Here is a 49,307-nt window from a genome sequence, read left to right as displayed (position 1 = left end):
GCGTGAATCATCCGGTGTTCAAGGACAGACCGGTCAACCACGACCCGCGCGAGGTGTTCATTGCGGACCTGTGCGAAAAGCGTGGGGAATACAACGTGTTCCATGCGTTCTATCGCGAGCTGGTGCAAGCGTTGTTCGAGGCAGGCGTCTCGCGCAACGTCTATTGCGTCAATGTCGATGCGGTGATCGCTGCATTGCTGCTGAAGATGCTGTGGCAGCCGCTGCGACGCGGTGAATTCAGCGAGTCCGATCTGGAGACTGCCGCGTTCACGATCTTCCTTTATCCGCGCATGCTCGGCTGCGCGGCGGAAATCGACGATCATCTCAACCGCGGACGCAACATGGACACGCGCACGCCCGCGTCCCAGTGCCGCTTCGTGGCCTGAGCGCGAGTCTTACCGGCGCGGGGCAAGGCAACTACGTGGCTGCTGTGCTTTAGGGCCGTTGCGGGCTTTCCCCCGCGTCCATTGATAACCAGCGGACATCGATCGTTCCGAAGACAACGTTCGCTCGAAATGCCGCAGGCGGATTGCCTGCTCGAGCTTGTCGAAAGGGCGGCTCAGCGCCGGCCACAAGATGTTGACCGCCTCGACGGCCTTCCGGAAGCCGCCCAACTATACGACGGCTCGAAACGCCTGCAAATCATTCAGGTCGAAGTTGACGCCCACAGGCCATCCTCTGCGTAGTACAGCGGCTATTGTGGATGGTGCAGGCCAAAGTGCCCATCGGGACCGACGTTGGACAGCGCCGACAGTTGCTGCTGGACCGAATTGCGAACGTCCGTATTCGGCGGCCCAAGCGGCCATTCATGCTCGAGATGTGGGAGTCAAGTCGGGCTGCGCCGCAGCAGCAGGCAGGAGCAGGCGTCCTGAATTTCAAACGGACGACCGAGGCGCCCAGCCCGTTACACTACCACCTTGGTATTACGTGGCTAGTCTGCGCCGGCAGGCTGGCGTGGCATAGGGCTTGAGTAAATGAATCACCACACCCCAGATCGTATATCAATACGTATATTGTTATCTGAATAAAATACAATATTCGTTTGAAATCAATACATTACGCCATTTATGAAAATCGCCACCTGGAACGTCAACTCCCTCAAGGTCCGCCAGCAACACGTGATCGACTGGCTCGCGAGCAGCGGCACGGACGTGCTGTGCCTGCAGGAACTCAAGCTCCCCGACGAAAAATTTCCGCGCGCCGAGCTCGAGGCGGTCGGCTATCGCAGCTGGTACGCGGGTCAGAAAACCTATAACGGTGTCGGCATTCTGGTGCGCGAAGGGTTGAACGTCGACGAAAGCAGCATCGTGCGCAACATCCCCGGTTTCGAGGATCCGCAGCAGCGCGTGATCGCGGCGACCATCGACGGCGTGCGCATCGTCTGCGCATATTTCCCGAACGGCCAGGCGCCCGGCACCGACAAGTTCGCCTACAAGCTGCGCTGGCTCGACGCGCTGCACGACTGGCTCGCCACCGAGATGACGCTGCATCCGAAGTTCGCGTTGCTCGGCGACTACAACATCGCGCCCGACGATCGCGACGTGCACGATCCGAAGGCGTGGGAAGGTCAGAATCTCGTGTCGCCCGAGGAACGCGCGGCGTTCGTGCGGCTGATCGGCCTCGGCCTGCTCGACGCGTTCCGCCAGTTCGAGCAGCAGGAAAAAATCTATTCGTGGTGGGACTACCGGATGATGGCGTTTCGTCGCAACGCGGGGCTGCGCATCGATCACATCCTGCTGTCGAAGGCATTGGCCGACATCTGCTCGGCGTGCGACATCGACAAGGTGCCGCGCAAGTGGGATCAGCCTTCCGATCACGCGCCGGTGTTCGCGCAGCTCGGTTGATCCACCCCGCAGCGAGGCAGCGCTGCCTCGCCCGCGGATCGCTTCAAGCGCCGCCCAGCACATCCCACAGGAAGCCGAATACCATCGCATCATGCTCGGCCTGCTCCAGCTCATCGGAGCCGCCGTGTCCGCCTTCGGTGTTCTCCCGATACCACACCTGTTGCGCGCCCAGCGCCTGCATGCGCGCGGCCATTTTGCGCGCGTGGCCGGGATGCACGCGATCGTCGGCGGTCGACGTCGTGAATAGCACCGGCGGATACGCGACGCCCGCCGCGAGGTTGTGATAGGGCGAATAGGCGGCAAGCGCGCGCGCTTCATCGGGTTCGCCCGGGTCGCCGTATTCGTCGATCCACGACGCGCCCGCATGCAACAGGTGATAGCGGCTCATATCGAGCAACGGCACCTCGCACACGACCGCGCCGAATAGCTCCGGCCGCTGCACCATGCAGGCGGCCACCAGCAGACCGCCGTTGCTGCCGCCCTGAATGCCGAGCTGCGCGGCGCTCGTCACGCCGGTCGCGATCAGCGCTTCGGCGACCGCGATGAAATCATCGAACGCGCGCTGGCGATGCTCGCCCTGCGCCGCCGTGTGCCAGCGCGTGCCGAACTCGCCGCCGCCGCGAATATGCGCGACTACATACACGCCGCCGCGTTCGAGCCAGCCGATGCCCTGCCCCGTTAGATAGCTCGGCAGCAGCGGAATCGCGAAGCCGCCGTAGCCGCTCAGCAGACATTGACGCGTCGGTTTTTCAGCGCCCGGCGATGACGACGCTTCGCCGGGCCCGATCACCGTGTACGGTACGCGCGTGCCATCGGCCGATACCGCATGCCCACGGGTCACGACAACGCGACTCGCGTCGAACTGCGTCGGCCAACGGTCGAGCAACTCCCATTCGGCGGACCCCTCAGGCGCGAGATCGGAGAGCCAATAGGCGGGCGGTTGCAGATAATCGTCGGTGTCGACGAACACTTCGTCGTTCAGCGTCGCCTCGACCGGCGACACGTCGACCTGCGCATCGTCGCGCGACGCGAACACCCGCTCGCGCCACCGCCATGTGCTGTCCTCGCGCTGCGACGGCGTCCAGATCAGGGTCTTGCCGCGCACGTCGTCGAGATACGACACGATCAGATGATGGCGTGTATGCGACCACTCGCAGGCCGAGGTCAGCGGTGTCGGCGTGAAGAGCGGCGTCACGTCGCGCTCACCGCGCAAAAACGCATCCTCGCGAATCGCGAGCAGCGCACCGCCCGGATAGCGCGCGAGATTGCCGTGCCACTCGCATTCCCAGTCGAGCCGCGGCTCGAGCAACAGCCAACCCTGCCACGCCCCCACCGCGACGTGCGGCGGCACTTCGTAACGATGCCAGGCATCGCTAGCGTCGTCGAGGTAATACGTGTGGGAATCGAAAAAGTCGACACTGCTCGTCACCGTATGCCGGCGATCGACCGGATCGTAATGCGCTTCCACGCCGATGTCGCCAAACTCGCCACGGAACACGACGGGCGCATCGGCGAGCGCGGTGCCGCGCGTCCAGCGCCGCACGTCGCGCGGATAGCCGGAACGCGTCAGCGTCTTGCGCCCATTGTCCCAGCCGACGTACAGCGTATCGCGATCGATCCACGACACCGTGTGCTTGCCCGCCTTCGCAATCACGAAGCCATCGTCGACGAAACGCCGCGCGTCGAGATCGAACTCGCGCGCGACGAGCGCGTCGGAGCCGCCCGGCGACATCGTGATCAGCGCGCGGTCGCCGTCCGGATAAAGGATGTCGAGATCGGCGCACACCCACGGCGTGCCTTCGGCCGCGCCGAGCGCGTCGAAGTCGAGCAGGTTCTGCCACACCGGCACGCCGCTGCGCCATGCGGCCCACGCGGTGCGTCGCCAGATGCCGCGTGGATTGCGCTCGTCCTGCCACAGATCGTAGGCCCAGTCTTTCCAGCGATCCGGAATCACGGGACGCTCGCGCGGCAGATAGGCATCGGCGAGCCGGCGTCTGAGCGTGTCGAACGACGCGCCGCTGCACCACGCGGCGCGTGTGCGCGCATTCTGCGCGTCGACCCACGCGAGTGCGTCAGCGTCGTCCAGTGCTTCGAGCGACAGGAAGGGATCGGGGGAAAGCGGCCACTCGAACGTGGCGGGAGAAGCGGAAGAAGCAGGCATCGTTGGCTGTCGGATCGGAACAGCGTTGATTATGCCTTGTGCGCGCCGATTGCCGGTTTGGTGCGGGGGCTCGGTGCGGGGGCTCGGTGCAAAAGCGACGAAGGCGGCCTGAGCCGCCCTCGCCTGCCATCCAGCATCGTTCGACCCGAGCGCATCAAGGCTCGATATTGAGTTCCTGAATCTTGCGCGTAATCGTATTGCGCCCGATGCCGAGGCGCTCGGCCGCCTCGACTTTGCGGCCGCGGGTGAAGTCGAGCGCCTCGCGGATCACGGCCGCTTCGAAGCGGCGCGCAAGCTCGTCCATCACGTCGGCCGCGTTCTCGCGCAGCATCCGCGCGACCTCGGTGCGCAAGCCGCCTTCCCACGCGCTCAGCGCGGTCGCGACCGATACACCGGCCGCAGCCCCAGGATGCATGACCGTACCGCCGCTCACGCCAGCGAGCGGCGCGCTGCCCGCGAATCCAACGTTGTTCGTCGCAGTGGCGTCCGCCGTCGCGCCGGTAGCGGCACCGGCACCGAGCTCGCTCGCGCCGACCTGCGCGGGACCGAGATCGGGCGGCAGATCCTTGATCTCGATCGTCTGCGCGGGCGCCATCACGGTGAGCCAGTTCGCGAGGTTCTCGAGCTGCCGCACGTTGCCCGGAAACGGCAGCGACGCGAGATAGGCGAGTGCCTCGTCGGACACGCGCTTTGATTCGACGCCGAGATCGCGCGCGCTTTTCTGCAGGAAATGCCGTGTGAGCAGCGCAATGTCCTCGCTGCGCTCGCGCAACGCGGGCAAGCGCAGACGGATCACGTTCAGACGGTGATACAAGTCCTCGCGAAATAGCCCCTGCCGCACGCGCGATTCGAGATTCTGGTGCGTCGCCGCGATCACCCGCACATTCGCGCGCAACGGATTGTGGCCGCCCACGCGATAGAACTGGCCGTCCGACAGCACGCGCAACAGGCGCGTCTGCAGATCGAACGGCATGTCGCCGATTTCGTCGAGAAAGAGCGTGCCGTTCTCGGCCTGCTCGAAGCGTCCCTGGCGCAACGCCTGCGCGCCAGTGAACGCGCCGCGCTCGTGACCGAACAGTTCGGACTCGAGTAGATCTTTCGGAATCGCGGCCGTGTTCAACGCGATGAAGGGACCGTTCGCGCGTGGGCTATGTCGGTGCAACGCACGCGCGACCAGTTCCTTCCCGGTGCCTGATTCGCCGGTAATGAGCACGGTCGCCGCCGAATGCGACAGGCGGCCGATCGCGCGAAACATGTCCTGCATCGCGGGCGCCTGACCGAGCATCTCGGGCGCTTCGGCGACGCGCTCATCCCACGTCTGCTCGCCCCGCATACTTTCGTCGACCGCGCGGCGAATCAGCTCGACGGCCTTGTCGACGTCGAACGGCTTCGCGAGATACTCGAACGCGCCGCCCTGGAATGCCGCGACCGCGCTATCGAGATCGGAGAACGCGGTCATGATGATGACCGGCAAGCCCGGCACCTTGTCACGTACGGTTTGCAGCAGCTCCAGCCCGGAACCGCCGGGCATGCGGATATCGGAAACCAGCACCTGCGGGCTGTCGTGATCGAGCGCGGCCGACGCTTCGCGCACGTTCGCGAAGCTGCGCGTCGCGAGGTTCTCGCGCGCCAGCGCTTTCTCGAGCACCCAGCGAATTGATTGGTCGTCGTCTACTATCCAGATCGGCTTCATATAGTTCGGTCAGAAGTCTTGAGGTGCTTGTGGTCTCTATCAGTCGATCAGTCGATCAGTCGAGCGGCAGCAGAATCTGAAACTCGGTATGGCCCGGCCGGCTGTCCACCTCGATCAGACCATCGTGCTGCTGCACGAAGGTCTGCGCTAGCGTGAGACCGAGACCGCTGCCGTCCTCGCGCCCCGACACGAGCGGATAGAAAATGCGGTCGCGAATCTCATCGGGAATGCCTGGGCCGTTGTCGATGATATGCAAGTCCAGTGCCAGCTTGCACAGGCGTTTCGAAATGGTGACCTTGCGCGCGATGCGCGTGCGCAGTTCGATGCGCGCATCGCCCCGCGAAATCCGCTCGCGCAACGCCTCGGCGGCATTGCGCACGATGTTCAGCAGCGCCTGGATGAGCTGCTCCTTGTCGCCGCGCAGATCCGGCACGCTGACGTCGTAGTCGCGCTCGATCGTCAGGCCGCGCGGAAACTCCGCGAGAATCAGCTGACGCACGCGCTCGCACACCTCGTGAATATTCACGTCGCCGACGATGTGCGGATGCCGGTGCGGTTCGAGCAGGCGGTCGACCAGCGTCTGCAGCCGGTCCGATTCCTTGATGATGACCTGGGTGTACTCGCGCAACTCGTCGCGCTCACGCTCGCCGAGTTCGAACTCGAGCAGCTGGGCGGCGCCGCGAATGCCGCCGAGCGGATTCTTGATTTCGTGCGCGAGATTGCGGATCAGATGCTTGTTGACCGCCGTCAGGTCGTTGATGCGCTCTTCGCGGTCGGTGCGCAGATGCCGCTCGTTCTCGAACAGTTCGAGCAACACGTAGTCCTGCGCGCTTTCCAGAAAGCCAACGATCGCATGCGCGTGCAGCGGCTCGTGGCCCGGGCGCTCGAGCACGGCGTCCAGATGCGTCGCATGAAAACGGTGCGCGGCAATCGCGGTGATCGTCGCGACCAGTTCGTCCGCGTTCGAAAAGATGTCTGGCCACGCCATCTGCGTGAGTTGCCTGCGCGACATCGCGAGCATCGACTCCGCCGACGGATTCGCGAATGCGACGCGTAGCGTGCGCTTGTCGAGCACCAGCACGACGGTCGGCAGCGCCTCGAAGCCGGGCAGCAAGCCGGAACTCACGAGTTGCATGTCGTCCGACAGCGTCTGTTCGTGTCCTTTCCTTGCCTTGATCAGATTCTTCAGAACCATCTTGCAGTCTGGCCGGTAGGAAATGGTGGTAAATCAGGCGTGCTGCTTTTTTATGCCTGGCCGAATGGCATATTGCCCGCGCGCGACCGGCCGTACGTGCGGCCTAACAAAAAAGGGACGGCGCCGCCGTCCCTTCGTGACCGATCGCGAGCGTCGGGCAAAGCGCTTCGCCGGGTGAAGGGCGAAGCGCCATGGCCGCTTACAGCGAGTAGTACATTTCGAATTCGATCGGGTGCACCGACTGACGATAACGCTGTAGTTCCGTCGTCTTCAGTTCGATGTACGCGTCGAGCATCGCATCCGTGAACACGCCGCCGCGCGTCAGGAACTCGCGGTCCGCGTCGAGCGAGTCGAGAGCCTGGTCGAGTCCCGCGCACACGGTCGGGATCTTTGCATCCTCTTCCGGCGGCAGGTCGTACAGGTTCTTGTCGGCGGCTTCGCCCGGGTGAATCTTGTTCTGCACGCCGTCCAGACCCGCCATCATCAGCGCGGAGAAGCACAGGTACGGATTCGCCAGCGGATCCGGGAAACGCGTTTCGATACGGCGGCCCTTCGGGCTCGACACGTGCGGAATACGGATCGATGCCGAACGGTTGCGAGCCGAGTAAGCGAGCTTGACCGGTGCTTCGAAGTGCGGCACGAGACGCTTGTACGAGTTCGTACCCGGGTTCGTGATCGCATTCAGCGCGCGAGCGTGCTTGATGATGCCGCCGATGTAGAACAGCGCGAATTCCGACAGACCTGCGTAGCCGTTGCCCGCGAACAGGTTCTGGCCGTCCTTCCAGATCGACTGGTGAACGTGCATGCCCGAACCGTTATCGCCGACGACCGGCTTCGGCATGAACGTCGCCGTCTTGCCGTACGTGTGCGCGACGTTGTGGATGACGTACTTCATCTGCTGCAGCCAGTCGGCGCGCTGCACGAGCGTCGAGAACTTGGTGCCGATTTCGTTCTGGCCCTGACCCGCCACTTCGTGGTGGTGCACTTCGACCGGAATGCCGATCTGTTCGAGCAGCAGACACATTTCCGAGCGGATGTCCTGGAACGAGTCGACCGGCGCGACCGGGAAGTAGCCGCCCTTGGTGCCCGGACGGTGGCCGGTGTTGCCGCCTTCGAATTCCTTCGCCGACGACCACGGTGCTTCTTCCGAACCGATCTTGATGAAGCAGCCCGACTGGTCCGTGCTCCACTGGACCGAATCGAAAATGAAGAATTCCGGTTCCGGACCGAAGTACGCGGTGTCGCCGAGGCCCGAGTTCTTCAGGTACGCTTCGGCGCGCTTCGCGAGCGAGCGCGGGTCGCGTTCGTAGCCCTTGCCGTCAGCCGGTTCGACGACGTCGCAGGTCAGCACGAGGGTCGATTCTTCGTAGAACGGGTCGATGAACGCCGTGTTCGCGTCCGGGACCAGCAACATGTCCGATGCTTCGATGCCCTTCCAGCCGGCAATCGACGAACCGTCAAACGCATGGCCGCTTTCGAACTTGTCTTCATCGAATGCCGACACCGGCACCGAAACGTGTTGCTCCTTGCCGCGCGTGTCGGTGAAACGGAAGTCGACAAACTTGACGTCTTCGTCTTTGACGAGTTGAATGACGTCGGCCACGGATTTACTCATAACCTATCTCCTGATTAACGAATTCGGCGGGTTCAGCCGCCGCCCAATCTAGCTGACCCGTCCCGGCACGTCCACTCAAACGGCGTCGCAGGGCGGAACATTCTGCCGGGACAAATCGATCGGCACCAATAAAGCAGATAGTGTGCCACCTACTATCGAATCTGCCAATCCACGCACACCCGTTGCTGCGCTTACGATTGCGGGCCGCGCGTGGAGCGCGGGAGACTCGCGAAAAAATGCGCAAGCCGTCTGACGCACCAGTTTCGTGCATTCACCGATTTGGAAATCGCGACGGTTTCCATTCTGGTGCATGTCGAACAAAATGCACCATATTTGCGCACCGAAGTTTGGACGGCGCCCATCGACATCCCCGGCGCCGTCCAGTCTACACAGGTCTGCACGGTGCCTGCCGCGCGCTAGAATGATCATTTGGTCCGAAGGAGATTGACCTCATGAGCACGCTCGAACAGCTTTACGCGAAGGCGGACGCCCGCCGCACCGAGAACCAACTGCCCTACGCGGGCGCGGTATCGCCGGCCGAGGCGTTCGAACTGCTGGAACTCGATCCGCGCACGCGTCTCGTCGACGTGCGAACCCGTGCCGAGCTCGACTGGGTCGGCCGGCCGGTGATCGGTGATGGCCAATACGCGCATGTCGAATGGACGCGCTATCCGGGCGCGGTGCCCAATCAGGAGTTCATGCAGCAACTCGCGCAGGTGGCCTCGCCCGACACGCCGGTGCTGTTCTTGTGCCGCAGCGCCGCGCGCTCGAAGCTCGCCGCGATCGCCGCGACCCAGGCCGGCTTCACGAAGGCGTACGACCTGCTGGAAGGCTTCGAAGGCGACAAGGACGGCCAGGGGCATCGGAAGACGGTGTCAGGATGGTGTTTTCGTGGCTTGCCGTGGATCGGCGCCTGATGGCGGTTCCGAGCCCGGCCCCCAGATGCGCAAGCCCGCGGGAGCGGGGCTGAAGCAGGCTGATTGAAACGGCGCGCGCCGAGCACGCATTGATTGCATCCTCGGCGCGGGTTGTGACACGGCGATGTCGCGGCTCGCGCCAGCCTGGCCTCCAGGCGCGGGCCGCTTGCGTCGTCGGGCGCCGCGTGCCCGGCGCCCCATCGGTTCAGGGCGCGGCCGACATTCCGAACACGTGCAACTTGCCCGCGCTGACCTGTTTCGGCAGCGTGACGCTCGCCACAAGGTTGCCCGGCGTCAGCGGCACGGTCTGCGCGAACAGATAGGTCTTGACGCCGTCGTTGCTGCCGCCGCCGGCATTGCGATACGTCGTCGTCAACGCGATCGGGTCCGCCGGCGCCGCACCGCCGCCATTGAGCGTCCGGTGTCGAACGACAGCGTGACCGAACCAGTCACGCCCGTTTGCGTGTTCGTGTAGGTCGTATCGAGCACCAGCGTCGACGACCCCTGAGCCGGATACGTGAAGCGGCCGAAGCCGGTGCGCAGCGTCGCCGTCAACTCGACCTTGATCGGGTTGTCGAGCAACACGGAATAAGCGCCGGCTGCCGCCATCTCGTTCGCGTAGCTGAACGCTTGCGCGAGCGGCCCCGCGGCATCGTGCGTCGGCATAACAGGGAATTCTCCGTCGTTGCCGGAGCAACCCGCGCCGCTCATATGCGCGAGACTGACGCTCTGGATCGAGCCGATGTCGTAGTAGTAACCGGCCGGCGAACCGGGCTCCGCGCTGTTGGAAGGAGCCGGCGTGGTGTTCGTATCGGGCGCCCATTGCACCATGCCGTTCGGCAGACCCGCCGCTGGCACGACGCTGTCGGCTTGACCTGCGTGAACCGGATTGGGCGAGTCGCTCGCCAGCGTGCCGATTAATGGATTGACGTATTGAGTCAGGCGCAGGCTTGCGTTGTTGGCCGCGGAAGTTTGCGCGTTATCGTTCGTTGCATTGGCGACCGACCCGTTGGAATTGGCATTTGCATTGCTCTGAGTCGCACCACTATCCAATTATTGGATTAATTGAAGTAATGGAATAGACCGGGTCTGGAAAAGCACCCGGTTATGCATAATGAAGCTGGTTTAGCGAAAAGCGGAAAATGACCTGAATGCCGCCGATCAGTTGGCGTCCATCGAGATTCAGAAGAAGCGGCGGTTAGTTGCGCGGCTTACCCGTGGCCGCTGCCGCGGCTTCCAGCTCGACGATATCGCCGCCGAGCAGATGCACTCCCTCGCGCAGCTTCACGAACGCTGCGGCGACCGCTTCCGGCTCACCCTTCACGCCGAGATCGATGTGATGCCGCGCATACACGCCGCCGCGCTCCGCATCCCCGACGCTCGGCAGGCTGAACACCCGCACGCCCGGAAAATCGCGCTCGATTTTCTCCATCAGCGGCGTCACGCGTGACTCCGGCAACTCGAACACGAGCAGCGACTTCTCCGCGTGCGGCGTCGTGTGATGCAGATGCGCGTACTGCGTGTCGAGGACCCACTCGATCATCGGCCAGGCCATCACCGGAAAGCCCGGCACGAAATGGTGCTGGCGAATCGAAAAGCCCGGAATCTTGTTGTAGCCGTTCGGAATGATGTCGGCGCCCTGCGGGTACGTGCCCATATTCAGGCGATGCCGGTTTTCCGGCGAGTTCAGGTCGAGCGGCGCCGGCGCGTTCGCCGGATGCATGTCGCGGATGCGCTGCTGGATCAGCTTCGCGGCCTCCGGATGCAACTGGAGCGGCACGCCAAGCGCGGCCGCCGCGCACTGGCGCGTGTGGTCGTCCGGCGTTGCGCCGATGCCGCCCGTCGAGAAAACGATGTCGCCCGACGCAAACGTGCGCCGCAGCGTCGCCGTGATGCGTTCCGGATCGTCACCGATGTACTCCGCCCAGCCGAGCGACAAGCCACGCGCGCCGAGCAACTCGATGACCTTCGGCAGATGCTTGTCGACGCGTCTGCCCGACAGGATTTCATCGCCGATGATGATGACGCCAAATGCCATTGCCGCCTCTTTCGTTTGATCAATAGGAAACCGGCGCGACCTCGCGCGCGCCGCCAGGCGCTTGCGCCCGCATGCGCTGCAACGCGCGCAGGCAGTAGTTGCCGAACCATAGCGCCGAGAACACGAGGATGAACGCGTAAATCCAGATCGTCACCGTCGTGATCACCGGGAACAGCACAATCAGCCATACCGACGACGCCCACAGCAGCGTCGGCACCGAACCAAGCAGCCCGCTCACGATACCGATCAGCAGCAGCGGCAACCGGTGGCGCCGCAGCAGTTCGCGCCGCTCGTCGCGCGTCGCGTGCAACGCGAGCGCGTCGTAGGTCATCACGCGATACGTGAGCCAGCCCCACAGCAGCGGCGGAATCAGCGCGAAGAACGGCGGCACGAGCCACAGCGGCAACGTGACGATCAGCAGCACGACACACATCAGCGTGGTCCATAGCGCCTGACCGAGGCTACCGTACCACGTTCCGCCGCGGCGCATCTCCAGCCCGGCGAACTGGCGCGCCGCGAGAAAGCGGATCACGGCCGGCATCGACAGCATGGCGATCAGCAGCAGCACCGTGACGACGATCAGCGGAATCGCCATCGCGATCACGATGAACGGCGCGATGACCGCGTGCAGCGCCGAAAAACCGAGCACGTCGAACAGATGATAAAGCGTGGCGGTGAAAGACCAGTCGTCGAGCCACGTACGGGTCGCGCCGGTCAGCGTCTGCCAGAAGAACCACAGGAGTACGCCCCAGCCGACCGTCGCGACGATAAACGGTTTGAAGGTCAGCCAGAGCATGCGCGGATGCAACGCGCTTGCGAGCGCGCGCCCGAACGAGCGCAACAGATCATTCATGCGAGCCAATGCCTGCGAACGAAACGATGGACGGGAAATAGCGCCGCGCGCCGGCCACGTATGCTGGGGCACTGGAGCGCGCACGAACGTGCACAGCATAAACCAGCGGACGCGCCGCCAGCGGAAGTGGACGGCCCGGCAGAGTGCGCGCTCGGATGATCCAGAAAGGACCCGGAACGGACTCGGAACGGACTCGAAAGAGACTCGAAACGGACTCAAACGGCAGCGGTGTCGTTGCCGGGTGCGCGGCGCTTCGGCACAAGACGACGCGCGATGCGCACGAATGCGAACCAGTGCTGCGCCCAGAAGCCGTCGCCATATCGGCGGCCTTCAAGCTGATCGCCGATACCGGTCGGCTCCATGTCGCGGCTCCACGACACGCTGTGGAACAGCATGTCCCACCACGGGAACAGCACGCCGAAATTGCAGCCGTACTTGAGTCCTTGATGACCGTAGCCGATCGCATGGTGACGGCGGTGGAACGTCGGGCTGACGAGCAGCCGCTCACCGAGCCAGCCATAGTACAGGCGGATGTTCGCGTGCTGCACGCTTTGGGCGAGGTTCGTGATCGCGACCAGCACGACGAACTGCGATGGCGGAACACCGATCGCGAGCGCGATCACCGCGAAGAACGACGCCTGCAGTAGATCGTCGAGCAGGTGATTACGGTCGTCGGACCACAGCGACATCTGCCGCTGACTATGGTGTACCGCATGCAGTTCCCACCATACGCCGATACGGTGCTGCCAACGGTGATACCAATAGCCTGCGAAGTCGAGCACGAGCACATACATGACGAACGTGACGAGCGGCTGCGTGGTCACGCCGGGCCACAGGTTGTCAAAATTCAGGTTGGCGATGCCGTGAAGCCGCAACCAGCCTTGCACGTTGTCGAAGAGCGGCTGCAGCGCGAAGAAAAAGAACAGATTCAGAATGCCAAGCTTGGCGATCCACGTGTACAGCACGTCGACGCGCACGGCCTTGCGGTTCTCCCATTGCTCGACCGGGCGCAACGCCTCGAGCGGACGCAGGATCGCGTACATCGCGAGCACCTCGAGCACACCGACGATGACCCAGTACAAGCTGTCGTAGGTGTCCTCGTCGTAGTCCATCAGATTGAAACGGAACAGCAGCGGCTGCACCACGTCGACGTACAGCCATGTCTGCACGGCTGAAACGAAGCTGTCGAGTGAGGAGAAAATCAGATGGAACATGATGCTGGCCTGTTACTTCATCCATGATGACCCGCGGCGCCCTAGCCCTACCCTGTTGCCCCTCAGGCACTCTCGGGCGCCCTCGGGCCCTTGGGGCCCTCAAGCACCGTTCGGCGCGGTGACCGGCGCGCGGTTGAAGAAATAGATGCCGTGCGGCGAGCGGCCCACCGCAATCGTCTGGATCAGTTTGCGCGTGTTGAGGTCGATGATGCCAATGTGCTTCGCGAAGCGGAACGTAACCCACAGATAGCGTTTGTCGGCGGAAAGTTCCATGTCGTCCGGTCCTGGCATCAGGCCGGTGATGTCGCCGACGTTGGTCAGCGCGTCTTCGTCGATGATGCTGATCGTGCTAGCTACGCGGTTCGACACCGCGACGTGCTTGCCGTCCGCGAGTGAGCGGAAGTTGTGCGCGCCCTTGCCCGTGTGAATCGTCTTGACGACCTTCTGGTTGCGCCAGTCGACCACGGCGACGTAGTCCTCGCCGGTCATGCCGACGAGCAGGTACTTTTCGCCCGGTGTCATCCAGAGACCCGCTGGCACCTTGCCGACCTTCATCTTCCATTTGACGGATTGCGTGGGCAGGTCGATGGCGGCGAGCTCGCCCGATACCTGTAGCGTGACGAACACCGTCTTGCTGTCGTTCGTGAACGCCATGTGGCTTGGCATGACCGCGAGCGGCAGCCGCGCAGCCAGCGTCATCTGGTTTTTCTGGCCGTCGTAGTGATAGATGTCGAGGCGGTCGAGCCGCAGGCCCGTAGTGACGAGCCACTTGCGATCCGGCGAAAAACCGATTTGATAGGGATCTTCGATGTTCTCGACCCAACGTTGCGTCTGCCCCGTTTTCGGATCGACGAACATCAGGTTGTTCGACACCGAATTGGCGACGATCAGCGAGGAATTGTCCGGCGTGGCCATCAGGTGATGCGGTTCCTTGCCCGTTGGCACGGTGCCGACGACCTGGCGGCTGTTCTCGTCGATCAGGCTCAGCGTGGCCTCGCCGGAGTTGAGCACGATCACGTTATTGGCGCGCGCCGCCGGAGAAAAAAAACCTGCGGCGACGACCAGCGCCACAGTTGCGGCGAACGTGGCAGTCAAGCCGGGAAGAAAAAATTTACGCATGAAAACTCGCTTCGAGAACAATCCTTATTGTAGAACGTTTGCCGGCCCGAGCGGTTGACGTAAGTCCCCGCGCGACGTCAGAAAAATGACGGGTGCATGAAGTGTGGCTGCATGCGGGAAAGTTCGTCTTGCGCACCCAGTTTCATGTTCGCGCTGCGCGTTTCGAGTGAGCAATCATCGAGCGAGCAATCAACGTGTTCTCCCCATCAGGATCAATCATGCACCTGTCACACGTTAAAATCGCGCAAATCATTAGCGAAAACAATAGGAATTATTCCTTTTTTCTTATCAATAAAAAGTTACCCGTATTAATATATTTTTTAGCTCGATTGAATTTCGGAGTTCGCTGATATCCGAATCGAACGCGGACATCGGAGAATTCTCCTTACGCACCGCCCCTCCCGCGCTTCTTACGCGAAATCCGAGCGTACAACGCCGGGGCCGGCGCGCGCTCGACCAAATAACGCAGGTCTTCCCAACGACTGGTGTTTTTATATTTTCAAATTTTCAAACCATCCGGCAATGACATCTCGTTAATGTCGGATTACGCGCTGCGTACCATCAACCACAATATTGCGGAGAATCATTAATTGATGAAAAACAATATTTCGATAATTTGCCGTGCACCGTCTCAAATCAAAATCGCGGCGCCCCGAACGGCCTGCCTGCAAGTACACCGCGCTTGCGCGCGCCAGAAAAGCATCGCCCGCGCGGTTCGAGGTACCGCGGGCGTGGCTATAGCGGCGGCACTTTACGTCACCGAAGCGACCGGAGCCGGCGTCGATTCCGTCGAGGTAGGCACGGCCAGCGCGCCCGGCGACGTCGCGGTCGCGATAGGCGCACAGGCCACCGCGAGCGGCAACTCATCGCTGGCGCTGGGCTCGCAGGCGACCGCGCAAAAGATCGACGCGATCGCGGTAGGAGCGAACGCCAGGGCGCAGGGCGACGGCGCCGTCGCGATAGGGCCCTCCACTTCCGCACGAGGCGAAGGTGCGAGCGCCTTAGGGCCCTACGCGAACGCGCAGGCGGACCGCGCGACTGCGATCGGCCTCAACGCGTCGGCGCTCGGCGTCGACTCGGTCGCGTCGGGAGCCGGTTCAATAGCGGCTAGCTCGGCCGCCTCCGCGTTCGGCTCTCAGTCCACGGCTTCCAGCATCGGATCAACCGCGCTCGGCTATGTCGCGCAGGCCGGCGGCACCAACTCGCTTGCCGCGGGAGCATGGGCGTCGGCGCTGGCGGACTCGAGCGTCGCGCTTGGCAGTAATGCTCTCGTCAGCGGCGTCGGCGCCATCGCACTCGGCGTAGCCGCGCAGGCGAGCGGCGCCTATGCGAGCGCAATCGGATTCGGCGCAACGGCCGTGGGCGCCGGTGCGATCGCGCTCGGCACCAACGCGAATGCGAGCGCCGACAATAGCGTCGCGCTGGGCGCCGCTTCCAGCACCACGACAGACCTGTCGCAAAGCGCGTTTGCGCCGGCGGGAACGGGCGCCACGCCGATCGCAGCGGCCAGCGCGTCAGGCGAAGTCTCACTCGGCTCGGCGAATAACGAGCGTCGCCTGACCAACGTCGCCGCGGGCGCGGCGCTCACCGACGCGGTAAACGTGAGCCAGTTGAGCGCGGTCGACGGCAAGGTCGATGCGCTTGCTCAAAGCAGCGCGCTGCATTACTTCGACGCTGCTGACCCGGCCGACGGCTCGAACGACGCGCTCGCAGACGGCACGCACGCACTCGCCGCGGGCAGCAACGCCAGCGCCGTGGGCACCAACGCATCCGCCTTCGGCACCAGCGCCAAAGCGAACGGGACTGACTCGACCGCGATCGGCGCGGGCGCCGTCGCCGGCACGGCCAACACGACTTCGTTGGGCGCATCAGCGTCGGCCTACGGCACCGGGGCGACGGCGCTCGGTGCCAACGCCACGGCGAATGGCGTCGGCGCGCTCGCGCTCGGCTCCGGCGCCAGTGCGGCCGCCGACAACGCGCTTTCGCTCGGTTATAACTCGAGCGCACTAGCCGCAAACTCCGTCGCGCTCGGTCAGGGTTCGATCGCCGATCGCGCAGGGACCGTGTCGGTCGGTTCAGCGGGCAACGAGCGTCAGATCACCAACGTGGCAGCCGGAACCGCCGACACCGACGCGGTCAACGTCGCGCAACTGAAAGTAGTGAGCGACCAGAGCAGCGCGACCGCGGCGAAACTCGACGGCGCGGTCATGTACGACAAGAACGCCGACGGCAGCATCAACCGGAACAGCGTTACGCTCGACGGCGACCCAACGGAGGGTACCGTCATCCACAACGTCGCGGACGGCGCAGTGGCGTCCGACGCGGTCAACCTCGGTCAACTGAACGCGGCGCTCGAAGGCGCGATCAATAATGCGGCGATCGGTTCGCCCGACGCGTTGTTCAGTGCGGCAGGCGATAGCGCGAGTGAAAGCGCGCAGGCGACCGGCGTGCACGCGATCGCGGCCGGAGCGAATGCGCTGGCGAGCGGCACCAACGCACTCGCCGAGGGTGCGAACGCGCAGGCGGGCGGCGCCAACGCCATTGCGGTCGGAGCGAATGCACAAGCGAGCGGCGCCAATGCGGCAGGCATCGGCGCGAACGCCGTCGCCAGCGGCAACAACGCCACGGCGCTCGGCGCCGCAGCCAGCGCGAGCGCCGACAACTCGGTGGCCTTAGGCCAGGGTTCCGTCGCGGACCGCGCGAACACAGTGTCGGTTGGCGCCGCAGGCCAGGAACGGCAGATCGCCAACGTCGCGGCCGGCGTGCGAGGCACCGACGCGGTCAACGTCAATCAGCTTCAGCAAAGCGTGAGTGACGCGATCAGCGACGTGAACCACTATACCGACGACCAGATCCGCTCGGCCCGCCGGGATAGCTATGGGGGCACGGCATCGGCGCTCGCGATGGCGGGCTTGCCGCAAGCGGTCATGCCGGGACACGGTATGGTCGCGATGGCGGGCGGCACGTACGGCGGCCAATCTGCGCTCGCGATCAGCGTGTCGCAGTTGTCGGACACCGGCAAATGGATCTACAAGGTCCAGGGCAGCACCGACTCGCGCGGGCAGTTCGGCGCATCGATCGGCGCGGGGATGCATTGGTGAAGTCAGCTGAAGCGATCGTGTCGGACAGCGACCGGCCGCGACGTTGCGCAGCGAACGCTCGGTGCACCGCGCGCATCGGTGCGCCGGCCGCTCGTCGCCCGCCGTGCACGCGTAGTGTCCAGCGTCCGCGAATGAGCGGCCTGAGCGGCCTGAGCGGCCTGAGCGGCCTGACTTTAGCGCTGCATCGACTCCCACACCTTTTGCAGGCGCTTCACCGAAACCGGCATCGGGGTGCGCAGCTCCTGCGCAAACAGCGAGACGCGCAACTCCTCGAGCAGCCAGCGGAATTCCGCGAGCCGTGGATCCACGACGCCCCCGCGCTGCGACACCGCCCGCTGGTAGTGCTGCAGCAGCGGCTGGAATTCGGCGAACTGCCGCGCGTCGCGCATGGCGTCAGCGCGCAGCTTGTCGATACGCAGCGCCATCCCCTTCAGATAACGCGGGAAATGTGCGAGCTGGGCATACGGCGTATCGACGACAAAACGCTTGCCGATCAGCCCATCGAGCTGACTCTGCAGATCGGCGTACGCGGCCGCGAACGGCTTCGCCTGCAGCAGCTTCTTCGTCAGGCTCGCGTATTCGCCGAGGATCTGCCCGACCAGCCGCGAGATTTCCTGCGCGAGCAACGTGAGGCGGCTACGCCCTTCGTCACGTCGGGTATGGAAGCTCGCATCGTCGTCGGGCAGCGGATCCTGCAGACACGCCCGGTCGAGTGCGGTGTCGATCAGCTGATCGCGCAGTTCTTCCTGTGTGCCGCGCGGCATGAACTGCATTGCCATCTCGCGCAGGCCCGGCAGATTCTTCTCCAAATACTTGATCGGCTCCTTCAACTGCAGCGCGAAAAGCCGACGCAAGCCCGCCCGATGAATCCGTGCGGCTTCCTCCGGCGAATCGAACACCTCGACGTCGCAATGCGTGCCGCGATCCACCAGCGCTGGGTATCCGAACAGCGTCTGACCGCCGCGGCGAATTTCGAGCAACTCGGGCAGCTTGCCGAAATTCCACGTGGTCAGGTTTTCGTACAGCGCGGTGGCCGGTGCGGCATCCGGCGTCGCGGACCGTGGAGCCGCTGCGCCCTTGCCGCGCGACGCGCCGCTCGGGGCCAGATCCGCGGACCGCGCAGGTGTCGCGACGCCGCCGCCCGCATCGGCCAACGCGGCGCCCGCCGCGCCCGAGACGAGCCTCTGGAAGTGCTGCTGCGCCTGAGCGCCGAGCTCGGCGCGCAGTTGCGACAGATTGCGCCCCATCGCGAGTTGCCGGCCATGTTCGTCGATGACCTTGAAGTTCATGAACAGATGCGCGGGCAGCGTCTCGAGCTTGAAGTCGGACTGCTTCATCGCGACCTGGGTCTGCTCACGCACGTCGGCGATCAGCGCCTCGAGCAGGCCCCCTGCTCCAAAGCGCTGCGCGTTGTGCCGTTCAGCGAAGCCCGCCGCGTACTCGGGGAGCGGCACGCAATGCCGACGCAGCTTCTGCGGCAGCGACTTCAGCAGCAGCTGCGCCTTTTCCTTCAGCATCCCCGGCACGAGCCACTCACAACGGCGCGCGTCGACCTGGTTCAGCGCAAACAGCGGCATCGCGAGCGTCACGCCGTCGCGTGGGGTGCCCGGCTCGAAGTGATAGGTCAGCGCCATCTCGATGCCCGCCATCATCAGCCGCTTCGGGAACAGATCGGTCGTGACACCCGCCGCTTCGTGCCGCATCAGATCGTCGCGGGACAAATACAACAGCCGCAGCTTGTCTTCCGCCTGGCCGCTCCTTTTGACCTTGTCGCGATACCAGCGCTCGAACGACGCGCCGGTATGGATGCCGTCCGGCAGCGCCTGATCGTAGAACGCGTAGATCAATTCGTCGTCGACCAGCACGTCCTGGCGGCGCGACTTGTGCTCGAGCTGCTCGATGTCGGCGAGCAGCTTGCGGTTATGCGCGAAGAACGCAAGCTTCGTGTCGAACTCGCCTTCGACGAGCGCACCGCGAATGAACAGCTCGCGCGCCCGCGCCGGGTCCTGCTTGCCAAACGCCACCCGCCGCCGGTGATAGATCGGCAGGCCGTACAGCATCGCGCGCTCGAATGCGGACACCTGCGCCGCGCGCTTCTCCCAATGTGGCTCGGACAGCGACTTCTTCAGCAGATGCGCGCCGACCTTCTCGACCCACTCCGGCTCGATTTTAGCGATACAGCGCGCGTACAGCCGGCTCGTTTCGACGAGTTCGGCAGCCATCACCCACTTGCCCGCTTTTTTCACGAGCGCCGAACCGGGCCACAAATAGAACTTGATGCCGCGCGCGCCGAGGTAGTACGGCTCGTCGTCGGCCTTCAGGCCGAGGTTGCCGAGCAGACCGGTCAGCAGCGCAAGATGGATCTGCTCGAACGTCGCCTCCGCTTCGTTCAGCCGCCAGCCGTGCTCGCGCACCACGGTCAGCAGTTGCGAATGGACGTCGCGCCACTCGCGCAGCCGCAGCTGCGACAGGAAATTCTTGCGGCACTCGTCCCGCAGTTGCCGGTTCGATTTCTTGTGCGCGATCGCTTCGTCGAACCAGTTCCAGATCTTCAGCCACTGCAGGAATTCGGAGCGCTCGTCGGCGAAACGGCGATGTGCCTGGTCGGCCTGCTCCTGCGCTTCGATCGGGCGATCGCGCGGGTCCTGCACGGACAGCGCACTCGCGATGACCAGCACTTCCTTCAGCGCCTGCTGGTCACGGGCGGCGAGAATCATGCGGCCGACTCGCGGATCGAGCGGCAATCGCGCGAGTTCGCGGCCGAGCGGCGTCAACTGATTGTCGTCGTCGACGGCGCCGAGCTCGTTGAGCAACTGATAGCCGTCGGAAATCGCACGGCCCGGCGGCGGCTCGATAAACGGGAACGTTTCGATCGCCGTCAGATGCAGCGACTTCATGCGCAGAATCACCGAGGCGAGCGACGAACGCAGAATTTCCGGATCGGTGAAGCGCGCGCGGCCCTGGAAGTCGCTCTCCTCGTACAGACGAATGCAGATGCCATCAGCGACCCGGCCGCAGCGCCCCGCGCGCTGGTTCGCGGCGGCCTGAGAAATCGACTCGACCTGCAACTGCTCGACCTTATTGCGATACGAGTAGCGCTTCACGCGCGCGAGACCGGTGTCGACCACGTAGCGGATGCCGGGGACCGTCAGCGAAGTTTCGGCGACGTTGGTCGCGAGCACGATGCGGCGCGCGTTCGACGCACGGAACACGCGCTCCTGCTCAGCGGCCGAGAGCCGCGCGAACAGCGGCAGAATCTCCGTATGGGGCGGATGATGTTTGCGCAGCGCCTCGGCCGCGTCGCGAATCTCTCGCTCGCCGGGCAGGAACACCAGTACGTCGCCGGGGCCTTCGCGGCACAGTTCGTCGACGGCGTCGACGATTGCCTCCATCAGATCGCGATCGGTCTCGCGCTGCGTCTTCGTGCGCTCGCGGCCAGACGACGTTGCACCCGAGGTCCCTTGCGCCGCCTTGACCGCCGGGCTGTCCTCGACGACCGGACGGTAACGCATCTCGACCGGATAGAGCCGCCCGCTGACTTCGATGACCGGGGCGGGCTTGTCGTCGCTGCCGAAGTGGCGCGCGAAACGGTCGGCGTCGATCGTCGCCGAGGTCACGATCAACTTCAGGTCGCGGCGCTTCCGAAGAATCTCCTTCAGGTAGCCAAGCAGAAAATCGATGTTCAGGCTGCGCTCGTGCGCTTCGTCGATGATCAGCGTGTCATATGCGTTCAGCAGCGGATCGGTCTGCGTTTCGGCAAGCAGAATGCCGTCGGTCATCAGCTTGACCGATGCGCCGGGCGCAAGGTTATCGTTAAAGCGCACCTTGTAGCCGACCACGTCGCCGAACGGCGTGCCGAGCTCCTCGGCGATACGGCGCCCGGTCGCCGACGCGGCGATCCGGCGCGGCTGCGTATGGCCGATCAGACCATTGCCGCCGGCACCGAGACCACGGCCGAGCGCGAGGCAGATTTTCGGCAGCTGCGTAGTCTTGCCCGAGCCGGTTTCACCCGACACGATCACGACCTGATTCTCCGCGATCGCCCGCCCAATCTCGTCGCGACGACCGGAGACAGGAAGCGCTTCGGGGAAGGTGATCGGCGGAATCGGATTCGGCTCGACGACCCGCGACTGCCGCGGTTCGCGCCGCGCGCCGCGCGCGCCCGCGTGCTCTTCGCGACCTTCGCGACCTTCACCGCCCCGTTCCGGCGGCATGTTTCGCGCAGATGCGTCCGCCCCCCGACGCGCGTCGCGCGCCTTGTCGGGTCTCGCATCCTGCGCTGGGCGGCGCATCGTATCGCCGGGCTTGGCCGGCTCGCCGGCGGGCGCCGGTTTCTCGTTCGCCCGAGCGGGACTTTTGGGTACATTCGACATGGGGGCGCATTATAATCCCCGGCATGAATTCCCAAACCGACCTCGTCCCTGCGCCCGCGAGCGTTCCGGCCCCCGCCGACTCGCCGGAAACACTGGCCCAGCACGCGCAATTCGTCGACTGGATGCGTTCAGTCGCTCCGTATATCCACGCGTTCCGAAACAAGACCTTCGTGGTCGGTTTCGGCGGCGAAGTGGTGCATCAGGGGCTACTGAATGCGCTCGTGTCCGACATCGCGCTGCTGCAAGCAATGGGCATCCAGATCGTGCTGGTGCATGGCTCGCGCCCACAGGTTGAGGAGCAGATGAGCCTGCACGGCGTCGAATCGGAGTTTTCGCACGGCATGCGCATCACCGATGCGCGCGCGCTCGAGTCCGCGAAGGAAGCGGCCGGCGAAGTGCGTCTCGACATCGAGGCCGCGATCAGCCAGGGTTTGCCGAACACACCAATGGCGCACGCGCACATCAGCGTCGTGTCGGGCAACTTCGTGACGGCGCGCCCGGTCGGCATTCTCGACGGCGTCGACTTCCAGCACACGGGCCTCGTGCGCAAGATCGACGCGGATTCGATCCGCCACTCGCTCGCGAGCCGCAAGCTCGTGCTGCTGTCGCCGCTCGGCTTCTCGCCCACCGGCGAAGCGTTCAATCTGTCGATGGAGGACGTGGCCTCGGCCGCGGCGATCGCGCTGCGCGCCGACAAGATCGTGTTCCTGACCGAAACGCCGGGCCTGATGGAAACCGGCGAAAGTGCCACCGAGCTGATCCGCGAACTGTCGCTCGACGACGCCTACAAGCTGCACGAAAGCGGCGAAGTCACCGGCGACGCCGCGTTTTACCTTAAGCATTCAATCCGCGCCTGTCGCGGCGGCGTGCCGCGCGCGCACATCATCCCGTACGCGCTTGACGGCAGCCTGCTGCTCGAACTATTCCTGCACGATGGCGTCGGCACGATGATCTCGTACGAGAATCTCGAAAGCCTGCGCGAAGCGACGCCGGACGACGTCGGCGGCATTCTCTCGCTGATCGAGCCGCTCGAAACAGACGGCACGCTGGTGCGGCGCGGCCGTCACCAGATCGAACGCGATATCGACCATTTCTCGGTAATCGAGCACGACGGCGTGCTGTTCGGCTGCGCAGCGCTGTATCCGTATCCGCAGGAGCGCATCGGCGAAATGGCGTGCCTGACCGTCGCGCCCGAAGCGCAAGGCACCGGCGACGGCGAGCGCCTGCTCAAGCGCATCGAACAGCGTGCGCGGGCGCGCGGCCTCACGCGCATTTTCGTGCTCACCACGCGCACCGAACACTGGTTCCTGAAGCGCGGCTTCGTCAAGGTTACGGTCGACGACTTGCCTGAAGACCGCCGCCGACTCTATAACTGGCAGCGCAAATCGCTCGTGCTGATGAAACAGCTTTGAGTACTTCGTGATCGCCCCCATCTGATCCGAACCGGCGTCTGCCCGCCCCAGGTTGATACAGAAACCATTTTTCATGGGACCGGAGTAAGTGCTAAAGCACCAACTCCGGTCGACACAGGAGAAGCACAGCATGACTCGTATGGTTCAATGCGCGAAGCTCGGCAAGGAAGCCGAAGGCCTCGATTTCCCGCCGCTGCCGGGCGAACTCGGCAAGCGGATCTACGAAAGTATCTCGAAGGAAGCCTGGCAGAGCTGGTTGAAGCAGCAGACCATGCTGATCAACGAAAACCGCCTGAACATGGCCGATCCGCGCGCGCGGCAGTATCTGATGAAGCAGACCGAAAAGTTCTTCTTCGGCGAAGGCGCGGATACCGCGTCGGGCTACGTGCCGCCGTCGGCCTGAGCTTGCCTCGTCCGGGACGACGCAACGCGTCGCCCGAACCCGATGAACGCACGCCCAAAATCCGCGCCGCGAGCGCGGATTTTTTTCGCCCCGACGTCGGCCGCGCATCGCGTCCTCCGCTCGCGTCATCTTCGCGTCGAAAAAGGCGCTCGCCAATGTTCCAGGCAGTCCGTTTTGAGGGCCGTTCCGGCCCCGCCAAATCTCCCGTCCCGCAACGGATCGAGTCGCATCGGCGGCCCTACCCCACAAGCCAGATTTGCACGATCCTCTGGCATCGTGCTAACATGTGCCCTCGTTTCAGCCGCAATTCACCTTCATTCGTGTTCTTTTTAAGTTGGCTCGCCTTGCGTTTTCCGCGCACGCGCCATCCTGAATTGGACTGTTTTTAAACAAGAAGGCTCGTCGGTCGTTTCCCCGCCTGAAGCGGAAAATTCAAGACCGGCCTTTTTCGTTTCAAGCCTTCAGTGACGCATGGGTCATCCTTCCCGGCCAGCCCAGCGTCCTTCATGCACCTGCCCCCCTTCCACGGCCACGCAGGTGCAACAGTCAGCACAATTTAGACGAGTGTTTTTTCGCGAACTTATCGCGAGGCACGGGCGTTTGCTTCTTTTCGCCATCTGTTCCGCCGCCGGATAACCGGTGTCGCGAATAGCCTCGGCTTGCTCACGAAATTGCACTTCCCAGCAACCGTGGCGGAACGCATCACGTGTTTCGTCGCAGTCATTGGAGTTTTAACCTTGACCGCTTCCAGCAACGGCTTCTGGCGACATCACCAACAGGAACAGCGCCTTTCCCTCGACGACATCACCGTCGTCGATCACTCCCTCCTGAAACGGGCCGTCGGTGCAATGGCGCTCGGCAACGCGATGGAATGGTTCGACTTCGGCGTGTACAGCTATATCGCGGTCACGCTCGGCAAGGTGTTCTTCCCTTCGTCGAGCCCGTCGGCGCAGCTCATTGCGACCTTCGGCACGTTTGCCGCCGCATTTCTCGTGCGGCCGGTCGGCGGCATGGTGTTCGGCCCGCTCGGCGACCGCATCGGCCGTCAGCGTGTGCTGGCGATGACGATGATCATGATGGCCGCGGGCACCTTCGCGATCGGCCTGATCCCCAACTACGCGACGATCGGCATCCTCGCGCCGGCACTGTTGCTGCTTGCGCGCCTCGTGCAGGGCTTTTCGACAGGCGGCGAATACGGCGGCGCAGCGACCTTCATCGCCGAATTCTCGACCGACAAGCGCCGCGGCTTCATGGGCAGCTTCCTCGAGTTCGGCACGCTGATCGGCTACGTGCTCGGCGCGGGCACGGTCGCGCTGCTGACGGCGACGCTGTCGAACGACGCGCTGCTGTCCTGGGGCTGGCGGGTGCCGTTCCTGATCGCCGGACCGCTCGGCCTGGTGGGTCTGTACATCCGCATGAAGCTCGAGGAAACGCCCGCGTTCAAGAAGCAGGCCGAAGAGCGCGAAGCCGAAGACCGCGCGCTGCCCAGCCAGTCGTTGCGCCAGTTGCTCGTGCAGCAGTGGAAGCCGCTGCTGCTGTGCGTCGGCCTCGTGCTGATTTTCAACGTGACCGACTACATGGCGCTGTCGTATCTGCCGAGCTATCTGTCGGCGACGCTGCACTTCAACGAAACGCACGGCTTGTTCCTCGTGCTGCTCGTGATGATCCTGATGATGCCGATGACGCTCGCCGCCGGCCGTCTGTCCGACGCGATCGGCCGCAAGCCCGTGATGCTGCTCGGCTGCGTCGGTCTGTTCGCGCTGTCGATTCCCGCGCTGCTGCTGATTCGCATGGGCACGATGCTGCCGGTGTTCGGCGGTCTGATGATTCTCGGTGTGCTGCTGTCGTGCTTCACGGGCGTGATGCCGTCGGCGCTGCCGGCACTGTTCCCGACCAGGATCCGCTACGGCGCTCTCGCGATCGGCTTCAATATTTCGGTGTCGCTGTTCGGCGGTACGACTCCGCTCGTGACCGCATGGCTCGTCGAGCGCACCGGCAATCTGATGATGCCCGCGTACTACCTGATGGGCGCATCGCTGATCGGCATCGCGTCGGTGCTCGCGCTGCGCGAAACCGCGCGCAAGCCGCTGCTCGGATCGGGGCCGTGTGTCGCGACGCGCGCCGAAGCGCACGCGGTGCTGCGCGGCGAGCGCGAGGCCGAGGAGATGGATGAACGGTTTGCGGCGGCTGCGACCGCGCGTGCCTGATCTGCGCAGTCATCTCGCGCAAGTGTAGTCTCGAAGCGGGCCGGCGAAATTCGCCGGCCCGCTTTTTTTTACGTCAGCAGCGAATCGAATGTCGCGCTGACCTGCGCGCCTTCGACCATCAGCCTGCCCGCGCACACCGGCAGCTTGAAGCGGCGCGGCCCCGCACTGCCCGGGTTCACGTACAACACACCGTCGCGCTCCGCGATCGACGGCTTGTGCGAATGACCGCTGACCACGACGCGAGTGCCGTCGTGCCGCGGCACGCAGTCGAGCCCGGCGATATCGTGCACGACGAGAATCGTCACCTGCTGCACGGTCAGCCGCGCGTGCGTCGGCAGCGAGGCGGCCCAGTCGCCGGTATCGTTGTTGCCGCGCACCGCGGTGAGCGGCGCGATCCGCGCGAGCGCGTCGAGCACGTCCGGGTTGCAAATATCGCCCGCATGAATGATCGCGTCGCAACCGTCGAGATAGCGCAACGCTTCGGGACGCACGAGGTTGTGCGTATCGGAGATGAGCCCGATGCGTGCAGCAGTCGAAGCTAACGAGCGTGAAGTCATGCGCGGTCTCACTCCGCTTGCGGGCGGGACATTTCTCGCGCCGCCGCCTGAGCGCTGCGCTGCCCGGACAGCACGCGCCGCGTCAAACCCTGCACGACGACCGACACCACCGCCGCGCACGCAAACCCCATCGCCACGCCGTACAGCGGCAGCAGCATTGCCGTCACCGCGAAGAACGCCGCGAACGAACCGCGCCCGACCACCATGCCGCGCATCAGCAGCGCGACGAAGTCCGCGCCATGCGCACGCTGCGCCGACACCGCGAGCACGCTGCCGAGCAGCGGAAACACCGACAGCACGCCACTCCACGCCGGGCCCATCGATGCCGAGGCCGTCGTCACCGCGAGCGTCAGCAATGCGCCGGCGAGCATCCGCACGGCCAGATCCGCGCGGCCCACGCGCGCCACCGGCACATGGCCCGTCGCGCGCGGCATGCTGCCCTGCGACACCGCGACGGCCACGCATGCGGCCGCCACCGCCCACCCCAGCGAGCCGGGCATCCGCACGATCAGCAGCGCCGAGCCGAGCCAGCCGGCCATGCTCGCGACCAGCGCAAGCGGCCAGTCGAAGCGCCGGCAGGTCCACCCATAAGCAAGATTGAACGCCTCGGACGCGGCGATCGCGGCAATCGAGGCCGTCGACGCCTGCGCCGCGAACGCCGGCCCGCGCTCGAGCGCGAGCAGCAGCACGATCGGTCCGGCGACGACCGGCAGCCCCGCGAGCCATCCCGCGACCGAGGGTCCCCAGATGCGCGCGGCCGCCGTCAGTGCGGCGAGAAAGGCCGGCACCAGCACCAGCTTCAAGGCGAGCAACATGCTCAGGCCTCCAGCACGTGTTCGATACGCCGATCCGGCAGGAACCACCACGCGGCGGCGAGCGCGTACAGCGCGGCCGACGCCCATGGCACGACGAACGCGAGCCCGATGCCGGTCAGGTAAATGACGACGGAGACCTTGCCCTTGAAGTCGTTGCCGAGCGCTTTGGCCAGCGTCGAATCGTGACCGTGCTGGGCGATCAGCGCGCGCGTCAGGATGAAATACGCGATCGCCGACATGAACAGCACGATGCCGTACAACGCGGTCGGCCACGCGGCCAGATGGTTTTCGCCGACCCAGTGCGTGACGGCCGGCAGCAGCGACAGCCAGAACAGCAGATGCAGGTTCGCCCACAGCACCTTGCCGTTGACCTTCTGCACCGCATGGAACATGTGATGGTGATTGTTCCAGTAAATCCCGACGTAGACGAAGCTCAGCACGTACGCGCAGAACACCGGCACGACCGGGCGCAGCGCCGCGAGATCGTGGCCTTCGGGCACCTTCAGTTCGAGCACCATGATCGTGATGATGATGGCGATTACGCCATCGCTGAAGGCTTCGACGCGTCCCTTGCCCATGCTGCGATGTCCGGAAGATGAATGCGGTGGGGCGCACAGCCCGCCCGCGCCTTGCAGGCGAGCCGCGCCGCTGCCGATTATCCGCGATGGTGCGAGGCTTTGTCGATGCGCGGGAGCCGGCCGCGCGGATCGCTCGATCCGCCGCGACTCACGGGTAATACACGGCGAGCCACACGCTCGGCTCGGTGTCGCTCGTCCATGCGACGCGGTGCCGGCAATGCGCTTCGATCATGACGTGATCGCCGGGCTTCAGCGGATGCGGCCTGGGGTCGCCGGCGAATTCGAGCACCGCGGCGCCGGTGAGCAGCACGACCCATTCGGCGCGCGGGCTGTCGTACCAGAAGCCGGGCGGACTCGCCTGCCCGGTCGAGACGATCCGCTCGATCGTCACGCCGCTCCGTTCGACGAGCGCGTCGACATGCTCATCGAGGGTGCTCCCTGACTGCGCGACGGCTTCGAACAGGTTGCCGCTGCTACGTGCGGGTTTGGTCGAGCTTGTCATAGGCGAGTCGTGCCAGCGTCAATGCGCTTCATTGCATCGGCTTCAGCCCATCGAGCAGCGTCGGCACGAGCTCGCTGATCGTCGGATGCACGTGCATCGCGTATTGCAACGTCGGATACGGCGCGCCCGCGGTCATGATGTCGACGAACGTATGGATTGCCTCGTCGCCCTCGATGCCATGTATCGCCGCGCCGAGTATCTGTTTGCTGTGCGCGTCGACGAGCGCCTTCATGAAGCCGTCGGTTTCGCCGCGCTCGCTCGCGCGGCCCACGCGCGACATCGGCATCGTCGCGATCAGCGCCTCGCGGCCGCTCTCGCGCACCGCCTCCTCCGACATGCCGACCCGCGCGAGCGGCGGATCGACGAACACCGCATAGGTCATGATCCGCGTGTCGACGCTGCGCGCGCCGCCGTCGAGCAGGTTTGCAGCGACGATCTGGTAATCGTCGTAGGACGTATGCGTGAACGCGCCGCGACCGTTCACGTCGCCGATCGCCCAAACGCCCGGCACGCTGGTGCGCAACTGGCCGTCGACGAAGATCGTGCCGTGCCGGTCGACCTCGATGCCGGCGGCGTCGAGACCGAGGTCGTCGGTATTTGGCCTGCGGCCGGTGGCCAACAGCAGGTGCGACGCTTCCATGGCCGGGATGTTTTGCTCGAAGCCGATGCACACGTCGTTCGCGTGATGCGGATGCGGCTCGACGCGCGTCGGCTGCACGCCGAAATGAAACTCGACGCCCTCGCGCGCGAGCACCTTCTGCACCGACTCCGCGAAATCGGCATCCTCGCGGTTCAACACGCGCTCGCCGCGCACGAGCACGCTGACGCGGCTCCCGAAGCGACGAAACACCTGCGCGAATTCGAGCGCGATATAACTGCCGCCGACGATCACCAGATGATCCGGCAACGCGGTCAGTTCGAGCAGCGTCGAGTTCGTGTAGTACGGAATCCGCTGGATGCCTTCGAGCGGCGGCACGACGGCGCGCGTGCCGGTATTGATGAAGACCTCGTAGGCGCTGAGCTCGTTCAGCAGTTGGCCGTCGCGCCCGCAGATCGCGAGCGTGCGCGCGCCGGTGAAGCGCGCGTGGCCGTTGAATACCATGATGTTTTCCGTGCCGCGCAGCCATTTCTCGACGCCGCTGCGCACCTGTCCGATGATCCGGTCCTTGCGGGCCTTCACCGCCGCGAGATCGACGGCGACCGAGCCCACCTGCACGCCGAGCTCCGCCGCATGGCGCGCCACGTGCGCCGCGCGGGCGCTCGCCACATAGGACTTGGTCGGCGTGCAGCCAACGTTCACGCAAGTGCCGCCAAAGTCCAAGCGTTCGATCACCGCGGTGCGACGGCCGCTTTGAGCGAGGCGCACGGCGAGCGGCGAACCGCCTTGTCCGGTACCGATCACGACTGCGTCGAAGTGCTGTGGCATGGCAACTCTCCCCGGGCCGGGTGCAGGTCGTAGCATCTTACGCTTAGTGCCGCGCGCTGCCATGTCATGTGTCTGATTGTGCGGGCGCATTGGCGACGGCCCGTGTTCCCACGCGCCCGCGCGCGAGGCGGCGCAAATCAGTTGGGATTACTGCGTATGCTGCGCGGGACTTCTCAGGCGTGGCAATGAACCGCGCAAATCAACTCGCGCGAACGTTGCAGTGCGGCCTGCGCGCCGCGCGCCGCGAACACCCAGCCAACCTGGCCGAGATTGAAGTCCTGTGACACCATCACCTGCATCAGCGCGACCATCGGCAGTACGACCGCTGGCCGGTAAAGCTGGTTTCTGATCAACTCTGACATGACGACCCCCAACGCGGGGCGCCGCTTCGGCACCGCGCACCAATAACGTTTCGATGGGGGAATTTTAGGGAGTGCGTCGCCGCCGATAAATAGCGGCAACGCGAAGTCACTTGTTCGGCAATCTGAACAATCGCATCAGGACGCCTTCGCCGTGTCGATCATCTGCGCGTCGCACAGCGTGCGCGCATACGCGCTTGCGCCGACCGGGCGGCTGTACAGATAGCCCTGCTGCTTGTCGCAATCGATCGCGCGCAGAAACGCCGCCTGCTCGGCGGTCTCGACGCCCTCGGCGGTGACGTTCATGCCGAGCGAGTGCGCCATCGCGACGACCGCCTGGGTGATCGCGACCGAATCGCGATGATCGGGCAGCCCCGCGACGAACGAACGGTCGATCTTCAGGTTATGCAGCGGAAAGCGCTTCAGGTACGACAGCGACGAATAGCCGGTGCCGAAGTCGTCGACCGAGACGCGCACGCCCATCGCGTTCAGCGCGCTCAGCATCGGCAGCACGGTGTCGCTGTCGCTCATCAGCAGCCGCTCGGTGATCTCGAGTTCGAGCGCGGCCGGTTCGAGCCCCGACTGCGCGAGACAGCGTTCGATGCGCTCGAGCAGCCCGTCGTTGAACTGCCGCGGCGACAGGTTCACCGCGACGATCAGATGGGGCGCCAACGTGCGCCGCCACTGCGCGACCTGCTCGCAGGCGCGCTCGAGCACCCAGTCGCCGATCTCGACGATCAGGCCGGCATCCTCGGCGACCGGAATGAATTCGCCCGGCGACACGTTGCCAAGCTCGCTGTTGTACCAGCGCAGCAGCGCTTCCGCGCCGATCGTGCGGCCGCTGTGGCTATCGACGATCGGTTGGTACACGAGGCTCAGCTCATTGGCGGCGAGCGCGCGCCGCAGCGACTGTTCGATCGTGAAACGCCGCTGCAAATGCTGGTTCAGCTCGGCGGTGAAGAACTGGAAGTTGTTGCGCCCGCGCTGCTTCGCGTGATACATCGCCGAGTCGGCGTTGCGCATCAGCGTCGCGACGTCCTGGCCGTCTTCGGGAAACAGGCTGATGCCGATCGACGCGCCCAGGTAGTACTCGTTGCCCGCCACTGCGAACGGCACCGCGATCATGTCGAGAATGCGGTGCGCGAGGCCGATCAGCTCGCCGGTATTGCCGTACGCGCTGACGACGATCACGAACTCGTCGCCGCCGACTCGCGCAAGCGTGTCGCCGCGCCCGACGCAGGCCGACAGCCGCTCGGCGACGCTGCACAGCAACGCGTCGCCGGCCTCGTGACCGGCGGTGTCGTTGACCTTCTTGAAGCCGTCGAGATCGACGAACAGCACTGCGACGCTGGCGAGCTCGCCGCCATGGTCGCCGCTGGCATGCGGCGCGAACAGGTCGCGCATCCGCTCGGTCAGATAGGCGCGGTTGTAGAGGCCCGTCAGCGAATCGCGCGTGGCGAGGAACTTCAGCTGGCGCTGCGCCTCACGCACCGGCCCGATGTCGGAAAACGAAATCAGCACGGAGTCCGGCTCGCTGTCACCGGGCCGCAGGATCGGCACGACGTTCTGCGTGATCCACACGACTTCGCCGCTGATCAACTCGAGGCCGACCGTCACGCCGAGCATCGGCTTGCCGGTCGCAAAGACCTGCGAGACCGGACGGTTGACTTCGCCGATGACCGAACCGTCCTCGCCGAACGCACGTGTCATCACGCTGCGCATGCTGCTGCCGACGACCTGCGGTGTCACGTGCAGCATGCGCTGCGCACTCGGATTGCAGGCGAGCACGATGCCGCCGCGCGACTGCACGACGATGCCCTCGCTCAGATGATCGACAACGAGCCGGTGACGCTCCTCGCTATGCGCGAGGCGCTGCGCCATCGTGTCCTGATGGACCGCAAGGCCGACGCTGCTGCCGATGTCGCGCAGCATCGCCTCTTCCTCGGGGGTCGGACGGCGGGTGGCGCGGTAGTAGACGGCGAAGGCGCCGAGCACGCTGCCGGCGTCGTTTTCAAAAGGCACGGACCAGCATGCGCGCAGGCCGTGCGGCAACGCGAGATCCCGGAAGTTTTCCCACAGCGGATCGGATTCGATGTCGTCGACGATCACCAGACGCCGCTCGAACATCGCGGTGCCGCACGAGCCGACGCGCGGACCGATCGCGGCGCCCTCGATCGCGGCGCTGAACGCGGGCGGCAACGACGGCGCGCCGCCGACGCGCACATGCTCGCCGTCCGGGTCGAGTAGCAGGATCGAGCAGCACGCGCCGTCGCCGAGCAGCGCCTCGGCGCGATGGCAGACTTCGTCGAGCAGCTCGGGCAGCGGCGTATTGCGGGTGATCAGCCGCAACACGCTGCGCTCGGATGCGAGTACTTCCTCGGCCCGTTCCGGCCGATAGCGCGCGCCGTCCGGCGCGGCTGTCGTCGTGCCACGTAATGTCGCTTCGCAAATCATAGTTGCGCCCCCCCAACCCAACATCGGCAGGTTAGTCTACGCGGCACACCGGGGTTTACGCTAAGCCCAGCGTGAAAATCTGCCATGCATCGTAGCCGCGTCAATGCCTCAATGGTTGCCGCCGCCTCCCGGAGGGTGCGCGAGCGCCGATCGAAGCTGCTTCGTACCGCCGCCGCACCGCGCCCGCGGTGCCCACGCACGGCACATGGCCCGCAGGCAGCCTGTGCGGCAACATCTGGTAACGACCCGCCCGAACTCCCGCGTTGTTCGGAACTCCGCGACGCGCGTGACCGGTCGATCATCGGCGGCATGATCAATCGATGCACCACCGGAACCCCGATGAACCTCTTGCGCCCACTTGTGATCGCCGGATTGCTGCTCGCGCATCCCTATGCCAACGCCACGAGCTTCGACTGCCAGCGCGGCCGCTCGCCGACCGAGCGCATGATTTGCGGCGACTCCGCACTGTCGACGCTCGACGACACGTTGGGCCAACTCTACTGGAAAGCACGTCGGCGAGTTGCCCAGCGCCGCGCGTTCATCGACGACAGCGACAGCAAGTGGGCCTGGCGCGAAGCTAACTGCCGCGGCGCCGCGTGTTTGCGCACGTGGTACGCGACGCGTATCGACGAACTGCAGCGGCTGCTGGCGAGCTTGTCGAGCGGCGCGCGGCACGCGGCGTCCGTGGATGCGGAAGCGAACGCGGACGCGTCGACGCTGCAATGCACGGCCGCGAAGCCCGGCCTCGTCGTGAACGAGCAGTGTGCGAGCGTGATCGGCCACTCCGGCAAGCGGTGGAAGTATCAGCCGCGTGATGCCGACTGGTTCTGCGGCGTGGCCACACTCGAGGCGGCGGACATGGCGCCATTGCAAGCCCAATCGCAGATGCAGATGCAGATGCAGCCGCAGGTGCAGGCGAGCGCCGGACAATGAAACGGCGACACGCACAGGCAAGGATGGCTGTCATCGCGCGCGCCGGATGGTTGGCGCGTCGGTGGCGGTTGCGCCGCGTGGCCTAGTCGGCGGCGGACGGCTCGCCGCCCTGTTGCGTGCCGAACAGTTCCGCGCAAAGCTGCGCACCGATTTCGCTCAGCGACGCGGCGCCGGTGCCGTCGTCGTTGAACGTCGTGTCGACGAGACCGCCGCCCGAGAGCGCCGTCAATTGCCGCCGCAGGCTGCTCATCGGCACGCCCGCCTGCTTCGACAGCTTCGCGAACGACCACGTGCGCCGGGGCGTCTCGCGATGCGCGCGCCATAGCTGCGCGAGAATCGCGGCGAGCTGCGGGTCGATGTCGTCGTCGTTCATGCAGTCTCCTCGTTGTGGTGTGTCATCTGCGTTGCCGTGGTGCCGCTCACGTCATCCCCGCAGCAAGCTCACCGAGCGTCTTCAACGCCGCCTCGGCCTGCGCGGTCCACGGGTAGCTGTAGTTGAGCCGGACGAAGTGCCGAAAATCGTTGCGCGTCGAAAACATCATGCCCGGCCCGACCGTGATGCCGCGTTCGAGCGCCGCCCGATAAAGCCGCATCGAATCGATTGCCGCGGGCAGTTCGACCCACAGCACATAGCCGCCCCGCGGCGTCGACACGCGCGTGCCGACCGGGAAGAAGCGCAGCACCAGTGCGCTCATGATGCTCGCCTGCTGCCGGTACACGCGGCGCAGGTGCCGCAGATGCCGGTCGTAGCCGTCCTGACGCAGATAATCGGCGACCGCGACCTGCGGCACCGACGGCGTCGTCAGCGTATTCAGGAACTTGAGCTTCTCGACCTGCGCGCGATACCGCCCGGGCAGCGCCCAGCCGATCCGGTACGACGCCGTCAGGCTTTTCGAAAACGACGCGCAGTGCAGCACGAGCCCTTTGGTGTCGAAGGTCTTCAGCGTCGACGGCCGGGTGTCGCCGAAATACAGCTCCTGGTAGACGTCGTTCTCGATCGCCGGAATCTCGTGCGCGGCTAGCAGCTCGACCAGTTGCCGCTTGCGCTCGTCGGTCATGCAAAAACCGAGCGGATTCTGGAAGTTCGGCATCACCATGCACGCCGCGATCTTCTGCCGCGCGATCACTTTCGCGAGCGCGTCGATGTCGATGCCGTCGACCGGATGCGTCGCCACCTCGATCGCGCGCATGCCGAGGCGCTCGATCGCGTGCAGCATCGCGTAGTAAGTCGGCGATTCGACCGCGACGGTGTCGCCCGGTTTCGCCACCGCCTGCAGGCTCAGGTTGATCGCCTCGGTCGCGCCGAGCGTGATCACGATCTCGTCCGGATCGACCGGCAGACCGTTTTCCGCGTAGCGCCGCGCGATCTGCCGGATCAGCTCGGGGTTGCCCGGCGGCAGATCGTCGATCAGGTTCCAGCTTGCCTGACGGCGCGCGATCGCGTTGGCGTACTGGTTGATGCGCCGCCACGGGAACAGCGACGGGTCCGGATACGGCGAGCCGAACGGCACGGCGTCGTGCGCGCGGATGCTGCGCAGTGTCGACAGCACGAGTCGGCTGACGTCGACCGTCGCCGGCACGGACGGCGGCGCCGTGGACTTGCGGCCCGCGCGTGCCCCGGCGGGCGCCGCTGCGAGCGCCCGCGCGGCCGCATCGCGCACGAAATAGCCGGACTGCGGCCGTGTCTCGACGATGCCACGGCTCTCCAGCAGCGCATACGCGTGCAACACCGTCTTGATGCTGACGCCGTGCTGCTGGCTCGCCTGACGCACCGACGCGATCCGCTCGCCCGCCGCGAACACGCCACGGCGCACGGCTTCAGTGATTTCGTCGGCGAGTTTTTCGTAGAGCTTCATGCGATTCGGGCGGGTTCGGGTGGAGGCGGACGGATGCCGGCGGCTTCGGATACCGCCGCGCAACTGTACTCCTATTCTTTCCGATTTTCTGTATGCGACGGGATTTGTGGAACACAGTACGCTTGTGGGCATTGGTCTGCAAAGCCTGTCGAACCTGTCCATCGCCACGTCATGAAGAAGAACGAAGCACAAGCCGAAGCCCGCATCGAGCCGTACAAGCACCCCGCCGCCGGGTGGGGCGCGCTGAAGTACGTCGCCATCAGCCTGCTCAAGGAGAAGGTCGCGGGCGGCAACTACCGCACGCTGCTCAAGCAGAACCAGCCTGACGGCTTCGACTGCCCCGGCTGCGCGTGGCCGGATCGCGAGCACGCGTCGACGTTCGAGTTCTGCGAAAACGGCGTGAAGGCCGTGGCCGCCGAGGCTACGGCCAAGCGCGTGACGCCCGCGTTCTTCGAGCGCCACAGCGTCGCCGAGCTGATGACGCAATCGGACTTCGAGCTCGAGCAGCACGGCCGCCTGACCGACCCGCTGGTCTACGACTCCGCGCGCGACCGCTATGTGCCGATCGGCTGGGACGACGCGTTCGATCTGATCGCAAGTCATCTGAAGCGCCAGGGCGATCCGAACCGCGCCGCGTTCTATACGTCGGGACGCGCGAGCAACGAAGCCGCGTTCCTGTACCAGCTGTTCGTACGCATGTACGGCACCAACAATTTTCCCGATTGCTCGAACATGTGCCACGAGGCGACGAGCCGCGGCCTGCCGCATACGGTAGGCATCGGCAAGGGCACGGTCACGCTCGACGACTTCGAACACGCGGACACGCTGCTGATCTTCGGCCAGAACCCGGCCACCAATCACCCGCGCATGCTCGGCGAGCTGCGCGAATGCGCGAAGCGCGGCGCCACGATCGTGTCGATCAATCCGCTGAAGGAGCGCGGCCTCGAACGCTTCGCGAGCCCCCAGCATCCGGTCGAAATGCTGACGATGGGCAGCACCAGGATCAGCTCGGTGTTCATCCGCCCGAAGCTCGGCGGCGACTTCGCGCTGATCAAGGGTGTCGCCAAACGCGTGCTCGAACTCGACGACGAAGCGCGCGCGTCGGGCCTCGAGCGTGTGCTCGACGCGGGCTTCATCGCCGAACACACGGTCGGCTTCGCTGCTTTCGCCGACGATCTGCGCGCCAAGCGCTGGGACACGATCGTCGCCGAGGCAGGCGTGCCGCTCGACGAGGTGCTAAAGCTCGCCGAAATCTATGTGAAAGGCCGCGCGGTGATCTCGACGTGGGGCATGGGTCTCACGCAGCACAAGAACTCGGTCGCGACCGTGCAACTGCTGTCGAACCTGATGATGATGCGCGGCAATATCGGCCGCCGCGGCGCGGGGCTGTGCCCGGTGCGGGGCCACTCGAACGTGCAGGGTGACCGCACCGTCGGTATCGAAGAGAAGCCGACCGACGCGTTTCTCGACCGCCTCGGCGCGACCTACGCTTTCGAGCCGCCGCGCGAGCACGGACTCGACGTCGTCAACACGATTCAGGCGATGCTCGATGGCAAGGTGAAAGTGTTCATCGGCCTGGGCGGCAATTTCTCGATCGCGACGCCGGACACGCCGCGCACGTGGGACGCGATGCGCGCGTGCGATCTGACCGTGCACGTGACGACGAAGCTCAATCGCAGCCATCTCGTGCACGGTCGCGACGCGCTGATCCTGCCGACGCTCGGGCGCACCGAGATCGATGTTCAGAACGGCGTGGCGCAAGGCGTCAGCGTCGAGGATTCGATGAGCATGGTGCACATCTCGTATGGGATCAACAAGCCGGCGTCGGACAATCTGCTTTCCGAAGTGGCGATCGTCGCGCGCATGGCGCATGCGACTTTGGGCAGCGGCAAGGTGGACTGGCTCGCCCATGCGGCCGACTACGCGCTGATTCGCGACGGCATCGCGAAGGTGATCGACGGTTTCGGCGACTACAACGAGCGCCTGAAGAATCCGGGCGGCTTCCATCTCGGCGTTGCGTCGCGCGATCGCATCTGGAAAACGCCGAGCGGCAAGGCACAGTTCCTCGTGCACGCGATCGCACTCGACACGCCGATTCATCAGGCCCGCAAGCTTCACGGCGAACGCCTGATGACGCTGATGACCACCCGTTCACATGATCAGTACAACACGACGATTTACGGTCTCGACGATCGCTATCGCGGTGTGTACGGACAGCGGCGCGTGCTGTTCGCCAATAAGGACGATCTCGCGATGCTCGGTTTCGCGGCCGGTCAGCGCGTGGACATCACAAGCGTGTGGGCCGATGGCATCGAGCGACGTGTGGATGGTTTTCTACTCGTCGAGTACGACATTCCGCGTGGCTGCCTCGGCGCTTATTATCCGGAGACCAATCCGCTGGTGCCGCTGTCCTCGGTCGCGGATGGCGCGGGTACGCCGACGTCGAAGTCGATTCCGGTGTTGTTGACGGCATCGGTGGCTGAAGATGCCGCTGTTGTGGCGGTTTAAATCAGCTCTGTCGTCCGCGCCTGCCGCGGGGCTAATTTCACGCTGTTTTTTTCGCCAGATCGCGATGCGTCAGATAGAGACGTAGATCGAATTCGATCTGGTGGTAACCGGGCTGCATGAACTCGCACAGACGATAGAACGCCTTGTTGTGATCGCTCTCTTTCAGATGAGCGAGTTCATGCACGACGATCATCTTCAGAAACTCCGGCGCCGCGCCCTTGAATAACGACGCGATGCGGATTTCCTTCTTCGCCTTCAGTTTGCCGCCCTGCACGCGCGAGATGCTCGTGTGCAGGCCGAGCGCGTGACGCATCACGTCGAGCCTGCTGTCGTACGTGACCTTGTCGATCTGATCGGCGCTGCGCAGGTGTTCGCGTTTGAGCTCCGCGCAGTAATCATAGAGCGCGCGGTCGGTTTGCACGTCGTGCGTGTTCGGGTACCTTTGCGCGAGGTAGAGGCCGAGCCGATCGGCGGCGATCAGCGTTCTCACCTTGTCTTGCAACGGTGCAGGGTAGCCGGTGAGGTAGTTGAGAGGGGACATGAAGGCGGATTGGGTTTTGCGGGGCTGATCTTACGCATAGTCGCGCTGATGGACAAGGTTGGGCATTTTCCGGATGCCGCCCCGTTCGAAGTACCGAAGACATCTTCCGCAACGTTTCGTCATTGTCGCAGCCCAGCACACGAGATCGGGCTGCTTGTCAGCAAACGCCGAAACCTTATCGCGGTCGACGGCGCGTCACCCGCCCGCGCGTGGCGCGAACACGAGAGCCGTGGAGATTTTGGGCTGTCGCCCATGTACGGACTGCCTGTCGCACGGTAATTATCTGACTGCTGTCAACCCCGGCAGCGACTTCAGATAGACCATCGACACACCTATGTCCCTGTCCGTATTTGAAATGCACTCCGTGGAGCTGTTCTGCCAGCGGCCACCGGGCGCCTGTTATGTCATCTGCGACGAATGGCACTATAAAGCGTGCCTCGGCAAGGCCGCAGACCTTCAGAGGGCCAGGGCGGAGACCCGGGAATTTCTTGACATTGCCCAACTGAATCACAGGAAGTGGGAGGAGGACCGGAAACTGGTCACGAATCTCATTGGCCGCAACTGGCTGTCTTTTCATAGCGTACGGGACCGCAACCCTGACACCGATGGCTGGTGGGTCATCCTCGCGCTTCTCGAAGAGGTGCGCCGGGGTGCCCTGCTTGCCATTAAAGGTCCGCGTAATGGCCTGTTTCGGTCACCCTACAGCAGCGCGCCGTTGAGGGATATCGCAACGAGGGCCGGTAATCGCCCGGACGGCGAACCTGTGCTGTCCGTCCAGTATGATGCGGCCACCTGGCAAGCCCGGTTGAACGCTGCGCGCGCGACCAGGGCTGGCGATAGAGGCGCATCAACGTTGCTCGGCGACGCGCAGCCGTTTGAGTATGTGCCTGATGCGTTGAGCGGTGATGTCGTTGAACTCGCCGCGAGCACGAACAATCCAAACTACGCGGCGAGGATGCTAGGGTATGACCGCGACACGTTTGGCGACATGGTCCACGCGATGAAATATGATCTCAAGCTGCGAGGCGATGACAATGTCATTTGGCACGATAGTGGGGACGTTGAATTTAGAAAAAACATCATCGGCAATATGCACGACTATGCAAACTGATCTTCATACGATGAACGCACATCAACTCGCACATGTATCATTTTCGATAGCCGGGGATGATTTAGATCCCGAGGTTTGGACCGGATATTTCGGCGTTCCGCCGGACACGACGATAGTCAAGGGGAAGCGGTTTATGACTCCGTCGGGGCGATTGAGCAGCGTGCCGGGGCGTACCGGCGTATGGGGGGTGAGAAGCAAAGCCGCCGTTCATAGCGACTCGCTGGAACCGCATCTCCGCTATCTTATTGATCGCCTGAATTTGCCGCGAGATGACTTGCGCCAGCTACTCGCAGACAAGGGCGCACAGATGCGTTTCTTCTGTTATTGGGACAACGAGAGCGGCGACCGCGTGCCTGATGTGCCCGACGATATTCGCACCATGATGGAAGCCATGGGCGGCACGGTTGAGATTGATGAATATCGATAGAGCCTCGCTCGAATGCACAAGCCGATCCTCGCGAGTCGGCTTTTTTGTGCGAGCTTGTAAGGCACAGCGCGAGTGTTATGGGCCGCACTTCTGAATTAATCCTCTATGCCGCAAACATGCCCGGCCCACGCTTCCATCATTGGGCGGCGCTGTTCCAAAAGATTGTCCCGCTGAGGTAGTCAGGCGACCGTCCCGCCTTTGATCGGAATGACTTCGCGATCTGCGCCCATTCAGCCTGTCTCAGTTCAGTATTTGGTGCGGGGACCGGACTTGAATAGTTCGCGAAAAGTCAAGCCAGTAGTGGATCTAGCTAATTAGCTCCAGAACAAATGCCCCCGAAAATATCCCCGAAAAAGCGCGCTACTATGGTTCGGTTACCGGGTAGGATTCTCATTTCGGCGGGAGAGCCATATCGGGCACCATTAGGCGCCACCCTGCCTGCAAAGTACCCTCACCAAAACCCAACTGCCGCTGGCCCGCCTCGATCTCCTGCGGACGATTTCGCGATCGAGGACCTAAATCCCAGATACACAACTCACGCGATTCCGCGAGCCCAGCGTCAGGGCGACGAAACACCTGGCCCCGTGATTCCCACTCGATCGTCAATCAGACGGTTGAACCCTCGTCGAGACGGCTTTCTCGCCCGGCTATTTAGCGCCGATACCGCCAGCGATACCGAAATTTCCTCCCAGCACTTGACAGCCTTCATCGGGCCGCGCTGGCAGATCAACGCCGCCAGATTTACAAAAACGTCAAGGTCGGTCGTCTCAAAATGTCCCGCAGAGAGATGCCGTCAAGTCATACTCTTTTCAAAGCGGTCGGCCGAACCTCGCCGATCATTCAAAGATCGAACAGCGCTTCCCGTAAGCAAAAGCACGCTCACTGCCGCTCCAACAACCGTTAAGCACCTGACACTTGGACGAAACAGAGGAATACCAATCTATCAGGGGCTAGCGCTCCTCTCCTCCCACCGAAATCAACGCTGCCGCAATGACGGCTTCCGAGATACAACAGGCATACGCCGCACGACGCCGAATGCCCCGAACTCGGCCAGAGCCGTCATTCGAGTATCGGCATCTGTCAGGCAGCTACCTGCCGCTTTCCCGACATTCGCAGATGGGCGGTCGCGAATGACAGGTCTGGCGAGTGCCGAATGCGTACTCTCGACCCGATGCGGTCTTACCTGCTTACTCTGAATGACGGCCGTTTCCAGGGCGAAGCCGTCATTCGACCCCTCGCTTCAGCTGGCAAATCCTCCCGGTGGGATCGGTCGAGCACGACCACCCGCATACTCCATTGGTCGATAAGACTCATGACGCCCGCAACTCACGGACCCCCTTACCTATACGCCGCCGCAGCAGCGTGCGCAAGGTGACGCCGTCGGCGTAGCCGACCTGCTCGGCGATGCGATCCACGCTGGCCTTGCTCGTTTTCAGCAGATGAACGGCGCGCTCGACCCGCAGATCCTGGATGTACTCGATGGGCGTTTTACCGAGCACTTCATTCAGACGTCGCGTCAATGTCCGCTTGCTCGTCGCCAATGCGTCCGCGGCGTCGTCGAGCGCGATGGCCGTGTCGAGGTGTTCGCGCACCCAGCGGTCGAAACGCTCGACGAGCGGGTCCGAATGGGCCAGGTGATCGGAGATCGCAAAGGCAGACTGCGACGGCCGCGAATCGAATACGAGGTACTTGCCCACGAGCGCCGCAAGCTCCGGGCTGTTGTTGCGGATCAGCCAGAGCGCCAGGTCGAGATGGCTCAGGGCGGCCCCCGCCGTCACCGTGTCGCCGCTGGGAACGACGATGCGATGCACATCCAGATGCACGTCGGGGTAACGCTGCCGGAACACCGGTGAGAGCCACCAGGTGGTGGTGGCTTCACGCCCATTGAGCAAGCCGCTTTCGGCCAGCACGAAGGTACCCGTACAGGCGGCTCCGATATGTGCGCCGGCACTGTGCCACGCGCGCAATGCACCAAGCGCATCGATCACGTCGGCCCGGCCGAGCGAAGGCACGAGCAGGTCCGTCGTCGTCCTGTTGAGAGCCGGTACAACAACCCAATCCGGGGCGGGTCCGTCTGTAGTATCGCGGACGGGCACCTGCAGCCCGAGCGCGGTGCGCACCTCTGGCCGCATCCCCGCAACAGTGATTTCGAATCCCGGCGTGGCCATCCCGGTCGCGCGCGCCAGTTCGTTGGCCGTCGTCAAGGCATCGAGCACGGTGGTGAGGCCGGTGTCGAACACCCCCTCGAGCGCAAGGACAAAAATCCGCATGGCCGAATCGATACCAAAGTTGTCGATTGCGACAGTATTTCCCGGCGCGCTCCGTTTGTAAAGTGTCACTCACCGGGTGAATGGATCACGCGGATACCGGAGAGCAAAGATGATCAAGAAAGCACTATTCGTACGACTTGAAGCCAGGCCTGGAAAGGAGCAGGCGGTAGCAGACTTCCTTGACGCCGGCCTTGAGATGACGAATCGGGAGGCGACCACACCGATCTGGTTCGCCCTGAAGCTCTCGCCGACGACGTTCGGCGTCTTCGACGCCTTTGCGAGCGAAGAGGATCGCCAGGCACACCTTGCCGGCGACATGGCCAACTCGCTGATGGCGCGAGTCGGGGAGATGCTGGCAAGTCCGCCTTCGGTCGAGCTGATCGACGTTCTGGCTATGAAGCACGAGCTGGCCTGATTCCCGGTTATCTATCACCGATCAATCCTCGCCCGTCAAGCGTGATTGCGCGAAACGACGGGCAACGACAGACAATCCTGGAGAGTAAAATGTTTGCACTGCGAAAGAATGTGGCGATTGCCGCCCTGATTGCCCTGGGCGCCACGATGGCTCACGCCGAAGCAAAGGCGGCTGCGAAAGATGTTGTCATCGTTCACGGCGCACTGGTGGATGGCTCCGGCTGGCGGGCCGTCCACGACATCCTGGTCAAGGATGGTTACCATGTGGCGATCGTGCAGGAGCCGCTCACGGGCCTTGCAGAAGACGTCGATGCCGCCAGGCGCGTCATTGATCAGCAGCAGGGCCCGGTTGTGCTGGTCGGCCATAGCTATGGCGGCTCCGTGATCACGGAGGCAGGTGCGGACCCGAAGGTCAGCTCGCTCGTCTATGTGGCCGCACTGCAACCCGACGCCGGCGAAGCCAGCGGTCAGCTGTTGCAGAAGTTCGCCGCGCCCAACGATGCGATGCGAGCGACGCCGGACAAGTATTTCTTCCTCCCGCCGGCGAAATTCCGTGAGAACTTTGCAGCGGACGTCTCGCCATCGGACGCGCAATTCCTGGCGGACTCGCAGGATCAACTCGCCGAGAAAGCGTTGGGCGCACCGGTCTCTGTGGCGGCATGGCGAACCAAGCCCAGCTACGCCATCCTGACTACCCAGGATCATATGGTGAGCCCCCAGCTTCAGCGCTGGATGTATCAACGCTCGGGTGCCAAGGTGACCGAAGTGAGCGCAAGCCACGCTGTCTTTATCTCTCAGCCGGCCGCGGTCGCGCGAGTGATTGAGGTTGCCGCGAAGTCGACGAACTGACCGGTAATCGTCTCGATGGGGCACCTGTCGGCTTGGCGCCGACGGCCGACACCGTCGCCAGTCGGCCCGCCCCCATCGCAGATACCCACGTGGGTTGTCAAATCGCGTCAATCGCGGGTGGATGTCGCTCAGCTCGGCACATACCCCTAACCCTTCACGGATGTCGCCACCATGCTATTACTGATCCTTGCCTACCTCGGCGGTGCACTGACCATCCTCAGTCCGTGCATCCTGCCGGTGCTGCCTTTCGTATTTTCGCGAGCAGACCGCCCGTTCGCGCGCAATGGACTGCCGATGCTCGTGGGCATGGCGCTGACTTTCGCCGTGGTCGCCACGCTGGCCGCCGTCGGCGGCGGCTGGGCCGTCCGCGCCAACCAGTACGGCCGCTTCGTCGCCTTGGCGGTGCTTGCCGTGCTTGGCCTGACGTTGCTCTCGGAGCGCGTCGCGGAATGGATCACCCGTCCGTTCGTGGCGCTCGGCAACAAGCTCACCGAGCACACCGGGAGCCAGGACGATTCGGTGCTCTCGGCGGCCGGGCTGGGCGTGGCCACAGGGCTGCTGTGGGCGCCCTGCGCCGGCCCGATCCTGGGCCTGCTACTCACGGGCGCCGCTCTCAAGGGCGCCAGCGTCCAGACGACGCTGTTGCTGCTCACCTACGCGGCGGGCGCGGCGACCTCGCTCGCGCTGGCGCTGCTGATTGGCGGACGCGTCTTCGCCTTGATGAAGCGCTCGCTGGGCGCTGGCGAATGGGTGCGCCGCGCCTTGGGCGTGCTGGTGCTGGCAGGTGTGGCCCCCATCGCGCTGGGGCTGGATACCGGGCTGCTGACACGCGTGTCGCTGGCCAGCACGGGCGGCATCGAACAGAAGCTGATCGACGCGGTGCGTCCTCCGCCTCTCGTGCAGATCGCTGTGAAGGCCGGCGACACGCTGCCGGTGGAAGGCGATCTGCCCACGCTCGATGGCGCCACCCAGTGGCTCAACAGCCCGCCGCTCACGGCGCAGTCGCTGCGCGGCAAGGTGGTGCTGGTCGATTTCTGGACCTACTCCTGCATCAACTGCATCCGCTCGCTGCCCTACGTGCGGGGCTGGGCTGACAAGTACAGGGATTACGGCCTGGTGGTGATCGGCGTGCACGCGCCCGAGTTCGCGTTCGAGAAGGATCCGGGCAACGTCATCCACGCTGTGAGGGACCTGGGCGTGGACTACCCGGTCGCAATCGACAACGGTTACGCCATCTGGAAGGCCTTCGGCAACGAGTACTGGCCTGCGCATTACTTCATCGACCCGCAGGGGCATATTCGTCACCACCACTTTGGCGAAGGCGACTACCAGCAAAGCGAGGACGTGATCCGCCGGCTGCTCACCGAGGGCGGCCAGAAGGACCTGCCGGGTGGCTACGTGCAACCGAACGCGCAGGGCGCACAGGCCGCCGCCGGCTCAGGCGATGCCAGTCGCTCGCCGGAAACCTACGTCGGCTACGCACGCGCGCAGAACTTCGCCGGCGGCCAGATGACGCAGGACACGACCTCGACGTATCATGCGCCCCCGACATTGATGGCCAACCAGTGGGCGCTCGACGGGCGCTGGTCGGTGAGCGACGAAAATGCGCGGCTCGACAGCCCCAACGGACGTATCGTCTATCGCTTCCGTGGCCGCGACCTGCACCTGGTGCTGGGGCCCGGCCGCGACGGCCAGCCCGTGCGCTTTCGCGTGCTGATCGACGGCAAGGCGCCGGGCGCCGACCGCGGCACGGACATCGATGCGTATGGCTACGGCACGGTCACCGGGCAGCGTCTCTACCAGCTCGTGCGGCAGGCCAATGGTAGCGGCGAACGCACCTTCGAAATCACGTTTCTCGACCCTGGCGTGCTGGCTTACGCGTTTACGTTCGGCTGAGTCCCACCTTTGGCGCGAGAAGAGCCTCATGTCCCACCTTCACACTATAACCGCCTCCCCAAAGGCGGAGACATCGCCGCCTGGGAGCAGCCACAAGCGTTCTTGAACGAGGTTCGCGCGAGCTTCCGGTCGCTGCGCTGATATCAAACGTGCGGACGACGCCGTGCGAACGGCGTTCGGTGCGCGCATCGTGCGGTGTCGGTTTTGAGATATATTTTCGGGTGCCGCCATCCTCCCCAAGAGCACCAAGAGCAAGGAAGAGTGTCCGCACTGTCACTCACCATCGCCCGCAAGGCGTCCCCGAATCACTGATTTCGACTGTCAAGCAAGGGGTATGGAATGAACAGCATCGCACTGGCCTGCACCGGTGTCCTCGGTTTGCTTCTGTTCGTACTTGGACTCACCATCACGGTCGTGCGCACTCGCGTCGGGCTGCTGAGCGGCTACGCGCCTGAACCTGACCGGCTGCTAACCAAACTGGTTCGCGCTCACGGCAATACCGCCGAGTACGCGCCGTTCTTTGCGGTGCTATTTCTGTATCTCGGCTCTCAGAATCCGCCTCACTGGCAGCTCTGGTGCATGGCAGGTGCAACGGCCTGCCGCTTGCTCCTGGTGGTTTCGCTACTTGCCTGGCCCACCATGTCGAAGCCCAATCCGGCCCGTGCTATCGGGGCGTTGGGAACCTACGCGTTCGGGGTGGCCCTCTGTATCGCATTGCTCGTTGGCCGTTAGCCCTCCGGCCGTGTCGTGTCGTTTGCTCGAAGAGGAGAGGACATCATGAAACTGGAGCGACGCCCCCCGCCGACACGTGAGCGTCGGCAAATGCAGATGACTGGCCTAGTGCCATCCGACGGTGAAGGTCCGCTGTTTGAGCGTAGCTGCCGCTCGAATGACCGCGTGACGGAGATAGCGAACGGCAGATCATGGCCGGCAGTACGCGTTCACACCAACCACCGGAAAGCTGCCGTTGAGAATTCCAACGTCACCTCTGTAAAACGTTCATCGAACTGGTGCTATCGGCCAGGTCCGGTCAGTCCGACTTCATGCGCGAATGGCGGGTGCTTAGACCGAACCGGCCGGTCGTGTGCACTGCTGCAGCGCGACTTAAAGATCCTGGCCAGTAATCTCGATGCGCTCTCCACTCGATGAAGGTATTTTGCGTTCCGCAACTCCCACTAACTTTTGCTTTCCCAACTGAAACGCGAGCAGCAACTGCTTCTGGCTGTCGTCTGCCGCTCCGAGGTATTCGCAAACAACCTCCGGTCTGAGTTCGAAGGCGCAGTATCCCCACCCGAAGCCATACGCGGAGAACCACAGCGCTGACCGGCTGTCGACGATTGGGGTTGTCAGTTTGATGTATGACGAATCCATGGTGTTCGCCCTCCAGACTGGTGGTTGCCGAACTGGATTGTCCCACAACGCGTCCTCATGGCCGGGTCCTAGGCGACATCACGCCGCACTGATGACAGGCGGCTTCGGCTGGTTGTCGAAGGCTGCCCGGCGGGGTGGCATCTTCTGGCTGCATACCAGTCACCTAAAGTGGGGCTTTGAATGACGCATCAGGGTCGCGTGCTGCCGCTCGTGGCACGCACGGGTCGATCGCACGACGATCGGCCAGGTACGGCCCAGACTGTGTCAAAACGCGTGGCCACTGGGAATTGACGAAACCTGTTCCGGCGCATGTCGTGGCTTGTCGTTTGCGGCAATCTGAACGCAAACCACAACCGAACATATCGCAAAGGCTCAACAACCCCGTACGGGCATCACGCCCGCATCGCCTTCATAACCGCTTCTGAACCGAGTAGCTTGATCACTCGCTTCATGTTGTACGCCAGCACGTGCAAGCTCATCTCCGTACTCACCCGCTCGATGGTCCGTGTCAGGAAATGAGTGGCGCCCATCCATGCCTTGATCGTGCCGAACGGGTGCTCGACAGTCTGTCGCCGGATGCGCATCATCTCAGGCGCATGATCAAGTCGCGCCTGCATCTCATCGAGAACAGCCTCGTGCTCCCAGCGTGTCACGCGACGTTGAGGACCCGGCGTGCAATCCCCCTTTAGTGAGCATTGCTGGCAATTTGAACTCCAGTACTTGCTGATCTTCAGACCGCGCTCAACAGTTGAGAATCGCCAGATTAGCCGCTGGCCCGCCGGGCACCGATATTCGTCCGTCTGTGCGTTGTAAATGAAGTCATCCTTGCCGAAGCGGCCATTAGCCGTTGCGCTCGATGTCACCGGTTTGGGAACGAGCACGCTTATTCCAGCCTCATGACATGCGAGTATCTCCTCGCTCTTGTAGTAGCCGCGATCCGCAACTGCGGTGAGCTTGTCGACGGCCATCTCCTCACGCGCCAGCTTCGCCATCGACGTCAACTGATCACGATCAATGCCATCATTCGTAACGACGTGCGCGACGATCAGATGGTGCTTCGTGTCAACCGCCGTCTGGACGTTGTAGCCGACGACTCCCGTTCCTCGTGTCTTCATCGAACGGGCATCGGGATCCGTGAGCGATACCTGTTTGTCGGGTGCTGCGTTGAGTTGGACCTCGATCTCCTTGAGGCCTCGCATCTGTTCCTTCAAGGCCGCAATCTTGTCCTGCAGTCGCTCGGTCCTGACCTTTGCGATGGCAGGCTCCTGACGATCCGCTGTGTCCATCGCATCGAGATAGCGAGCGATACTTGACTCGATGTCGCGCATGCGTCGTTCAAGCTTCGCGCTCGTGAAGTTACGGTCACGGTGGTTCACCGCCTTGAACTTGCTGCCGTCAATCGCAACGATCGCTTCGGCGAAGAGGTCCAGACGCTGGCACAGCACGACGAACTGACGGCAGACGCTACGGATCGCTTTGCCGTTGTCCTTGCGGAACCGCGCGATGGTCTTGAAGTCCGGTGCCAGGCGGCCCGTGAGCCACATGAGTTCGACGTTACGCTGGGTCTCGCGTTCAAGGCGACGGCTCGATTGGATCCGGTTCAGGTAACCATAGATATAGATCTTGAGCATCACCTCGGGGTGATACGACGGCCGACCTGTCAACGCTGGTTCGACGCCTTCAAACCCAAGCTTATGAAGATCAAGCTCATCTACAAAGACATCAACTACGCGCACGGGATTTGTGTCCGTCACGTAGTCATCGAGCGCTTCAGGGAGGAGAAAGCTTTGTGTACGACTGTCGCCTTGAACGAACCGCTTCATCTCGCCCATCCTCCGCTATCGGATGAGCCATTTTAACCTGTCAGAATGGCGTTTTGACACAGTCTGGGCCATCTCCAGCCGTTCACCTGATACCGTGCGCTTTCCTCGGAAACCCAAGAGGAATCAGTTGCGCACACGGAATCGCGTTGTTCATCCTGTTCGGCACGCAACCGGCCACGACCGATGACACCGGAAGTCCGACGTAGTCGTGCGGGAAATTCCCCGAGATATACTCCCGCATGGAACTCGACCCCCGCGACCTCGATAAAATCAGTGCCGTCACGTTGCAGCACTACGACGCGCACGCGGAAGATTTCCGCAACGGTGCGTACGAAGCGACGGCGTACGGTTGAGCAACATAGTGGCCGTTCGTTGACGCAGCCGTTCGGGCTGTAACCCGTCTTCTCGAGTTGAGCCAGTCCGGCCGCCAATGACTACAATCTAGAGATGGTCGCATTCCCTAAGGAGGCTG

At 63.9% G+C, this 49,307-nt stretch carries 38 protein-coding genes and 2 pseudogenes; 15 read left to right on the top strand and 25 right to left on the bottom strand.

Going from position 1 to position 49,307, the window contains the following annotated elements; genetic code table 11:
• Positions 1 to 386 (top strand): citrate synthase family protein (locus F6X42_RS32020; protein WP_512699646.1); only part of this gene is annotated, 386 nt, incomplete at its 5' end.
• Between the two features lie 87 nt (positions 387 to 473).
• Here the strand turns inward: F6X42_RS32020 and F6X42_RS44395 are convergent.
• A pseudogene (locus F6X42_RS44395) lies at positions 474 to 614 on the bottom strand (LysR family transcriptional regulator); the annotation flags it as partial.
• Positions 615 to 1,067: 453 nt separating this feature from the next.
• On the opposite strand from F6X42_RS44395, the gene xth reads away from it, so the two are divergent.
• Positions 1,068 to 1,844 (top strand): exodeoxyribonuclease III, encoded by a 777-nt coding sequence (gene xth, locus F6X42_RS32015; protein ID WP_187638024.1) that lies wholly within the window; start codon positions 1,068 to 1,070, stop codon positions 1,842 to 1,844.
• A 43-nt stretch (positions 1,845 to 1,887) separates the two neighbouring features.
• Here the strand turns inward: xth and F6X42_RS32010 are convergent, their stop codons facing one another.
• The 4 genes from F6X42_RS32010 to glnA form a co-directional block, all read right to left on the bottom strand.
• Positions 1,888 to 4,005 (bottom strand): prolyl oligopeptidase family serine peptidase, encoded by a 2,118-nt coding sequence (locus F6X42_RS32010; protein ID WP_187638023.1) that lies wholly within the window; start codon positions 4,003 to 4,005, stop codon positions 1,888 to 1,890.
• 154 nt (positions 4,006 to 4,159) lie between these two features.
• The gene (gene ntrC, locus F6X42_RS32005; protein WP_187638022.1) at positions 4,160 to 5,698 is read right to left on the bottom strand and encodes a nitrogen regulation protein NR(I); all 1,539 of its coding nucleotides are present in this window, start codon (positions 5,696 to 5,698) and stop codon (positions 4,160 to 4,162) included.
• A gap of 55 nt (positions 5,699 to 5,753) precedes the next feature.
• On the bottom strand, positions 5,754 to 6,893 hold the full coding sequence (gene glnL / locus F6X42_RS32000; RefSeq protein WP_187638021.1) for a nitrogen regulation protein NR(II): 1,140 nt from the start codon (positions 6,891 to 6,893) through the stop codon (positions 5,754 to 5,756).
• 199 nt (positions 6,894 to 7,092) lie between these two features.
• The gene (gene glnA, locus F6X42_RS31995; RefSeq protein ID WP_187638020.1) at positions 7,093 to 8,508 is read right to left on the bottom strand and encodes a type I glutamate--ammonia ligase; all 1,416 of its coding nucleotides are present in this window, start codon (positions 8,506 to 8,508) and stop codon (positions 7,093 to 7,095) included.
• A gap of 452 nt (positions 8,509 to 8,960) precedes the next feature.
• On the opposite strand from glnA, the gene F6X42_RS31990 reads away from it, so the two are divergent.
• The gene (locus F6X42_RS31990) at positions 8,961 to 9,425 is read left to right on the top strand and encodes a rhodanese-like domain-containing protein (RefSeq protein WP_187638019.1); all 465 of its coding nucleotides are present in this window, start codon (positions 8,961 to 8,963) and stop codon (positions 9,423 to 9,425) included.
• A gap of 205 nt (positions 9,426 to 9,630) precedes the next feature.
• On the opposite strand, the gene F6X42_RS31985 is transcribed toward F6X42_RS31990, so the two are convergent.
• The 6 genes and pseudogenes from F6X42_RS31985 to F6X42_RS31960 all read right to left on the bottom strand — a co-directional run bounded on the left by F6X42_RS31985 (position 9,631) and on the right by F6X42_RS31960 (position 14,649).
• Complete coding sequence (locus F6X42_RS31985) at positions 9,631 to 9,801, bottom strand: hypothetical protein (protein WP_187638018.1); 171 nt, start codon at positions 9,799 to 9,801, stop codon at positions 9,631 to 9,633.
• A 59-nt stretch (positions 9,802 to 9,860) separates the two neighbouring features.
• Positions 9,861 to 10,478 (bottom strand): annotated as a pseudogene (locus F6X42_RS31980) (GH92 family glycosyl hydrolase); the annotation flags it as partial.
• A 145-nt stretch (positions 10,479 to 10,623) separates the two neighbouring features.
• Positions 10,624 to 11,463: a competence/damage-inducible protein A gene (locus tag F6X42_RS31975; RefSeq protein WP_187638016.1), complete on the bottom strand. Its 840-nt coding sequence runs from the start codon at positions 11,461 to 11,463 to the stop codon at positions 10,624 to 10,626.
• 19 nt (positions 11,464 to 11,482) lie between these two features.
• On the bottom strand, positions 11,483 to 12,316 hold the full coding sequence (locus F6X42_RS31970) for an EI24 domain-containing protein (RefSeq protein WP_187638015.1): 834 nt from the start codon (positions 12,314 to 12,316) through the stop codon (positions 11,483 to 11,485).
• 215 nt (positions 12,317 to 12,531) lie between these two features.
• On the bottom strand, positions 12,532 to 13,530 hold the full coding sequence (locus F6X42_RS31965) for a sterol desaturase family protein (RefSeq protein WP_187638014.1): 999 nt from the start codon (positions 13,528 to 13,530) through the stop codon (positions 12,532 to 12,534).
• 99 nt (positions 13,531 to 13,629) lie between these two features.
• A complete protein-coding gene (locus tag F6X42_RS31960; protein ID WP_187638013.1) occupies positions 13,630 to 14,649 on the bottom strand; it encodes a YVTN family beta-propeller repeat protein in 1,020 nt (339 codons plus the stop codon).
• Positions 14,650 to 15,242: 593 nt separating this feature from the next.
• Here F6X42_RS31960 and F6X42_RS31955 point away from each other — a divergent pair.
• Positions 15,243 to 17,750: a YadA family autotransporter adhesin gene (locus F6X42_RS31955; RefSeq protein WP_187638012.1), complete on the top strand. Its 2,508-nt coding sequence runs from the start codon at positions 15,243 to 15,245 to the stop codon at positions 17,748 to 17,750.
• Positions 17,751 to 17,923: 173 nt separating this feature from the next.
• Here the strand turns inward: F6X42_RS31955 and hrpA are convergent, their stop codons facing one another.
• Positions 17,924 to 22,123: an ATP-dependent RNA helicase HrpA gene (gene hrpA, locus F6X42_RS31950; RefSeq protein ID WP_187638011.1), complete on the bottom strand. Its 4,200-nt coding sequence runs from the start codon at positions 22,121 to 22,123 to the stop codon at positions 17,924 to 17,926.
• Between the two features lie 23 nt (positions 22,124 to 22,146).
• Between hrpA and argA the strand changes: the two genes are divergently transcribed.
• The 3 genes from argA (at position 22,147) to proP (ending at position 26,145) form a co-directional block, all read left to right on the top strand.
• Complete coding sequence (gene argA, locus F6X42_RS31945) at positions 22,147 to 23,535, top strand: amino-acid N-acetyltransferase (RefSeq protein WP_187638010.1); 1,389 nt, start codon at positions 22,147 to 22,149, stop codon at positions 23,533 to 23,535.
• A gap of 130 nt (positions 23,536 to 23,665) precedes the next feature.
• Positions 23,666 to 23,938, top strand: a complete 273-nt coding sequence (locus F6X42_RS31940) for an oxidative damage protection protein (RefSeq protein WP_026225286.1) — start codon at positions 23,666 to 23,668, stop codon at positions 23,936 to 23,938.
• Between the two features lie 737 nt (positions 23,939 to 24,675).
• Positions 24,676 to 26,145, top strand: a complete 1,470-nt coding sequence (proP, locus tag F6X42_RS31935) for a glycine betaine/L-proline transporter ProP (RefSeq protein ID WP_187638009.1) — start codon at positions 24,676 to 24,678, stop codon at positions 26,143 to 26,145.
• 68 nt (positions 26,146 to 26,213) lie between these two features.
• Here proP and F6X42_RS31930 read toward each other — a convergent pair whose 3' ends face one another.
• From F6X42_RS31930 to F6X42_RS31900, 7 genes are all read right to left on the bottom strand, one after another.
• A complete protein-coding gene (locus F6X42_RS31930; RefSeq protein ID WP_187638008.1) occupies positions 26,214 to 26,702 on the bottom strand; it encodes a metallophosphoesterase family protein in 489 nt (162 codons plus the stop codon).
• 8 nt (positions 26,703 to 26,710) lie between these two features.
• Complete coding sequence (locus F6X42_RS31925; RefSeq protein ID WP_187638007.1) at positions 26,711 to 27,517, bottom strand: hypothetical protein; 807 nt, start codon at positions 27,515 to 27,517, stop codon at positions 26,711 to 26,713.
• 2 nt (positions 27,518 to 27,519) lie between these two features.
• Complete coding sequence (locus F6X42_RS31920; protein ID WP_187638006.1) at positions 27,520 to 28,095, bottom strand: TMEM175 family protein; 576 nt, start codon at positions 28,093 to 28,095, stop codon at positions 27,520 to 27,522.
• 148 nt (positions 28,096 to 28,243) lie between these two features.
• Positions 28,244 to 28,597 carry a cupin domain-containing protein gene (locus F6X42_RS31915; RefSeq protein WP_187638005.1) on the bottom strand — a complete coding sequence of 118 codons (354 nt, stop codon included), beginning with the start codon at positions 28,595 to 28,597 and terminating at the stop codon, positions 28,244 to 28,246.
• A 28-nt stretch (positions 28,598 to 28,625) separates the two neighbouring features.
• A complete protein-coding gene (locus tag F6X42_RS31910) occupies positions 28,626 to 30,023 on the bottom strand; it encodes an FAD-containing oxidoreductase (RefSeq protein WP_187638004.1) in 1,398 nt (465 codons plus the stop codon).
• A gap of 173 nt (positions 30,024 to 30,196) precedes the next feature.
• Positions 30,197 to 30,385, bottom strand: coding sequence for a hypothetical protein (locus tag F6X42_RS31905; RefSeq protein WP_062129896.1), 189 nt, complete (start codon positions 30,383 to 30,385; stop codon positions 30,197 to 30,199).
• A 135-nt stretch (positions 30,386 to 30,520) separates the two neighbouring features.
• Positions 30,521 to 32,836, bottom strand: a complete 2,316-nt coding sequence (locus F6X42_RS31900; protein ID WP_187638003.1) for a putative bifunctional diguanylate cyclase/phosphodiesterase — start codon at positions 32,834 to 32,836, stop codon at positions 30,521 to 30,523.
• 339 nt (positions 32,837 to 33,175) lie between these two features.
• Between F6X42_RS31900 and F6X42_RS31895 the strand changes: the two genes are divergently transcribed.
• A complete protein-coding gene (locus F6X42_RS31895; protein ID WP_187638002.1) occupies positions 33,176 to 33,769 on the top strand; it encodes a lysozyme inhibitor LprI family protein in 594 nt (197 codons plus the stop codon).
• A gap of 82 nt (positions 33,770 to 33,851) precedes the next feature.
• On the opposite strand, the gene F6X42_RS31890 is transcribed toward F6X42_RS31895, so the two are convergent.
• Together F6X42_RS31890 and F6X42_RS31885 are read right to left on the bottom strand one after the other, a co-directional pair.
• Positions 33,852 to 34,142 (bottom strand): helix-turn-helix transcriptional regulator, encoded by a 291-nt coding sequence (locus tag F6X42_RS31890; protein ID WP_187638001.1) that lies wholly within the window; start codon positions 34,140 to 34,142, stop codon positions 33,852 to 33,854.
• Positions 34,143 to 34,188: 46 nt separating this feature from the next.
• Positions 34,189 to 35,625 (bottom strand): aminotransferase-like domain-containing protein, encoded by a 1,437-nt coding sequence (locus F6X42_RS31885; protein WP_187638000.1) that lies wholly within the window; start codon positions 35,623 to 35,625, stop codon positions 34,189 to 34,191.
• Positions 35,626 to 35,796: 171 nt separating this feature from the next.
• On the opposite strand from F6X42_RS31885, the gene F6X42_RS31880 reads away from it, so the two are divergent.
• Complete coding sequence (locus tag F6X42_RS31880; protein WP_187637999.1) at positions 35,797 to 38,133, top strand: FdhF/YdeP family oxidoreductase; 2,337 nt, start codon at positions 35,797 to 35,799, stop codon at positions 38,131 to 38,133.
• Between the two features lie 37 nt (positions 38,134 to 38,170).
• On the opposite strand, the gene F6X42_RS31875 is transcribed toward F6X42_RS31880, so the two are convergent.
• Positions 38,171 to 38,674 (bottom strand): M48 metallopeptidase family protein, encoded by a 504-nt coding sequence (locus F6X42_RS31875; RefSeq protein ID WP_187637998.1) that lies wholly within the window; start codon positions 38,672 to 38,674, stop codon positions 38,171 to 38,173.
• Positions 38,675 to 39,008: 334 nt separating this feature from the next.
• Here F6X42_RS31875 and F6X42_RS31870 point away from each other — a divergent pair, with 334 nt between their 5' ends.
• Together F6X42_RS31870 and F6X42_RS31865 are read left to right on the top strand one after the other, a co-directional pair.
• Positions 39,009 to 39,785 carry a hypothetical protein gene (locus F6X42_RS31870; RefSeq protein ID WP_187637997.1) on the top strand — a complete coding sequence of 259 codons (777 nt, stop codon included), beginning with the start codon at positions 39,009 to 39,011 and terminating at the stop codon, positions 39,783 to 39,785.
• 10 nt (positions 39,786 to 39,795) lie between these two features.
• Positions 39,796 to 40,212 (top strand): DUF4279 domain-containing protein, encoded by a 417-nt coding sequence (locus F6X42_RS31865; RefSeq protein ID WP_187637996.1) that lies wholly within the window; start codon positions 39,796 to 39,798, stop codon positions 40,210 to 40,212.
• 1,310 nt (positions 40,213 to 41,522) lie between these two features.
• Here F6X42_RS31865 and F6X42_RS31860 read toward each other — a convergent pair.
• Complete coding sequence (locus tag F6X42_RS31860; RefSeq protein ID WP_187637995.1) at positions 41,523 to 42,482, bottom strand: GlxA family transcriptional regulator; 960 nt, start codon at positions 42,480 to 42,482, stop codon at positions 41,523 to 41,525.
• A gap of 109 nt (positions 42,483 to 42,591) precedes the next feature.
• Between F6X42_RS31860 and F6X42_RS31855 the strand changes: the two genes are divergently transcribed.
• From F6X42_RS31855 to F6X42_RS31840, 4 genes are all read left to right on the top strand, one after another.
• Positions 42,592 to 42,897, top strand: coding sequence for a putative quinol monooxygenase (locus tag F6X42_RS31855; protein ID WP_187637994.1), 306 nt, complete (start codon positions 42,592 to 42,594; stop codon positions 42,895 to 42,897).
• 89 nt (positions 42,898 to 42,986) lie between these two features.
• Positions 42,987 to 43,745, top strand: a complete 759-nt coding sequence (locus F6X42_RS31850) for an alpha/beta fold hydrolase (RefSeq protein WP_187637993.1) — start codon at positions 42,987 to 42,989, stop codon at positions 43,743 to 43,745.
• A 171-nt stretch (positions 43,746 to 43,916) separates the two neighbouring features.
• The gene (locus tag F6X42_RS31845) at positions 43,917 to 45,641 is read left to right on the top strand and encodes a cytochrome c biogenesis protein DipZ (protein ID WP_187637992.1); all 1,725 of its coding nucleotides are present in this window, start codon (positions 43,917 to 43,919) and stop codon (positions 45,639 to 45,641) included.
• Between the two features lie 339 nt (positions 45,642 to 45,980).
• Positions 45,981 to 46,373, top strand: a complete 393-nt coding sequence (locus F6X42_RS31840; RefSeq protein ID WP_187637991.1) for an MAPEG family protein — start codon at positions 45,981 to 45,983, stop codon at positions 46,371 to 46,373.
• A 372-nt stretch (positions 46,374 to 46,745) separates the two neighbouring features.
• Here F6X42_RS31840 and F6X42_RS31835 read toward each other — a convergent pair whose 3' ends face one another.
• Positions 46,746 to 47,012, bottom strand: coding sequence for a hypothetical protein (locus F6X42_RS31835; protein ID WP_187637990.1), 267 nt, complete (start codon positions 47,010 to 47,012; stop codon positions 46,746 to 46,748).
• Between the two features lie 392 nt (positions 47,013 to 47,404).
• The gene (locus F6X42_RS31830; protein WP_187637989.1) at positions 47,405 to 48,835 is read right to left on the bottom strand and encodes an IS1182 family transposase; all 1,431 of its coding nucleotides are present in this window, start codon (positions 48,833 to 48,835) and stop codon (positions 47,405 to 47,407) included.
• Positions 48,836 to 49,307: the final 472 nt, after the last annotated feature.

It is taken from the genome of Paraburkholderia podalyriae, assembly GCF_014397785.1.
GTDB classification, from domain to species: Bacteria; Pseudomonadota; Gammaproteobacteria; order Burkholderiales; family Burkholderiaceae; genus Paraburkholderia; species Paraburkholderia podalyriae.
The sequence above is the reverse complement of the archived record's forward strand: the minus strand, read 5'-3'. Positions and strand labels throughout refer to the sequence as shown.

Coding starts and splice junctions, on each gene's coding strand:
- F6X42_RS31860 (WP_187637995.1), bottom strand. CDS start 42,482: ATGCGGATTTTTGTCCTTGCGCTCGAGGGGGTGTTCGACACCGGCCTC.
- F6X42_RS31920 (WP_187638006.1), bottom strand. CDS start 28,095: ATGGGCAAGGGACGCGTCGAAGCCTTCAGCGATGGCGTAATCGCCATC.
- F6X42_RS31840 (WP_187637991.1), top strand. CDS start 45,981: ATGAACAGCATCGCACTGGCCTGCACCGGTGTCCTCGGTTTGCTTCTG.
- F6X42_RS31925 (WP_187638007.1), bottom strand. CDS start 27,517: ATGTTGCTCGCCTTGAAGCTGGTGCTGGTGCCGGCCTTTCTCGCCGCA.
- argA (WP_187638010.1), top strand. CDS start 22,147: ATGAATTCCCAAACCGACCTCGTCCCTGCGCCCGCGAGCGTTCCGGCC.
- F6X42_RS31910 (WP_187638004.1), bottom strand. CDS start 30,023: ATGCCACAGCACTTCGACGCAGTCGTGATCGGTACCGGACAAGGCGGT.
- F6X42_RS31850 (WP_187637993.1), top strand. CDS start 42,987: ATGTTTGCACTGCGAAAGAATGTGGCGATTGCCGCCCTGATTGCCCTG.
- F6X42_RS31885 (WP_187638000.1), bottom strand. CDS start 35,625: ATGAAGCTCTACGAAAAACTCGCCGACGAAATCACTGAAGCCGTGCGC.
- F6X42_RS31900 (WP_187638003.1), bottom strand. CDS start 32,836: ATGATTTGCGAAGCGACATTACGTGGCACGACGACAGCCGCGCCGGAC.
- F6X42_RS31960 (WP_187638013.1), bottom strand. CDS start 14,649: ATGCGTAAATTTTTTCTTCCCGGCTTGACTGCCACGTTCGCCGCAACT.
- F6X42_RS31835 (WP_187637990.1), bottom strand. CDS start 47,012: ATGGATTCGTCATACATCAAACTGACAACCCCAATCGTCGACAGCCGG.
- F6X42_RS31830 (WP_187637989.1), bottom strand. CDS start 48,835: ATGAAGCGGTTCGTTCAAGGCGACAGTCGTACACAAAGCTTTCTCCTC.
- F6X42_RS31975 (WP_187638016.1), bottom strand. CDS start 11,463: ATGGCATTTGGCGTCATCATCATCGGCGATGAAATCCTGTCGGGCAGA.
- F6X42_RS31880 (WP_187637999.1), top strand. CDS start 35,797: ATGAAGAAGAACGAAGCACAAGCCGAAGCCCGCATCGAGCCGTACAAG.
- hrpA (WP_187638011.1), bottom strand. CDS start 22,123: ATGTCGAATGTACCCAAAAGTCCCGCTCGGGCGAACGAGAAACCGGCG.
- F6X42_RS31875 (WP_187637998.1), bottom strand. CDS start 38,674: ATGTCCCCTCTCAACTACCTCACCGGCTACCCTGCACCGTTGCAAGAC.
- F6X42_RS31845 (WP_187637992.1), top strand. CDS start 43,917: ATGCTATTACTGATCCTTGCCTACCTCGGCGGTGCACTGACCATCCTC.
- F6X42_RS31970 (WP_187638015.1), bottom strand. CDS start 12,316: ATGAATGATCTGTTGCGCTCGTTCGGGCGCGCGCTCGCAAGCGCGTTG.
- F6X42_RS31940 (WP_026225286.1), top strand. CDS start 23,666: ATGACTCGTATGGTTCAATGCGCGAAGCTCGGCAAGGAAGCCGAAGGC.
- F6X42_RS31905 (WP_062129896.1), bottom strand. CDS start 30,385: ATGTCAGAGTTGATCAGAAACCAGCTTTACCGGCCAGCGGTCGTACTG.
- F6X42_RS31870 (WP_187637997.1), top strand. CDS start 39,009: ATGTCCCTGTCCGTATTTGAAATGCACTCCGTGGAGCTGTTCTGCCAG.
- F6X42_RS31915 (WP_187638005.1), bottom strand. CDS start 28,597: ATGACAAGCTCGACCAAACCCGCACGTAGCAGCGGCAACCTGTTCGAA.
- F6X42_RS31890 (WP_187638001.1), bottom strand. CDS start 34,142: ATGAACGACGACGACATCGACCCGCAGCTCGCCGCGATTCTCGCGCAG.
- glnA (WP_187638020.1), bottom strand. CDS start 8,508: ATGAGTAAATCCGTGGCCGACGTCATTCAACTCGTCAAAGACGAAGAC.
- glnL (WP_187638021.1), bottom strand. CDS start 6,893: ATGGTTCTGAAGAATCTGATCAAGGCAAGGAAAGGACACGAACAGACG.
- F6X42_RS31990 (WP_187638019.1), top strand. CDS start 8,961: ATGAGCACGCTCGAACAGCTTTACGCGAAGGCGGACGCCCGCCGCACC.
- F6X42_RS31895 (WP_187638002.1), top strand. CDS start 33,176: ATGAACCTCTTGCGCCCACTTGTGATCGCCGGATTGCTGCTCGCGCAT.
- F6X42_RS31930 (WP_187638008.1), bottom strand. CDS start 26,702: ATGACTTCACGCTCGTTAGCTTCGACTGCTGCACGCATCGGGCTCATC.
- F6X42_RS32010 (WP_187638023.1), bottom strand. CDS start 4,005: ATGCCTGCTTCTTCCGCTTCTCCCGCCACGTTCGAGTGGCCGCTTTCC.
- xth (WP_187638024.1), top strand. CDS start 1,068: ATGAAAATCGCCACCTGGAACGTCAACTCCCTCAAGGTCCGCCAGCAA.
- F6X42_RS31865 (WP_187637996.1), top strand. CDS start 39,796: ATGAACGCACATCAACTCGCACATGTATCATTTTCGATAGCCGGGGAT.
- F6X42_RS31955 (WP_187638012.1), top strand. CDS start 15,243: ATGAAAAACAATATTTCGATAATTTGCCGTGCACCGTCTCAAATCAAA.
- F6X42_RS31965 (WP_187638014.1), bottom strand. CDS start 13,530: ATGTTCCATCTGATTTTCTCCTCACTCGACAGCTTCGTTTCAGCCGTG.
- ntrC (WP_187638022.1), bottom strand. CDS start 5,698: ATGAAGCCGATCTGGATAGTAGACGACGACCAATCAATTCGCTGGGTG.
- F6X42_RS31855 (WP_187637994.1), top strand. CDS start 42,592: ATGATCAAGAAAGCACTATTCGTACGACTTGAAGCCAGGCCTGGAAAG.